The organism is Desulfoconvexum algidum, assembly GCF_055382125.1.
This window is the reverse complement of sequence record NZ_AP042394.1, coordinates 4552741-4610411: the sequence shown is the minus strand read 5'-3', so window position 1 is coordinate 4610411 and position 57671 is coordinate 4552741. Positions and strand designations below refer to the sequence as shown.

Sequence of the window (57671 nt, the reverse complement as noted above, 5' to 3'; positions counted from 1 at the left end):
TGAATATGCCAATGTTCAGCCCCACTCGGGGTCAGGGGCCAATATGGCGGTTTATTTTGCATTTTTAAACCCCGGAGACCGGGTTCTGGCAATGGATCTCGCCCATGGCGGTCACCTCACCCATGGGGCGCCTGTCAGTTTTTCCGGCAAATTATATGATTTTGTCCATTACGGGCTTTCCCCGGATACCCAGATGATTGATCTGAACCAGGTGGAGACCCTTGCCAAAAAAAACAAACCAAAGATGATAGTGGCCGGGGCCAGTGCCTATCCCCGGATCATCGATTTTAAAGGGTTTGCCCAGATTGCGGCATCTGTGGGTGCTGTTTTTATGGTGGACATGGCCCATATCGCAGGCCTTGTGGCAGCAGGGGTCCACCCTTCGCCTGTCGGGTTTGCCGATGTCATTACCTCAACCACCCACAAGACCCTGAGGGGTCCCCGGGGGGGATTGATCCTTTCCAGCGAACGCTATGGCAAACAGATCGGCAGTCAGATTTTTCCGGGTATCCAGGGCGGACCCCTGATGCATGTGATTGCCGCCAAGGCAGTGGCATTTAAAGAAGCCCTTGAGCCCTCCTTTGCAGACTATCAGCGGCAGGTGATTAAAAATGGATCCATACTGGCATCTGTGCTCATGGAGCGCGGATATAAACTTGTTTCCAATGGGACGGATAATCATATGGTGCTGGTGGATTTGGGCCAGCAAGATATCTCCGGTAAAGAAGCCGAAGAGAGACTGGGCCGGGCCAATATTACGGTGAATAAAAATACAGTCCCCAATGAAACGCGTTCTCCCTTTGTCACATCCGGTATCCGTATCGGTGTTCCCCTGGTGACCTCCCGGGGAATGAAGGAAGATGCCATCACAAAAATTGCCGGTTACATCTGTGATATCTTGGATGGTAAAAATGATGACGAGAATAATGTGGAAGCCGTGGCTGTCAAGGTAAAGGCGCTTTGTGGTCAATACCCCCTCTATGCAAAGAGTCCCCTATGAAAAAAGATTTAAAAAAAGAGCAGACCCAGGTTCCCGACAGGCCTTCCTGGCATGAATATTTCATGGGGATTACCAACCTTGTGGCCAGTCGTTCCACCTGTCTGCGGCGCAAGGTCGGGGCGGTTCTTGTCAAGGATAAGAGAATTTTATCTTCCGGGTATAACGGGGCCCCTGCAAATGTTCCCCATTGCCGGGAAACCGGTTGCCTCAGGGAACAGCTCAATGTCCCTTCGGGGGAAAAACATGAATTGTGCCGGGGGGTCCATGCAGAGCAAAATGCAATTATCCAGGCCGCTTACCATGGGGTATCTGTAAATGGTTCTGTATTATACTGTACCAATCAGCCCTGCTCCATTTGTGCCAAAATGATCATTAATGCCGGGATTAAAACCGTATATTTTCAGGAGGGGTATGATGATCCTTTGGCATTGGAAATGTTTGACCAGGCAAAGGTGGACCTTGTCCAACTTTAAATGCCAGTTATATATGCCAGTTATATATGCCAGTTTTAAATAGAAAAAGAAGAAGAAGAGGCGGCCATGAAGTGTCCCTATTGCAGTAATTTAAATACACGGGTAGTTGATTCCCGGCCGGGTAAAATTGAATATGAAGTCCGCCGCCGCAGGGAATGTCAAATCTGTTCCCGGCGGTTTACCACCTATGAACGGGTGGAGCAGGGCCCTGTTATAATTATCAAGAAGGACGGTCGCAGGGAAGAGTTTGACCGGGATAAAGTGCTCCGGGGAATTTCCAAGGCTTGCGAAAAAAGAGCCATTAGTATCAATCTCATTGAAGAGATGGTGGCCGTCATTGAACAGGAGTTGCGGGAAAACAATGAGCGGGAGATCCCTTCAAAGATGGTGGGTGAGAAAATTATTCAGGCCTTGAAAGGGGTGGATGATGTCGCCTATGTAAGGTTTGCCTCGGTATATCGGGAATTTAAAGATGTGGCAGATTTTATTCAGGAACTTAAAGGGCTTCTGCCCAAAGAGTGCCTTCCGGTTGAGTTTGACCAATTGGTGGAAAAAGTGACGGACAAGGCTGATGACCGATCATGACCATATGCGCCGGGCCCTGTCCCTTGCCCTAAAGGGAAAAGGATTTACCTCTCCCAACCCTTGTGTGGGGGCGGTGGTGGTGAAAGATGGTGTGGTGGTCGGCCAGGGCTGGCACAGGGCCGCCGGCATGCCACATGCCGAGGTGGAAGCCATTGAAGATGCCCAAAAAAATTTTCCGGCAAATACCCTGCCGATTACCCAGGGTGCCACCATTTATGTCACCCTTGAACCCTGCAATCATTTTGGGAAAACGCCTCCTTGTACCCATAAAATAATGGCTGCCGGTATTAGCCGGGTAGTCGTGGGCTGTAAAGATCCCAACCCCTATGTCGGCGGCGGCGGTATCCGATACTTGAGGGAAAATGGCATCCAGGTTGAATCAGGTGTGCTTGAGGCAGAGGCCCAAACCCTTATTGAAGCATTTATCTGGTATACCCAAAACAAGAAATCCCCTTTTGTTATTCTAAAATGTGCCAGTACCCTTGATGGGAGAATCGCTACTTCCACCGGCGATTCCAAATGGATTACCAATGAAAATTCTAGGCAGGAGGTCCACAGGCTTCGCCATGAAGTGGATGCCATTCTCATCGGGTCGGGCACCCTCCATGCAGACAATCCCTCTTTAACCGCCCGTATTGAAAATTTTGAGACCAAAGATCCCCTTCGAATTATTCTTGATTCACACTTAAGCATTGATGAAACTGCCCGGGTGATCACCCAGCAATCCACTGCCGATACGATTCTTGTGGTGGGGCCTAGCGCACCCTTTGAAAAAAGGCAGCGCCTGGAAAAAATGGGGGTGGGGGTATTGGAAGTACCCCTGAAAAATGGAAGGCTTGATTTGGGCCAACTCATGATTAAGTTAGGAAGCATGTCCATCCAAAGTCTTCTCATCGAAGGGGGGGGGACGGTGGCAGCTGCTGTATTAAAAGAGGAGATTGTCAACAAGGTGTTGTTTTTTCTGGCACCCAAGTTTTTAGGCGGCAGCGATGGGGTGCCCGTATTTAACGGGAAGGGCCCCCAAAAAATTTGTGATGCATTTAAACTCAAACACATGAAGATACAATTGTTTGATGATGATGTATTGATAACCGGATACCTTAAGGAACCACCTGGTTCGGAATAACCGGGCAAGACCTTTGGAGAAAAGTGCGTGTTTACAGGTATTATAGAAAGCTTTGGAACCATTAAGGCAATTGAATCCAATGGAGAGGGGAAGATCCTTCACATTGGGTGTGATCTGGATTTGACCGAAAGTAAAATCGGGGATTCCATTGCCGTAAACGGGGCCTGTTTGACGGCTGTAAGCTTAGGGAAATTTGATTTTAAGGTGGATATGGCACCGGAAACTGTTGCCAGGACAACCTTTAAACGGATGGGGCCGGGAACGAGGGTGAATATAGAAAGGGCATTGAGATTGTCCGACCGCATTGACGGTCACCTGGTCTCAGGGCATATTGACGGTACTGGAACAATTTCTTCTGTCACCCGGAACGCCAATGCGCTGATCATGTCCGTTGCAGTTGATGAGGGCCTGGCCGCGGATATGATTGAAAAAGGATCCGTGGCCATTGACGGGATCAGTCTGACCATCAACCAGTTTTCACAGGCGGGTTCAAAGGCTTGGTTCCAGGTCAGTGTTATTCCCCACACAGCAGATGTTACCACCATCGGGCTCAAAAAGGTGGGGGATAAGGTGAACATAGAAACAGACATGCTGGGCAAATATGTCAGAAAAATATTAACGGGCAGGGGGTTTAAGAATGATGCGGATAGCCAAAAAAAATCGGATATCAGCATGGCTCTTCTTGCCAAGAATGGATTTTTATAATTTTTATTATCATATTTTTATTATCATATTTTATAATTAAGGGACGTAACGAATGCCGCATTTAACGATTGTACAGGCAATTGAGGATATTAAAAACGGAAAAATGGTCATCCTTGTGGATGATGAAGACCGAGAAAATGAAGGGGATCTCACCATGGCTGCGGAAGCTGTCACCCCAGACGCCATAAATTTTATGGCCAAATACGGCAGGGGCTTGATTTGTTTGCCTCTGGATTCGAGTATTGCAGATCGCCTTGATCTGCCCATGATGGTGGACAAAAATACCTCCCAGTTTGAAACCGGGTTCACCGTGTCCATCGAAGCCAAGGTCGGGGTTACCACAGGAATTTCAGCTGCAGATCGGGCCACCACTATTTTAACGGCAGTCGCCGATGGTACTGGTCCTGCAGACATTGCCCGGCCCGGGCATATTTTTCCTCTGCGCGCCCGGGACGGCGGGGTCATGGTCCGCATCGGCCAGACAGAAGGCTCTGTTGATCTGGCAAGGTTGGCCGGGTTAAAGCCGGCAGCTGTGATCTGTGAGATCATGGATGAGGACGGCACCATGGCCAGAATGCCTGCCCTTGAAGTTTTTGCAAAGGAACACTCCATCGGGATCTGCACGGTGGCGGATCTTGTAAAATATCGCCTTAAGAATGAAAGTTTTGTTAAGCGGGCTGCCCAGACCGTTATTCCCACCAAAGCAGGGGAATTTAAAATTATTGCCTATGAGAATGACATGGACAATCTTACCCACATGGCCCTGGTCAAAGGAGATATTGACCCGGAACAAGCCATTCTGGTCCGGGTTCATTCCGAATGCATGACCGGTGATATTTTCGGTTCTTTAAGATGCGATTGCCAGGAGCAGCTCCACAAGGCCATGGACATGATGGAGGAAGAAGGCGCCGGCGTATTACTCTACCTTCGCCAGGAAGGCCGCGGAATCGGGCTTGTCAATAAACTAAAGGCCTATGAATACCAGCGCCAGGGACTGGATACTGTAGAGGCCAATGAAATACTGGGCTTTAAGGCCGACATGCGCGACTATGGGATTGGTGCCCAGATGTTGGTGGATCTTGGGGTGAAAAAAATGCGGTTGCTGACCAATAACCCTAAAAAGATGATCGGACTGGAAGGCTATGGTCTCAGTCTAGTGGAACAGGTGCCCATCGAAGTCGCGCCAAACTGTTATAACCAGGGATATCTGAAATGCAAGCAGGCCAAAATGGGCCATCTGCTTCATATGTAAATATATAGCTGTTAGGTGTTAGCTGTTAGGTGTTACTAACAGCTAATGGCTAACAGCTAATAGCCCGCGCGATAGCGCGTTAATTTAAGGATATAAATATGCCACAGATAATAGAAGCAGGCCTGACGGCCCGGGGAAAAAAATTTGGGATCATTGCTGCCAGGTTTAATGATTTTATCACCGCAAGGCTTGTGGATGGTGCCGTGGATGCCCTGGTACGAAGTGGAGCTGCAGACAAGGACATCACCCTTGTAAAAGTACCAGGGGCCTATGAAATTCCCCTGGTTGCCCAGAAGATGGCCCGTCAGAAAAAATATGATGCCATCATCTGCCTGGGGGCTGTTATAAGGGGTGCCACCAGCCATTACGATTATGTCTGCGCAGAGGTTTCCAAGGGCATCGCACTTGTGGGCCTGGAGGCGGATGTGCCGGTTATGTTTGGAATCTTGACCACTGAAACCATTGAGCAGGCCATTGAAAGAGCCGGCACCAAGGCTGGGAACAAGGGCTTTGACGTGGCCATGGCGGCCATTGAGATGGCAAACCTCTGCTGTGAGCTTACCCTAGAATCTGGAAAGGCGGAATAAGAGAATGGGAGATCGCAGGCTTTCAAGGGAACTGGCGCTGCAGGCATTGTTTTCCTTTGATGTCAACAAATTAGATCCTGCCGCAGGACTTATACAATTTTGTGCCCAGCGGGAAGATGAACTCACCGACATGGTAAAACCTTTTTTTCTGGGATTAGTTGAAGGGGTTGTTGCCGACATGGGTGAGATCGACGGTCTGCTCAACAAATATTCCAAAAACTGGAAGCTTTCCAGGATGCCTGTGGTGGACAGGAATATCATGCGTATTGCCACCTTTGAGCTGTTGAAACGCAAGGATATTCCTCCCAGCGTTACCATCAATGAGGCCGTTGAAATCGGTAAAAAATTCGGGACAAGGGATTCCGGTGCTTTTATAAACGGGGTGCTGGACAGGATTCGGTTGCAAGAAGGGTTTGAATAGATCCATTTATCAGGGAGGAAGGTTTTGATCATAGAAAAACTGGAAGTCGGGCCGATCATGGCCAATTGTTATATCCTAGGATGTGAAAATACAAAAGAATCGGTTGTGATTGATCCGGGAGATGACGGGGATCAAATTCTCATGGCCCTTGCCAAATTAGAACTTAAGGTAAAATATTTGATCAATACCCATGGCCATTTTGACCATGTTGGGGCCAATAAAAAATTGAAAGAAGTGACCCATGCCACCCTTGCCATCCATCCCGATGACGAGCCCATGCTCATGGAATTGTCCAAGTCTGCTTCCATGTTTGGTCTGTCTGTGGAAAATTCTCCTCCGGCCGATCTTTTACTCAACCATGGCGATAGGGTAAGTTTCGGGGATATTACCCTGGAGGTGATCCACACCCCGGGTCATTCTATGGGAGGAATCTGCCTGTATACCAAAGGGCATCTTTTTGCTGGAGACACCCTGTTTAGAAGTTCCATCGGCAGAACAGACCTGCCTGGTGGAGACTTTGATACCTTGATATCCAGTATTAAAACAAAACTTTTTAAATTACCCGATGATACCATTGTGTATACCGGCCATGGTCCTGAAACCACCATTGGCGATGAAAAGCGAATGAATCCATTCCTTAGATGAAATGGGGAATTGAACAACTGCCCCGGGTAACTTCTCTTTTCATGGAAGAGATCGATCTGGGGCTGCCCTTTGAGATGGCTGCTGCAAGATTTGTCGCAGATCCGGGAACCGTTCTCCTTTTGTCGGGTACAAGTCCGGAAGCGGGGTGTGCAAGATTCAATATTCTGGCGATTCAGCCCTGGCTTGAACTTAAAGGCCGGGGGGAAACCCTCGCCCTGAAGGTTGACAATGAATCCTTTGATCTTGACCGGGATCCTTTCACCTTCCTTGGGGAGTTGCTGGATTATTTGAAACTGGATCATTTGAAACTGGATGGGGCCAAAGAGGAACTGCCGGTTTGTGCCGGATTATTCGGCTATTTTTCCTATGATCTGAAGGACCGGATTGAAATCCTCCCTCGGACCTGTGTGGATATTCATCTGCCTGAGATCTGTCTCGTTGCGCCCTCCATTCTCCTGGTCCAGGATCGGATCTCCCAGAAAACTTTTTTGTCCATTCCCATATTGTCCAATTGTAAGGGCAACCCCAAGGACTATGTGTCGGACCGGAAACAAGCCTTTTTGAAACAATTGGGTCAGGCTTGGGAAAAACGTTTTTTTTCAAGTGATCCCAGGGGGTTTAAATCCAGCTTCACAAAGAAGGAATATATCCGGGCAGTTGAACGAATCACCCACTATCTTACGGCGGGAGATATATACCAGGCCAACCTTTCCCAGCGATTCGAGACAGGGTTTTCAGGCGATTCTTATTCATTGTTTCTGGAATTATTCAAGCGAAACCCGGCATCCTTTTTTAGTTATATCCATGCCGGGGATCATAAAATTGTTTCCACTTCGCCGGAACGCTTTATAAAACTGGCTGGCACCCGGGTGGAAACCCGGCCCATCAAAGGCACCATTGCCAGGGGAGACACACCGGCCCAGGACAGGGAGAATGGACAGCATCTTGCCCAAAGTATCAAGGATGATGCCGAACTGACCATGATCGTGGATCTGATGCGAAACGATCTGTCCCGGGTGACCCGACAGGGGTCAGTTGTTGTGTCCGAACATAAACGCCTGGAACCCTATGATAACGTTTTTCACCTGGTTTCCATTGTAGAGGGGGAACTTGAAACGGGCAAGACCGCTGTGGATCTGCTGCGGGCTACCTTTCCCGGGGGATCGATTACCGGCTGTCCCAAAATTCGGTCCATGGAGATTATTGATGAACTGGAACCGGTAAAACGCCATGTTTATACCGGTGCCATCGGATATGTCAGCTTTCATGATACCATGGATCTTTCCATTGCCATTCGCACAGCCACCATTGTGGACGAGACCCTTTTCTTTTCTGTGGGAGGGGGGATTGTCCATGATTCAGATCCTGAGCTGGAATTTCAGGAGACCCTTGATAAGGGAAAGACCCTCATGGAAACCCTGTCAGCGGTTTCAGCAGGAAATGACTTTCACCACCCCAAGGCCTGGGTGGATGGAAAAATGGTGGATCAGGACCGGGCAATGGTATCTGCCACGAGCCAGGGATTTCAATACGGGGCAGGGCTTTTTGAAACCATCCGGGTGGACAAGGGAAACCCTCTTCGCCTCGGTGCCCATTTGCAGCGGATGAATGGGGCCTGGACCTCTCTTTTCAAGGGCTTACCGCCGGATATCACCTGGGAGCATGTCATCGCTCTCTTGGTACAAGAAAACGGCTATAGGGACCAAATTTGTGCGGTAAAGCTAATGGTATCCCGGGATGAACAGGCAAACGGGAAGCAGGCCTTTGTGGCAGCCTTTGCAAGACCCTATGTCCACCGTCTGGTCTTGTCCGGGAAAACAGGCCTTGATTTGGTGACATTTCCTTTTCCCCGATCGACCCCCATGGCCGATCATAAAACCCAAAATTATCTCTATTACGAACGGGCAGGCGTTTATGCAAAAGATAATGGGGGGGATGAAGCCATGATTTTAAATCCAGATCTTACCATATCGGAAACCAATACCGGCAATATTTTTATGGTCATTGGTGAAGAACTGGTCGTTCCCGTGTCTGATCATGTATTGCCCGGGGTAACTCTCATGGCGGTTGTGAATGAATTTGCCCGGCAGGGGGGTGTTGTCATCCGAAAAAAGATATCCTCAAAAGAAATTATTTCCCATTCCAATATATTGGTGACAAATGCCTTGATGGGGGCGGTGAGGGTGGTTCACATTGACGGACAAAAAATTGCCCATGATGCGGGGGTGTGTGAGAGGATGAATCTTTTGCTGGCAGGATAAGACAGCAGGCTTGTATTTTTATTCAAGAAAATATAGAATTGAGATAAAAGTTTATCTAAAATTTAGGAAATTAAGGCAATAGGGTGTTATGAGAAAATTATTTATTATGTTGACGGTTTTTGTTGCGGTGGGCTTTTCTTTTCTGCCCGTTAATGCTGCTCCCCGAGCAGTTCTGGTTGATGCTGTTTTTGAGTTTTCCCCCCTGCCTGAAGGTGAGAAAATACACCATGAATTCATTGTCCGAAACACAGGGGACACGGTTTTAAATATCACCGGTGTCTTGACTCCCTGAGGGTGTGACAGTCGTTCCTACGACAAACAAATTCCTCCGGGAGGGGAAGGTAAAATTCAAATTGGTATTAAAACAAATGGATATGGGGGTAAAAGACTGAGCAAAAAAATTCTGGTCAAAACAGATGATCCGGCGAATAAAAAATTTCATCTGACGGTGACCGGGATGGTGGATGCTGTGGCGGAGATCACTCCCCGGACGGTCAGTTTGAGCGGGTCCCCGGGGGATGTGCTTGAGGCCATGGTCACCATCACCCCAATGGATAAATACAAGTTTTCCATTTTGGGGCTGGATCAAAAATATAACACCCAGATCAAGGCAACCCTGGTAAGGCCGGATATGGTAAATCAGGATATGGTAAATCAGGATATGGGGAAACCGGGTAAAAAAAAATCGGCCTGGCAGGTGAAAGTTACCAGCACTTCCCAGAAGGCAGATGATTTCTATGATATCATCACCCTTAAAACAGATTCTAAATATAAACCAAAGATTACAATAAGGGTGTACGCCATTTATTTTGCAGAAGAAAAACCCAAGTCATAATTTTTGTATAAATTAAAAAATGGTATAAACTATATGGATATTTCAAAAATAAAAGCAGTGGTCTTTGACTGCGACGGCGTGCTGTTTGATACGGCCCTTGCCAATAGAAAGTTTTATGATGAAGTTCTGGCAACTTTTGATAAGCCCCGGTTAACAGATGCCCAATTTGTAAATGTGCACATGATGACGGTTACGGTTGCCATCGAGTATCTGTTTCCAGAGATAGAAGAGACAAAGGAAGTCTTCGCCTGCCTCAAACAGATTGGTTATGCCAAGTTTATTCCCTATATGAAGATGGAAGAGGGGCTTGTCCGGCTTTTAAACATTTTAAAAGAAAAGGGGTTCATACGGGGGATTGCCACCAATAGAACCAACACAATGGAACAGGTTCTCAGGGATAATGACCTTGAATCCTATTTCGAGATGGTGGTCACTTCGTCTGATGTGGCAAATCCCAAACCCGATCCCGAGCAATTGCTTAAAATTATGGAGGCCTATCATCTATACCCTCAGGAAGTGATTTTTATCGGGGACTCGGAATATGACCAGCGAGCAGCCCGCAGTGCCGGGACCTGGTTTGTTGCGTTTAAGCAACCAAAACTTGAAGCGGATATCCATGTGGATGCCATGGCGGATATCCTTGGGATTTTACAGATAAATGAATAAAATTCTTGACAAATTCCTGAATCATCATTAAATCTTACTGGGTTTATTGTTAGAATTTTAGGCAGATGTTGGATAAACATTTGTCAGTTTATAGTAGGTTAATTTATAGAAGGTTAATTTAATAAAGGAGATTGATTGATATGTCTAAATTAGTTGCACCTCATGGTGGAAAAGGACTTGTAATTTGTAAGCTCGAAGGCGCAGAACTTGCAGCTGAACTCAAAAAAGCAGCTGGTCTGAAAAAAATTGAAATTTCTTCCCAGGTAAAAGGCGATCTGATCATGCTGGGAATCGGTGGATTTTCTCCCCTGAACGGTTTTATGACAAAAGCCGACTGGAAAGGCGTTTGTTCTGATTTTCTCCTGGCGGATGGTACCTTCTGGCCTGTACCTGTAATGCTGGATGCTGCCAAAGAAAATGTAGCTGAAGTTAAGGTTGGTGATGAGATTGCCCTCGAAAGAAATGGTGAAATTTATGCCACCATGAAAATCGAAGAAAAATTTGAAATGTCCGAAGACGATAAAAAATGGGAATGTGAAAAAGTATACAAGGGTCATGGCGAAGAATCTGCTGACGATGTATTCTGGAAAATTGCCATGGAAGATCATCCCGGTGTTCAGATGGTTATGGCCAGAAAAGAATTCTGCCTTGCAGGTCCTGTAAAAGTTCTTTCCGAAGGAGAATTCCCCGAAAAATTCAAAGGCGTATACCTGACACCCAAAGAAACCCGTGCCATTTTTGACGAAAGAGGCTGGGCAAATGTTGCGTCCATGCAACTGAGAAATCCCATGCACAGATCCCATGAATATCTTTGCAAGATTGCCCTTGAGGTATGTGACGGTGTTTTGATCCATTCGCTCATCGGTAACCTTAAACCCGGTGATATCCCTGCAGAGGTTCGTATCGAATGTATTGACACCCTGATCAAAGGCTACTTTGTTCCCGAGCATGTGGTGAACGGTGGATATCCCCTTGACATGAGATATGCCGGTCCCCGTGAAGGTCTGCTCCATGCAACCTTCCGCCAGAACTACGGCGTCAACAGAATGATCATCGGTCGTGACCATGCCGGCGTTGGTGATTTCTACACATTGTTCGAGGCACAGGAAATTTTTGACACAATTCCTACACCGGAAGCCCCAGGAAAAGCCCTTATTTGCGAACCTTTGAAAATTGACTGGACTTTCTACTGCAAGAAATGTGACGGCATGGCTTCCATGAGAACCTGCCCCCATGGAAAAGATGACCGGGTTATTCTTTCCGGAACAAAATTGCGGCATGCCCTTTCCAACAACGAGGAAGTGGTAGACCATTTTGGCCGTGAAGAAGTTCTGGTTATTTTGAGAAAATACTATGCATCTTTGACAGAGAAAGTTGAAGTGAAACTCCAGAGCCATGCAGAAGGAAGCAAAATGTAGTTTTGACCCTCATTCAATGAGATAAAAACAGCTTAAATAGTACTTAAAAAGGGCCTTTTCCAATATGGAAAAGGCCCTTTTTAGTTGAATTTCTTTGAAATCAGCAGGTGGTGTTGGGATTATCCAGACGAAAGGCTTCATTGAAAATTTCTAGCAGTTTTACATTCTGTTTGGCCATCATTACACAGTTTCCGCTGATGGCATAGAACAGGATACTTAGCCGGGTCTTGGAGGAGTCATCCCGGATTCGTTCGATCTGGTTTGCATTGAAGTCATCCACCAATTCTCTTAAATAGTGAAATTGTTCCCCAATGTCATGGCAATCGACAATTTCTTTTTTGCTTAATGCCGTTTCCACCCTCAGAAAAATATACAAGATTACTTTTTTAATTTCCTGGAGTTCTTGTATCTGGACATCCAAAAGTCCCTTGTGCCGGTTGGCCACATGCCTGGCGCAACGGATCACCGTGTCCCTGTGGCCGTCCGAGAGTTTTTGAAGTCGCCGGATAATCTGATAATAGTTATAGGAAACATGGTTCTCTTCTTTTTGCAGCAGCCGCAATACTTTGAAAATATTGGCGATGATAATATTGGTTCCGTTCTGAAAATGTTTGATCCGGGTTCTTTCCAGTCTCAGTTTGTCCAGGTTCTCTTCAAACAGGGAGTCAAAGGTGATATCAAAGGATTCCCTGATTCCCTTGAGAAGATAGGCCAGGTGGTCAAAGGTATCGGTGACCGATTCTGAAAAATCTTCGACTTTTTCCAGATGGAAGATCTTGATTTCCGCCTTGTCCTTTTCTTTGTTCTCATGTTTTTGTTTGTTTTTCCAGATCATGAATCCGGCAAAAAGAGCAAGACCGCCAATACCAAATGCGCCAAAATAATAGAGGATGTTGGCGAAAATAAAGGCAACCACAAAGGCAATAAGGGCGGTCATAAACCATCCGCCGATGACGGTGAGTACGCCTGTTACTCTGAAGACGGCACTTTCCCTACCCCAGGCCTGGTCGGAAAAAGAAGATCCCATGGCCACCATAAAGGTAACATAGGTGGTGGACAGGGGCAGTTTAAGGGAGGTGGCAAAGGAAACCACAGCACTTGCCACCATGAGATTGACCGAGGCGCGGATCAGGTCAAAGGAGGGTTTTTTCCCATGGGGCACATGGGTGGTTGAAGCGATCGGCGTTACCCGGGATGAAATGGATTCGCGCAGGGGTTTGGGGATTATGTTTTTGGCAGAAAGAAACAGGCTGTCAAACAGGTTGACAATTCTGCGGGAGAGCCAGACAGACTCAAATCGTTCCATGCCCTCATCTTGTTGACCCAGGCTGATTTCTGTTTCTGTGACGGTCTTGGCTTTTTTGGACAGCCACAGGGTGACGACCATGATGGTGCCTGCCGTAAGCATGATACCGGTCTGGGACTGGACTTTTTGTCCCAGAGCCCCCATGGTGATGTTCAAGGGGTCACTGGATGCCAGAGCATTTTGGAAGGCGGTGAGCCCTGCCAGGGGAACCCCGATGAAATTGACCAGGTCATTGGCGGCAAAGGCCATGGCCAGGGCAAAAGTTCCCACCAAAACAATGGGTTTGAGGATATTGACCCTAAAGATGGAAAGCAATATCTGAAAGACAACGGCGGAAATCATAAAGATGCCGGCCATCATAGATAGTGAATTGGCTTTAATCCATTCGACGGTCTGGGCATCCATGAAGGTGGCTCCCTTGGATCCTTTGACCAGGATAAAAAAGGTGATGGCCGTCATGGCAACCCCGCCCCAGGCAGCACCATATTTGTTGAGCCTGTTTTTATAATCAAAGGTAAATATCATTCGGGAGATAAACTGCATCAGGGCGCCTGCGAAAAAAGCCACCACAATGGACAGAAGAATGCCGCCGACAATGGCCAGGGCCTTTGCGGTATTGATATAGTCCCACAGGGCCAATCCAGAGCTTCCTGCGCCAAGGATTTTAATCAGGGAAAGAGCCACGGCAGCCCCCAATAGTTCAAATACAATGGAGACGGTGGTGGAGGTGGGCAGCCCATGGGTGTTGAACAGATCCAACAGCAGGATATCGGTAATCATAACCGCCAGAAAAATGGTTAACAATTCAGGCATGGTGAAAAGCTCTGGATGGAAAATCCCCTTTCTTGCCACCTCCATCATGCCGCCGGAAAAGGTCACCCCTGCCAGGATGCCCAGACTTGCTATGATCATAATGGTTAAAAAAGGGGCTGCTTTGGAGCCGATGGAAGAATTTAAAAAATTCACCGCATCATTTGTCACCCCCACAACCAGATCAAAGACCGCAAACAAGATCAGTATTCCAATAATAATATAGTAGAATTCAATGCTCATTATGTTCTCTCTTTTTTATGGTTAGATCCAAAAAAAAACCGTATCTCTCAAATGACCGGATATACGGTTGTAATATATCGTGCAATGATATGAAACGGTTCGGACGCCGCCTTTATTGCTAACAATATCTTAATAAATTTAGATAACTCTTAGAGCTTTTCCGGCGATTTATCAAGGGAACAGCCCGATTTTAACACAATCCTAACATTTGGGTAATCCAAGGTAATATATTGTGATAAAACCGTTAAGTGGCGCCAAAAAATGATGCCCTAGGAGGAAGAAGAATTTCGGAGCCTGAGAATGGTGTCATACACCTGTTTTTTGGGCAGATGACAGGTCGCTGCAATCTCCCGGGCCAGGTCGGCTGTCCCCTTGTTTTGGTTTTGTTTCGAAAGAATGAGTTCCTCAAGCAGTTCCGATGTCATCGGGGGAGGGGGGGAGGCCCCCTGGACGAAGAGGACACATTCTCCTTTTACCTGGGGACGCAGCTCAAGGGTACAAAGAATTTCACCAAGGGTCCCCCTCAGATATTCTTCATGCAGTTTGGTAATCTCTCGGGCGATACAAGCTTTCCTATCACCCAGGACGGGGATGGCCTGTTGGAGCAGTGCACAGATTCGTTTGGGGGATTCATAGAAGATAAGCGTGGCTCTTTCCTGTTTGAGCCCTTCCAGGGTAAGCGATCGTTTTTGTTGTTTTTTGGGTAAAAACCCGCAAAAAAGAAAAGAATCCGTGGGCAGTCCGGCCACGCTCAATCCTGCAATGGCGGCATTGCAGCCGGGGATGGGAATGATGGGGATGCAATGCTTAGCAGCCGCTTTTACAAGACTATAACCGGGATCAGAGATCAAAGGCGTGCCGGCATCTGAAATCAAGGCAATATTTTTACCCGCCTTTAAGGTTTCAATGAGCTGAACCGACTTTTTGGCCTCATTGTGCTCATGGCAGGAAATCATCCCTGTCTCTATGCCATAATGGTTGAGCAGACGTTTTGAATACCTTGTGTCTTCGGCAGCGATCAGATCCGCTTCCTTTAAGATTCGCACCGCCCTGAAGGTCATGTCTTCAAGATTGCCCAGAGGGGTTGCGACGATATAAAGCGTGCCGGGCGGGTTAATTGTCTCCATCTGTCACCTTCTCAAAGGGGTTATACCGTTCCAAAGGCGTTTCGGATCAGGGTTATTTCCGAAGTTTCACCGGTAAAAAGAATGTCGATCACATCGAATCGAACCTGCTGGTTAAAAATCTTTTTTTCTTTTAGATAAAAGGAAGCCCCGGATATGATTTTTTGCTGTTTGACATGGTGAACCGATTCCCTTGGCAGGCCTCGTTTGAGACTGGTCCTTGTTTTGACTTCCACAAAGCAGATACACTCCCCTTCCCGGGCAATAATATCAATTTCAGCAAAGGGCATTCTATAGTTTCGTTCAAGCAGGGTATAGCCGTTCTGGCTAAGAAATTGCGCAGCTGCCGTTTCACCGGTTTGTCCTATCTTCTGATTTCGGTTTGTCACTTGCAAATTACCCCGTTAAAGGTTGTCCTGTGAAAAGGGCAGGGCCCGTGTTCGATAATAGCCTGCTTGTGGGCTTTGGTGGGATATCCCTTGTGCTGGATAAAATTGTAAAGGGGGTAGGTCTGGTGGAGGTCGGCCATATAGCGGTCCCGGGTGACTTTGGCAATAATAGATGCCGCTGCAATGGAGATGCTCCGGGAATCTCCTTTGACAATTGCCTGTTGGGGCAGATCCATGTCAATGGTAAATTTTCCGTCAATAAGTAAGAAATCCGGGCCTAAAAAATCCGAGCGTAAAAAATCCGGACCAACGGTAAGGTTTTGAACCGCCCGTTTCATGGATAAAAGGGAGGCTGCAAGAATATTGATTTGATCAATTTCCTTGTGATCTGCCATGCCGATTCCAACGGCCAGGGCCTGGGCCATGATAAGAGGGAACAAGGTTTCCCTTCGTTTTTCAGATAGTTTTTTAGAGTCTGTGACCCCCTGGCAGGCAAACGCTGTGGGTAAAATAACGGCAGCAGAGACAACAGGACCGGCAAGGGGTCCCCTGCCGGCCTCGTCTATCCCTGCAATATACTGATACCCTTTGCGTTGTGTGTCGTGTTCAAATTTCCACATCGGGTAATCGGCTGTTCGTTTAGGCAAACCGTTTTTCTTTGATTCTGGCTGCTTTCCCGCGGAGGTCTCTGAGGTAATAAAGTTTGGACCTTCTGACCCGGCCCCGGGTCACAACTTCGATCTTACTAAGGCTGGGGGAATGCAGGGGAAAGATTCTTTCAACCCCAATACCACCGGAAATTTTCCTGACGGTAAAACGGGCACCGACAAATCCTTTGGTCTTTTTAATGACCACACCCTGGAACATCTGGATACGTTCTTTTTCACCTTCTTTAATTTTTACATGTACCTTTACGGTATCTCCCGAGGTAAAATCAGGGATATCAAGGCGAATCTGTTCTTTTTCTAATCTTTCAATTACGTTTGTCATTTCTTCCTCCTGGTTTTCGTACTATCGGCCTGTCTCAGCCATTTGTAATTCGATCTAAATATATGGACGCAGCTGACCGGACAGACAAATGATTATAATTTCCAGAACCCTTGATGGGCTCAAGTTTTAAATCACAGGTATCAATCAGTTCCTCAGCCATCCCCCAGGCCGTGCCAAAGACAAGGACATGGGGCGCATTGCTCGCTAACTTTTCTTTTAGTGTGGTAATGGGTATGGCACCCTCCAGATATTTGGCACTGGTTGCCACCGTTACCACGGTTTGCTTTTCTTTGTTTTGTATCCTTTGGACAGCCTCTTCAAATGTGGCGGTCACCCGGATCAGTTCAAGGGCTTCTTTTCTGGAGGGATTTAATTCACCACCCACCCCTTTTATCCAGTGATCAATGACTTGGTTTGCCAGGTCAGCCTGGTCCGCAAAGGGAGTTACCACATAAAATCCCTTGACGCCAAATGTCTTTGATGCCCTTGCAATATCATGCATGTCAATGGTGGTCAGGGCCGATCCAATGGGCATGCCTTTGCGGTTCATGACGGGAAAATGGATGAGTGCCATATACAAGTTATGGGTTGACAAGTGTTTCAAGCTCCCGGCACCATTGCCTTAAAATTTGTTTTTCTTCGAGTGTGGGGGCCTGTGTTTCAAACAGGTCCGGCCGTTTCATAAAGGTCCTCTGCAAAGAGGATGTTTTCCGCCATTGCCGGATTCGTTCATGGTTCCCGGACAACAGCACCCCGGGCACCCTTAGGTCGTTGTGGACTTCCGGTCGGGTATATTGGGCATACTCCAGTCGGTCATCAATAAAAGAATCCGAAAGTGAAGAGGCCTCAGATCCCAAAACCCCGGGGATCATGCGGGCGACAGAATCAATAATGGCCATTGCAGCCAATTCTCCTCCGGTCATGACATAATCTCCAATGGAGATCTCTTCATCCACAAGTTGGGTGTATACTCTTTCATCAATTCCTTCATACCGGCCGCAGACAAAAATAAGATCCTCTCGTCGGCTGGCAAGTTCACAGGCTTTTTTCTGGTTAAATCTTGTCCCCTGGGGGGTCATAAGGATGACCTTGGCCTCGGGTGACCTCTTCTTTACAAAAGAAATGGCCGCTTCCAGGGGCTCAGGCTTCATGACCATTCCGCTTCCGCCGCCATAGGGTCTGTCATCCACTGTCTTGTGCCTGTCACAGGAAAAATCTCTGATATTGACACAGGTTCCTGTAATCAGACGACTTTCAATGCCCCTGTGGATCATCCCATGGTCAAAAAAACTAGCCACAAGCTCTGGAAAGAGGCTTAACACCGTAAAGTCCATGACCTGTCCTATAGTGCCCATTTAGGATTAAGTGCCCATTTAGGATTAACTGCCCTAGGATGTGTATCCATCAGGAATTAGTCTCCATCAGGAGCAGTACCCGTCGGGCAGGGTAGTGGTTACAGTCCCTGCATCCAAATCCACGGATTCAATAAAGTGTTCATGCATGGGAATCAAAATTTCTGAATCCCCCTTTGTATTCTTATCTGGTACATCCTTATCAACGACAACCAGCATATCATTGGCATTGGTGGGGAAGATACGCTCAATGGTTCCCAGTTTTCCAAGGCTATTGTCAATGACCAGTAACCCATAAAGATCCTGCCAATACCAGGTATCCTCTTCAATTTCAGGCAATTGATCTTTACTGATCAGGATCTCACATCCGATCAATTGCTCTGCAAGTTCAACAGTGTTCACATGATTTAAGCTGATCAAAACCCCTTTCTTCCGGGCAGAGGCAGTGAGAATGGTATATTCCTTGCCCGTTTCTTCTTGTTCAGACTTAAACCAGATCTGCCGGCCTCGTCCAAAGGTATCAACCGATTCAGCAAAGGACCAGACCTTGAGATTTCCCTTAAGTCCGTGTACTCCGGTTACCTTGCCTATGGTCAGCCGTTCTTTTTCCATCCTTACTCAATGATCTCCAGAACAGTCCGTTTCTTAAGCTTGGTCGAGGATGCGCTTAGGAATAAAAATAAAATAAACTGACTATAATTACCCTTTTCCCGGTATCGCTCTATAATTCCACTGCCCCAGACAATCATCAAAAACTATTCTCATGGTTTCTTTAAAATTATCAGCATATTTTCTCCCAGTTTTATAGATTTTTTTTATAATGTGGGCTTTAACTTTTAAACCCGTTAGTGTAGTCGTATTTTCAATCAGTTCTTTTATATAATCATGACTTTTTAGGATGACACCCTTTAAAGATCTTGTAATATGGGGGAATAGCCGATGCTCTACAGGATTCCATTTTGATGTATAAGGAGGAAAATGTGCCATCCTTATTTCTATTCCGATTTCATCTACAAGCTTCTGCAAGTCTTCTTTGAAGATATAGTGGCGGCTTGAATTGCTACCACCACCATCTGCAAGTATGAGGATGGAAGTACAATTCGAATATTGAAGTTTGCCATAAACTTCCCACCAGATCCTTATCGAATCACAGGCAAACTCACTTGTATCTTTACTAACCCCAATGTTTACATGGGCTTTGTTAAATTTTAAATCATAAATGGCGTGCGGAATTACTATCCCATCAGCAAGATATGGAAAATCATGATCATAGACTTCAATTACACCCGTAGTATATACATGGCCATCCCTGTATAAATTACCTAAAAGCTCTTTTTTTTTGTGTCCATACTGACAACCGGATTGCCGTCTTTGAGATATTGCTCTTTTAACTGGTTAATTTTTACAAATTGCTCATTACGATTTTTAGAAGTCCCAATGGGCTTATTCTTAAAGGCTTTTCGTTTTGTGAACCCGTGTTTTTTTAACAGCTTTTTAACCACAGTTACGCTGATAATAATTTCCGCCTCTTTCATTTTTACTGCAATTTTTTTGTGGCTCAAATTGGTCCAACGAATTCTTTCATCCATAGGATCCCCAGCGATATGGTCGTCAATAACTTTGAGGAAGACTTCGTCTATATTTTCAATTATTTCTATAACTGGTTTTCGTCCAGCCCCCTTCTTTCGAGTTCTGTCTTTTACAACCATTTCCGGTTTTTTTATTTCAGAGATACCGCGAACTAAGGTATTTCTACTGCAACCAAAAAGTTCAACGATATACGCTTTTCCACCTCTCGGTAATTTTAACGCTTCTATTGCAGCATATGCTCGCCTGTCTTTTTCTGACAGCGTCAAATAAGTCTTTTTGATAAGTTTTTCAATTTCAGCAGGATAAGGTGACAATGGTTTTGGACCAGGTGTTCTTTTTTTTTTCATTCACGGTGCCTCTTAAATTTTTGATAAAGATTGCACCGTAACTATCTCATACTATAATGTAAAAGTCTAGATTTTTATAAGTACTTGATATTTCACGTTATTTTGATCAGGTAATTGAATTTTTATTCCTTAGGATGGTTCTCATTGCCCGGGCTGATCTGCCCTGCTTGCCAATTACTTTTCCAAGATCCTCCTTTGCCACCTTCAGCTCCAGCACAGAAGTCTGATCACCCACCACTTCAGATACTACAACCTCATCAGGATTGTCTACCAATGCTTTTGCAATATATTCTACCAGCTCTTTCATGAAAACATTTCCTTTAAATGAGAATCCTAAAAACTATCCGAGGCGGACAGGTTGAATCTTAAGCAGCAGCGCCTTTAAATCCCTGGTTTTTAAATAAACTTTGTACGGTGGTGGAGGGTTTGGCACCTTCACCCAGCCAATAGTTAATTCTTTCTTCGTTCAGGACGATGATGGCCGGTTCTGTCATGGGATTATAGGTCCCGAGTGCTTCCAAAAATTTGCCGTCCCGGGGCGCTTCAACATCGGCAGCTACTATTCTGTAAAATGGTTTTTTCTTTGTGCCTTTTCTGGTCAATCTGATTCTTACGGACATAAGTTTTTCCTTCTCCTTAAAACGGCAGCATGTTTTTTAATGAGCGCATGCCGCCTTTATTAAATTTCTTGATCATTTTCATTGACTGGGTATAGCTTTTCAGAAGCTTGTTGACATCCTGTACGCTTGTCCCGCTTCCATTGGCAATCCGCTTTTTTCTGGATCCTTTTATCATGGCATGATTTGACCTTTCTTTCGGGGTCATGGAATTGATGATGGCCTCTATTCTGCCAAATTCCTTGTCATCAATATTTAATCCTGCCAATTGTTTTTTGTTCACCCCCGGCAACATGCCGATCAGATCCTTTATGGATCCCATTTTCCTCACAGATTTCATCTGATTTCGAAAATCTTCAAGGGTAAAGGTATTTTTCTTAAGTTTTTGTTCAAGGGCCTTGGCCTCTTTTTGATCAACCGAATCTTGTGCCTTTTCAATAAAGGAAAGAGCATCTCCCATTCCCAGTATTCGGGATGCCATCCGGTCCGGATGGAAGGGCTCAAGGGCGGTTGATTTTTCGCCCACCCCAATAAATTTCAGGGGTTTACCTGTTACAGCTTTTATGGAAAGTGCGGCCCCACCCCGGGCATCTCCATCCATTTTTGTCAAAATAAAGCCATCCAGATCCAGTCGTTTGTCAAAGGATCCGGCAATATTAACTGCGTCCTGGCCTGTCATGGCATCGGCCACCAGAAGTATTTCCGATGGGTTCAGCCCTGTTTTAATATCTTCAAGTTCTTTCATTAACGCATCATCAAGATGCAGCCTGCCGGCCGTATCAAACAACAGGGTGTCGCACCCAAGCTCCCTTGCCGCCAATTGGGCATCCTGACAAATCTTTAACGGCTTCATATCCGTTGTGGATTGGAAAACAGGTATATCCAACTGGTTTCCAATTTTTTTTAGCTGATCAATGGCAGCCGGTCTGTAAACATCAACGGGTACGAGGAAGGGCTTTTTTCCCTTGCGGCGCAGGTAATAGGCCAATTTTCCTGCTGTGGTGGTTTTACCCGACCCCTGCAGCCCCACCAGCATAACAGACCCCAAGGCCTTCCCCTCAAGATTTAACTCCTGGTGGGTGGATCCCATCATTCTGGTAAATTCTTCGTTTACAATTTTAATGACCTGCTGGCCCGGGGTCAAACTTTGCATGACCTCCTGACCCAATGCCCTGGCCTTTATATCTGAAATGACATTTTTTGCAACCTTATAATTGACATCCGCTTCGAGAAGTGCCATCCTCACTTGCTTTAAGCCATCTTCGATGTTCTTCTCGTTCAGGGTGCCGTGACCCTTTAATTTCTTAAAGACGGATTCAAGTCTGTCACTCAAATTTTCAAACATAAAGGGCCCTGCCTCAAATATCAAATCAAATCATTGAATTTAGTGTAGATTCCGTGATATGTCAAGGAAATAATGAAATTAAACAGGTTGAAATATATGGAAAACATACAAAATTATACCCGGGAAGAACTGGCCAAATGGCTTGAAGATAAAGGGTCCAGATCTTTTCGGGCCGGTCAGATTTTCAAATGGATCTATCTAAAGCAGGCCCAAAACTTTGATGAAATGACCGACCTTGGCAAGGAGTTGCGTGGCCTGCTGACAAAAAATTTTTATTTGTCCGGGCTTGACCTTGAAGACAAACAGGTCTCAGCTGACACCACTGAAAAATATTTATTCCGTCTTGCGGACGGTCACCACATAGAGACTGTTTTGATACCGGAAAAGGATCATTTTACCCTTTGCGTTTCCACCCAGGTGGGATGTGCTATGAACTGTCAATTTTGTCTGACGGCCAAGGGCGGATTTAAGCGCAATCTCACCGTTGCGGAAATCATTTCCCAGGTGCGGGATGCCCGTTTCTTCCTGGTTCAAAAAAAAATAGATCCCCTTAAACTTTCCAATATTGTTTTCATGGGCATGGGGGAGCCCCTTGCCAACTACGACAATCTTATCAAGTCCCTTCAAATTATTCTGGACACGGATTACGGCATGAAATTTGCCGCAAGACGGGTGACCGTTTCTACCTCGGGCCTGATTCCTAAAATTGTACAATTGGGCCTGGACACCGATGTCAATCTGGCCGTCTCCCTCAATGCCGTCGATGACAAGACAAGATCCCAACTCATGCCCATCAATGATCGATACCCCATCGAGGATTTGCTTGCAGCATGTCAAAAATTTACCATGAAACCCAGAAACAAGATTACCTTTGAGTATATTCTTATAAAAGGGATCAATGATTCCAGGGAAGATGCCTTAAAGCTTGTGAAACTTTTGTCACCCATAAGGGCAAAGGTTAATCTGATTCCCTTTAATGAACATGAAGAATCCAATTTTAAACGGCCCGGATCCAAACAGATTTTGTCATTTCTCCAGATCCTGCTGGACAATGACATGACGGCCATGACAAGGAAGAGTAAGGGGGCTGATATTTCGGCGGCCTGTGGTCAGCTCAAAGCAAAATCCGAGGCTGTAAATCAAAGGGATTGAAACTATCTGGATAGGACTTATTTTAAATATTAAATAATTTTAAGCGACTAACTTTAAGCTATGGGGAAAAAATATGTCAAATAGCAATTTGAAAAACAAAAAAATATTGATTGTTGATGATGAACCAGACGTTCTGGATTCCCTGGAAGAACTGCTCGATATGTGTACCATCGTCAGGGCCCAAACCTATGAGGAGGCAAACCATCTTCTTGAAACCCAGGAGTTTGATATCGCAATTTTAGATATCATGGGGGTGGACGGGTATCAGCTGCTGGAAACCGCAAACAAAAAAAATGTGGTAACCGTTATGCTGACAGCCCATGCCCTGAGTCCCGAGAATATTAAACGTTCATATCTTGGGGGGGCCTCTTCCTATATTCCCAAGGAAGAGATGATCAATATCGAAACATTTCTCATGGATGTGCTGTCGGCTAAAAAAAAGGGCAAAAACCCTTGGACCAGCTGGTATTCACGTCTGTCTTTTTTCTGTGAAGAAAAATTTGGTCCGGACTGGGATAAGGATGAAAAAGAATTTTGGGATAAAATGATTTATTAATAATCCCGGGTATTTTTGCACCAATATTTTTGCACCAATATTTTGTGATGGATGAACCTGATTGCTTTAAGCAAAAGCCCCCTTGGATGAAAGCGGGGACTTTGTTCTTTTTAGATCATCAGATATTCAAAGACGCCGGGTTGAGGGGTTAAAACTTTGAGAAGGGTCTCTTTTCCCTTTTTAATCACTTTGATGACGGCTGTTTCACCGGGTTTCGATTTGGTATATGACGCAGTGATTTGGGCCGCAGTCTTGATGTGTGCATCAAAAAAATTGCCCAGGAGAATTACATCCGGCCCGGCCATCTCAGCATGGCGCAGTCGGATGTCTTGGGTTTTGTCATACCAGGCGAGGATCTGTTCATTGTCGTTTTTTGACCGCCCCACAATCAGCTTGCAGTCATTGTCCAGCCTGAAGTGACGTCCAAATTTCAAGAGATGGAGCAGTCGCGTTTCATCGGTTTTTTGTACATATAAAAGGTCCCGAAGCCGGTTGGAAAAAACTTTGTCCGTTAAAAGGCATCCCCCGGCAGGTGCTGGGTATTCTTTGATGCCAAACTCGCGGGCCATCTGTATCTGTACCTTTCTGGAACGACCGGTTATATCCATGAGCCTTTCCCGGTCCACCAACCCCTCTTGTTCCATGCGAGTTTCCGGCAGGCAGCGTGCACTTAGGGGGCGCAGAAGATCTCCATCAAATCCGCAGTTTTTTTCAACAGATCTCATGGCATTCTTGGTTTGTGACTTGGGTCTCTGGCCCAAAACTTCTCCGCTGAATAAAAAATCAAACCCTTCTTCTCGCATACGGGTGCCGGCTAGTGCAAACATCATGGTGTGGCAGTCCACGCAGGGATTCATGTTTTTCCCAAAGCCGCCCCTGGGGGCTTTCATCATCTCCATGTATTCCTTTGTAATATCCTGGATGATGAGGTTGATGCCGGTTTGGTCGGATGCTTTTTGGGCGGATTCCGATGAAAAAAATGGGGTTTCAAAGCTGATCCAGGTGACATCAATCCCCTGTTTTTTTAATACCAGGGCCGAGAGGATGCTGTCCAACCCCCCTGAACACAGCCCCAGGGCTTTAATCTGTCTTGTGGTTTTGTTTTGATTCATATATAAATGCTCTATGGTTTTAGATTCAATAAAAATTAATACACTGCTTAAAAGATTAAAGGAGCGGTATCCGGTTGTCAAGACCCAGCTGGATCATACAACGCCTTTTCAATTGCTCATTGCAACCATTATGTCGGCACAATGTACGGATAATCAGGTCAACAAGGTGACAAAAAAACTGTTTGCCATTTATCCGGATCCAGATGCCCTTGCCGCGGCACCCTTAAAAGATATTAAACGCATTATCTATTCAACCGGATTTTACAACAACAAGGCTAAAAACATCAAGGCCTGTGCCCAATCTATTTTGGAAAATTATAAAAATATTGTTCCGGAGAGTATTGAATCCTTGATCTGCCTACCCGGGGTGGGGCGTAAAACCGCCAATGTGGTAAGATCGGCTGCCTTTGGATATGATGCCATTGTGGTGGATACCCATGTTTTGAGGCTCTCCAACAGACTGGGTCTCACCGACAAGAAGGACCCGGTAAAAGTGGAGTTTGAACTCATGGAAATCATCCCAAAATCTTCCTGGAGCGATTTATCCCTCCAGTTTATCTATTTTGGCCGGGAGATCTGTGATGCCAAAAAGCCCTTGTGCAAAATTTGTCCCATGTTTGACATCTGTCCCACCCGGGGTAAGAAATAGGGTTTCAAACCATTTTTTGTAGTTTTATATTTCATTCGGTCATTAATTAACTTTACACCAGAGGGTAACTATTATACTAAGTGCAAATACATGCCGATTAAACTAAAAACATATGGGCAAACCCCCTGGATTTGGTGACCATACGCGTCTATGGTAAGGGGTGCCTCCCTGCGTAACAAAGGAAAGCTGGAATGAATATTTTACACATATCTGATTTGCATTTTGGACCGCGGCATTGGGAGGGCAATGATGACATATTGTTGGAGAAACTCAATACATATGATGCCGATATCGTAATCAATACGGGTGACAGCACCTCAGATGGGCTGGAAAGTGAATATCAGGAAGCAGGACAATTTTTAAAGGGGATTACCTGTGAAAATGTGATTTCTATTATCGGCAACCATGACAAACGAAATATGCGTTCACATGAATATTTTAAGGAATACATATACAAAAATGAGATTATTTCTCCGTTAAGGCCGGAGCTTACCACCAAGAAGAACCTTTTTTTAAAACGAGATATTACCAAAATAAAAGATAACTTTACGGATCTTAACTATATCAAGGTTTTTACCATCAATGGCGTGACTGTGCTGATTATTTGCATAGATTCAAATCAGCTTTCCAATGATGACGGGGTTGTTGAAGAGGAAGTTTTAAGGAAGATCTCAAAAAAAATCAGCCGGATGAAATATGATGTGTCCCTGATGCTGATTCACCACTCGCTTCTGGCCACAGATGAGGGACCGCTTCTAAATTCCTTGTCTTTAATTGATTTTGTCAGGGAACATAAAATAGGCCATGTCTTTTGCGGGCACACCCACCAGCTGGATTTAAGACAGACCACCGATCTTTATTTTAATCATACGTTTACCCAGTATATGGTGGGTTCGTTATCCTCTTGTAACCATGACAATGACGATAATATGTTTTTGTTTTATAAAAACTGGGGTACCACGAAAATGCAGATTTATGTGATAAGGATTTTTCTTGACGGGGATTCTTTGAGTTTTACCGAGGAATTAGTTTCGGGAAATGATATTCCCTAATAGCGACTGGCTTCACCCCCCCCCCCCCATCAAATTTTTCAGCCGGTGGCAGGTATTTGCTGTCACCTTCACCCTCCTTTAATTTCAATGGGTTTTTTAAAGCATCGATAGCGACACCTGATTTTTGTTTCCATGTTTTTTTTTAAAACGTTGCACTATGGAGCAGAACTAGGTAGTTTATGAGGTTATTACCATCGAAGGCTGTACAATTGATGATCTGGAAGATGAATATGTAAAGGCATTCGTTTCTTAAAGGCCTTTTCGTGTAAAATATTCTTTTGGGGCAAAATTTTATTGATTACCGGTGCAATGCCGGTAAGAAGCGACAATGCAATGACATGCCACGCCTTGTATTTGCTGTATATTGCCATTTTACTCACACTTAATGAAGGAGATGAAAATGGAAAAAAAAAGTCAAAAAGAAGAAGACACCCAAGCAATCACCAGACGATCTTTTATTAAAAAATCCACAACCTTAGGCCTTGGCGTTTATGCAACGGCCAGCATGGGACCCTGGTTTATTAAAGATGCCTTGTCATCTTCGGGTAAATTGAATCTTTATACCTGGCCGGATTACTCAAAAACCGAAGTCATCAAAGCCTTTGAAAAATCCACCGGCATCAAGGTCAAGGTAACCAACTACTCCTCCAATCAGGAGTGCATGAATAAATTGCGTGCTGCCCGTGCCAAGGGATTCGACATTGCTCAGCCCTCTATTACCGAAATCGCTTTGCACATGGAATTTGAATTGTACCAGGCCATTAACGAAAATAAAATTCCAAACATGAAAAACCTTGAACCCTCCTTCTATGAATCCTCCAAAAAACAAGGGGGGGTTATCGATAACAAACGCGTAGGGCTCCCCTATGACTGGGGCACAGAGGCGATCACCTTTAACACCGACAAACTCGATTATAAATATGGTGACCTCTCCTATGGCACCATGTGGGAAGATGAGTTTAATCAAAAAGTGACCTGCAGACCCCATTCGGTATTTATTGGTGCTGGATTATACCTGGATGCAACAGGCCAGGTCCCCTCCAACAGGATGTATGATACCTATGAGAGTGAAGCAAAAATGCGCAAGATATATGATGAAATTCTCAAATTCTTAATCTCCAAGAAAAAGAATATTAAAATGTTCTGGAATAACGCCCAGGATCACCAGCTGGCATTTTTGCAGAATGGCTGCCTTATCGGCCAGACCTGGGACGGTCCGATTATGACCATGAAAAAGGAAGGCAAGCCCGTTACTTACATGGCACCAAAGGAAGGGGCCATGACCTGGGTTGATTCCATGAGTATTGTCAAAAATGCCGAGAACCTGGAACAGGCCTATGCCTTTCTCAACTGGGCCTATACACCCGAAGCCGGCGCTATCATGGCAAAATCCACCGGTTACAACAGCCCTGTAATAGGGGTTGACAATCTGCTGGATGAAAAGACCAAACAGGGGTTCAAAGACGCCTATCCGGGCAATGCCCTTGAAAACCTATGGTGGTATCCCAACGAACAACCCTGGTTTGTTCCGGCGCGTACCGAATACAGGGACAAATTTCAGGCAGCTTAGCTGCAGGGAAAAGGCCCATGCCCTGTTCCTTAAGTTTTTCTTAAAACAGGGCCTGTGGCCTCGTTTTGACTCCAAAAAAACAGATGCCAAAAAACATAGGATAGCAAAGAAACGATTGTTTCAAAATTATATAGTAAGGGATTTATAGGATGGGCCAAGATGTTGAGATATCGGGCGTTAGCATGCGTTTCAACGAAGTTTACGCAGTTCGGGATATAAATGTACATATCCAGGCTGGAGAGTTTTTTAGTTTTTTAGGACCGTCTGGTTGCGGTAAAACCACATTGTTGCGCCTGGTTTCAGGCTTTATGGATCCCAGTGAAGGGCAAATAAAGATAGGCGGCAAAGACATGTGTAAGATTGGATCCAACAATCGTCCAACCGCCATGATATTCCAGAACCTTGCCCTTTTTCCCCTGATGACGGTGGGAGAAAATATCGGATTCGGCCTGGAGGTGCGTCATGTGGCAAAAGCAAAACGAGAAAAAAAGGTGGAAGAACTCATTGAGCTTGTGGATCTTTATGGAACATCAGACAGAATGGTCAGCGAGCTTTCCGGCGGACAAATGCAGCGGGTGGCAATAGCCCGTGCCCTGGCGGTGAACCCTGCCGTTTTACTGCTGGACGAACCCTTGTCTGCCCTGGATTTGAGGCTGAGAAACCATATGCGCGCTGAATTGCGCAATATTCAACGCCGTACCGATGTCACCTTTATTTATATCACCCATGACCAGACCGAAGCCTTGACCATGTCTGATCGGGTGGGGGTGATGTCCATTGGCAAGCTCGAACAGGTCGCAAAACCCGATATTATTTACAACACCCCGAAAACCGCTTTTGTGGCATCCTTTGTCGGCGAAAGCAACATCGTTGATGGCGATATCATCCGTATTGATGGGGATCATGCCCTCCTCAAAACAGCATGTGGGTCATTCTTTTGTAAAAATCCCCAACACATGGAAACAGGAGAAACAGCCACTATTTTTATCCGGCCGGAGACCGTATTCTTAGCAACAGACTCCCATGCAGAGAACCGATTGACCTGCCGGACCAAGACCATCAGTTTTGAGGGGGCCTATGCCGTGGTAACACTTGAGACCGAACAGGGGCAAATATTTACCATGCGACTCAATAACGATGGGTCAGTTCCAAGGATCGAGGAGGGTGAAAATATCAAGGTGAGGTTCAACAGGGAAAATGCGTTTTTATTAAAAGACGGAGGCACCTCCATTGCGTGATTTTTGGAATACAGCCCTAAAGGACCTGGGTAAAATAGGCGTCGCATATATTTTTATTACCGTGGGTGTCTGGGTGGTGTTCATGATTTTAATCCCCCAGCTGATCATGTTTGATTATTCCCTGAGACCCATGTTGCCACTGCGGGAGATAGGCGGCCCCAAAGACATCTGGACCTTGAAAAATTATATGGTGTTTTTTACCAATCGATTACACATGGCGATTTTTTTTAAAACCATATGGTCCAGTCTCATCGTCACCGTTACAGCCCTTACCATCTGCTACCCCATCGCTTTTTACCTTGCCAAGGTGGCCCGGGGTGCAAAGATCGGTTTGTTGATGCTGGGATTGATAATCCCCTATTGGATCAATGAATTGCTACGGTTGTTTGCCTGGCAAATCATTTTGGCAGATATGGGCATCTTGAATCAATTCCTCATATTCCTAGGGATTATTGCGGATCCCATTAATTTTCGTATGGGCAACGGGGCCGTTATTCTGGGGATGACCTATGCTTATATCCTTTTTATGGTGTTCCCCATATACAATGTCATGGAGAGTCTGGATAAAAATCAGCTGGATGCTGCCCGGGATCTTGGAGCATCCTGGCTGCGCATTCACTATAAAATTGTCATGCCCCATGCCAAACCCGGCATCGCCGTGGGCTGCACCATGACATTTATGCTGGCAGCCGGAACCGTTGCCGCTCCACAGTTGTTGGGCAGCCCCAGCAGTTTCTGGTTCACCCAGGTCATCAACACCAATTTTGAGTGTGCCAACTGGAATCTGGGAGCGGCCTACGCAACCGTCTTGATGCTGCTTTGTGTCGTTTTTATGTTTATGATGCTTAAATTATTTAAAGTTGGTTTGAAAGAGCTTACCCAATGAAATCATCCAAATCTATTTTCAGAATTATAATAGGCCTTTATCTGACCTTGTTTTTTGCCTATATGTTTTTGCCCCTTATTTTTATGACAATTATTGCCTTTAATGCCAATGATATTCCCCAAATCACGCCCTGGAAAGGATTTACACTGATGTGGTTTGGAGAGCTGGCCAAGGATGAGCAGATGTGGAGTGCCCTTTGGAACAGCTTTCTGGTTGCATTTTCAGTGGTTGCTATCTCTGTCCCCATTGGACTTGGCGGGGCCTTGCTGCTGACCCGGCTACAGTTTAAGGCCCGCAATTTTGTATACGGCGTCCTGGTGTCCCCCATCTTGACCCCGGGTATTATCCTGGGGATCTCAACCTTTTTGTTCTGGGACAGCTATATGGATATCCCCGGCGGTTTATGGACCGCTATTCTCGGCCAATCGACCTTTATTTCCTCCTATTGCATGCTTTTGATCATGTCCCGGGCCCAGCGCTTTGACCTGACCCAGGAAGAGGCGGCCTTTGACCTGGGCGCCACCCATGGTCAGGTATTCTGGAAAATAACCCTGCCTTTTTTGAAACCCGCCCTGATCTCGTCCATGGCTCTGGCCTTTATGCAGTCCTTTGACAACTACAACACCACCCTTTTTGCCATTGGTGTTGAGCAAACATTACCCATTTATATCGGCACCAAATTGCGCAGTTTTATCAGCCCGGCCATGAACGCCCTGGCCGTGGTTTTTATCCTTCTGACGGTTCTGGGTGCTATTGTCTATGAGTACCGCCGTCGACGCGAAATGATCAAAGCCGCATAAACCAAAAACAGAGATCTTCAGACACCCTGGCTGTTGAAGTGGGAAATAAACTGGAACATCCGACGATCTCTCTTCGGAAGGCGGTTTCTCGATCGTCCTGGGTTTAATTTTGTTGCTTGTCAGTTCCCAAATGCTGGTGACAGGATCAATTGAGATTGCAAAATTTTTTGGGATCAGCGATCTTCTGATCGGCTTGACCATTGTAGCGGTTGGAACTCGCCTTCCGGAACTTGTCGCCAGTATATCTTTTCGGGTCCACTGCCCAAAAAATGTTTCGCCGGTGTTCCATTCCCTTGTTGAACATTCATATGAAGACCGATGATTGATGAGAAAACAGGATAAAAAGAATTGACAAATTGTCAGAACCGCTGGATGATTCGGGGATCAACGAGAGATCATTGTCTGATAAAGATAAAAGGAGTAAACCATGGTTAGGAAATACTTGTGCCGGATATGGATCTTATTGGGTATCCTCACTTTTTTAACGGGTTGCGAGGACAAAATAGAACCTGGCACCACATTGTCCGGTCCTTCGTCCTCCATCAAGGCCGATGTGGCGGTGGCGGCCGTTAGTAACCAGCCTTTTGTTTACGAAGCCCTCGGCACCATCGCAGCCCAGACTGCCAGCACCCTGTCCGGTAAAATCATGGGAACGGTCAAGGCGGTCAATGTCAGGGAGGGAGATTCGGTCCGGCAGGGAGATGTCCTGGTCGTCCTGGACAAGCGCCAGGTGGATGCGGGCCTGCGTCAAAGCGAGGCTTCCCTGTCAGGCGCCAGGAAATCGGCATCAGCCGCCATTGCGGCCAGAAATGCGGCCCAGGCAGGCGCGGACCTGGCAGCGGCCACCTATAAACGGTATCAAAAGCTGTACCAGGAGGAATCCGCCACCCGCCAGGAGTTTGAAGAAGTTGAAGCCCGCCATCGCCAGGCCCAGGCAGCCTTGTCCCAGTCAGACGCCATGGTGGCGGCTTCCCAGTCACGGATTGCCCAGGCAAGGGCTGCTGTTTTTGGGGCCGACATTTCCCAGAAGGATGCCACTATCCTGGCCCCCTATGACGGGATAGTGACCGCAAAAATGATCACTGTCGGGGATCTGGCATCCCCCGGAACCCCCTTGCTCACCCTGGAGGGAACAGGCGGATTCCAGGCCGAATTGGTGCTGCCGGAGCATTATATCCAGATGGTGCAAATCGGACAGTCCCTGGAAGTCGGTATACCGGCCCAGCCGGATTCTGGGTTGATCTCGGGTACCATAAAAACGATTTTTCCCATGGCAGACCGGACCAGCCGCTCGTTTACGGTCAAGGTCATCCTTCCGGAAAATTTGTTGCTGCGGTCGGGCATGTTTGCCAGGGTCAGTATCCCCGTGGGGGAAGGCGGCATGCTGTTGATCCCTGAGTCCGCCCAGGTGGTGCAGGGGCAGCTTACCGGATACTTTTTGGTGGATGGGGGGGGGATCGCAAGATTTCGCCTCATGAGAACGGGGAGGCATTTCAAGGATAAAATTGAAATTATTTCAGGGATGAAACCGGGAACCCGCTTTCTTGTGTCTCCTCCTGCAGGCGTTAAGGACGGCATGACCATTGAGGGGGCATCGTGACCATAAAATTAGGCCCGGCTGGGAAAATTGCCTCATTTTTCATTGATTCCAAGCTGACCCCTTTGATTATCATTGCTTCGATTCTTTTGGGGATTGCAGCGGTTATGGCCCTGCCCAGGGAGGAAGAGCCCCAGATCATCGTTCCCATGATCGATGTGTTTGTAAAAATGCCCGGGGCGTCTGCCAAAGAGGTGGAACAGCGGGTCACCAAACCCATGGAAAAATTGCTATGGGAAATCCCGGGTGTGGAATACATTTATTCTACTTCCATGCCGGGCATGTCCATGGTTGTGGTCCGTTTTCTGGTGGGACAGGACCAGGAGGGGGCCATTGTCCGGCTTCAAGCCAAGCTGACGGCCAATTATGACAGGATCCCTTCCGGTGTAAGCCCGCCGCTGATCCGGCCCCGATATATTGATGATGTTCCCATCCTGGCCCTGACGTTTTGGAGCGAAGAAGTGGATCATTACCAGCTCAGACGACTGGCAGCAGAGATAGAGGACCGGGTCAAGCAGGAACCCAATGTATCCATTACCACCATTATCGGCGGGGAGGCGCGACAGGTGAATGTTCGTCTCGACCCCGTGCGGCTTTCTGCCTATGGCCTGGACATGGAACAGGTTGCAGGCATTGTGTCCGCGGCCAACCAGGCATCGGATTCAGGCAGTTTCCCCTCCCGCCAGGGCCAGGTGGTGGTCCACACAGGCGGTTTTCTCAAGGATGCCCAAGATGTGGGCCGGGTGGTGATCAATGTTTACAAGGGCCGGCCGGTGTATCTGCGGGATGTAGCTGTCATTGAAGACGGACCAGGGGATCCGTCCCAATATGTTTTTTTCGGTACCGGCCCTGCCGTTGCTGAAAAACAGATTCAGACCAAGGCTGCTGCCAGTGGGGTCTGGCCTGCCGTTACCCTGACCGTGGCCAAGCGCAAGGGCACCAACGCCATCAGTGTGGCAGAAAAAGTGTTGAAACGGGTTGAGGGAGCAAGAGGACGGATTATCCCGGACAATGTTCATATGACCATCACCCGCCATTATGGTGAGACGGCCAAGGAAAAGTCCAACGAACTGCTGTTTCACATGCTCATTGCCGTGGTATCGGTGACCATCCTCATCTGGTTTACCCTGGGGCATCGGGAATCCTATGTGGTGGCCTTTGCCATTCCCGTTACCCTCGCCCTGACCCTGACGACCTTTTACCTGTACGGCTACACCCTGAACCGCATCACCCTGTTTGCCCTGATTTTTTCCATCGGAATCCTGGTGGATGATGCCATTGTGGTGGTGGAAAACGTGGTGCGCCATTATCGGCTGGAAGAAAACCATGGCCGTTCCCATTTCACGGTGGCCATAGAAGCGGTGGATGAAGTGGGCAATCCCACGATCCTGGCCACCCTGGCCGTCATTGCCGCTATCTTGCCCATGGCCTTTGTCGGCGGTCTCATGGGCCCCTATATGCGGCCCATTCCCATGGGGGCTTCGGCCGCCATGTTTTTTTCTCTTTTGGTGGCCTTTATCGTCACCCCCTGGGCATCGGTGCGGATGATACGGCCGGACAGGCACAGGGGGGATGGAGACCCGCACAAGGAAGACTGGTCCATACGGCTTTATCGGAAGGTCATGGATCCACTGCTTCACAAGCCTTTGGTGCGTTGGGCTTTTCTCGGGGGGGTGGCAGGATTGCTTCTCCTGGCCTGTGCCCTGGTGGCCGCAGGCCTGGTCCGGGTCAAGATGCTGCCCTTTGATAACAAGAGTGAATTCCAGGTGATTCTGGACATGCCCGAGACAGCTACCCTTGAGGAGACCACCTCGGCTGCCATGGAAATGGGGGAGTATCTTAAAACCGTCAACGAGGTGGTGGATTTCCAGATCCATTCGGGAACAGCCGGGCCCTATAATTTCAACGGCCTGGTTCGTCATTATGACCTGAGATCGGGGCCTTCCATGGCAGATATCCAGGTCAACCTGGCCGAAAAAGGCAGGCGCAAACAGCAGAGCCATGAAATTGCCAAACGGGTCAGACCCCCCTTAAAAATGATTGCTGACCGTTACGGAGCAAGGGTCAAAATAGCGGAAGTCCCCCCGGGACCTCCGGTGTTGTCAACGCTTGTGGCAGAGATATACGGCCCGGATTATGATCGTCAGAAAGAACTGGCCCTCAAGGTGCGCAATATTTTTGAAACCACGGATGGCGTGGTGGATGTGGACTGGTACATGGAAGAGGATCAGGCAAGATTCCAGCTGGATATTGACCAGGAAAAGGCGGCCCTTCATGGTATCAGTGTCGGCAGGATCGCCCGGACACTGAAGCTGGTTCTGGAGGGACAAAAAGCCGGCCTGCTCCACAAGTCCCTGGAAAAAGAAGATGTCCCCATTGTGCTCCAGCCGTCGCTTGCCACCCGGGCAGGTGTGGACCGGCTCGGGGCTGTCAAGGTGCCGGCTGCCGACGGCAGTCTGGTGGACCTTTCCTCCCTGCTGCGGGTGCGGCAGACCCAATTGGACAGGAGCATCTATCATAAAAATCTCATGCCGGTCATCCATGTGACAGCCGATGTGGCCGGCGCCAAGGAAAGCCCGGTCTATGCCATCCTGGAAATGTGGGAAAAAATAGATGCCATCACAACACCCGAAGGGTACGGCATTGTCCAGCACACGGCAGCCCTGCCGGAAACAGACCGGCATCTTTCCATGAAATGGGACGGGGAATGGCATATCACCTACGAGGTATTCAGGGATCTTGGCATCGCCTTTGCCGTGGTCCTGGTCCTGATTTTTGTTCTGGTGGTGGGCTGGTTCCAGTCGTTTTCAACGCCCTTTGTGATCATGGTGGCCATCCCCTTTTCCCTGATCGGGATTCTTCCGGCCCACTGGGCCATGGGGGCATTTTTTACGGCCACCTCCATGATCGGTTTCATCGCAGGTGCCGGAATTGTGGTGCGAAATTCCATCATCCTGGTGGATTTTATTGAGCTGAGGATCGCCCAGGGCATGCCCCTGGACCAGGCGGTCATTGATGCCGGCGCTGTCCGGTTCCGTCCCATGATGCTGACGGCCGCCGCCGTGGTTGTGGGGGCTTCGGTCATTCTCTTTGATCCTATTTTTCAGGGACTTGCCATATCCCTCATGGCCGGAGAGGTGGCATCCCTGCTGTTTTCACGGATGACGGTACCGATTTTGTATTTCATGGATAAACGCTGGGAAGCGGTCCACCTTTCCGTAAAAGAGGCAGAATCCGAATAACCGGCATGGCCGGAGTATGGTATTGGATCCTGGCCATACCGAAAAATGAAACGCTTATAATTACAATATCTTGGCCGGAATTTCATATAAATGATGACTGCTCAAACAATTAAGGAAGAACCAATGACATTACAATTGAACAACGGTTTTTTACGCCTCGGATGTAGACGGTTTATGGCCGGTTGGTTTATGGCCGGTTGGCTCCTGTTCTCCCCGGTTCAGAGCCTGGCATCTGACCTGATATCGAACCCGGTGTCGGACCCGATGTTGGCGTTGACACTTTCCCGGGCAGTTGAAACGGCACTGGCCCGCAACCCGAGCCTCCAGGCCGCAGGCTTTGGGGTCCTTTCCGCCCAGGAAAAGGTTATCCAGGCCCGTTCAGGCGCCATGCCCCAGGTTCATCTTTCAGGACAGTCCAGCCGCACCACCAATCCCATGTGGGCCTTTGGGACAAAATTGAACCAGGAATCAATCACTTTCCAGGATGTTGATCCGGACCGGCTCAATAACCCTGACGGTATCACAAATTATGCATCGAACCTTTCTGTTTCCTGGCCTGTGTATGACAGCGGACAGACCTGGTATGGCCTTCAGCAGGCCCATTTGAACCAGGAGGCAGCAGCGCTTTTTAACGAACACACCCGGCAGCAGGTGATTGCCAACACCATCACCGCCTATATCGGCGCCTTGTTTGCCCGGGAAAACAAAATCGTTATCCGGCAGATTTCAGATACTGCCCGTTCCCACCTGAAAATGGTACAATCCCGTTATGACGGGGGCTTTGTGGCGAAAAGTGATCTGCTGCGCGCCCAGGTCCAGATTGCCGACCTGGAACAACAGCTGGCCGAGGCCAAAAGTCAGGCCGATATTGCCAAATGCCGGCTGAATGTTGCCATGGGGGTTGCAGGAGATGTGAATTATACCCTGTCAACTCCCCTCAAGGCCGGTGATCCCATCGTCGGCAGCCTGGATACCTGGATTAGCAATGCCCTGTCCAATCGGTCGGATCTCAAGCATCTGGCTTTTCAGCGACAGATTGCCCAAAAAGAGATAGACAAATCCAGGGCCTCCCGGAATCCGTCGGTGAGTCTGGCGGGAAATTATGAGATCAATTCCGAGGATTTTGATGGTTCGGCAACCAACTATACCATTGCTGCCATCGTCTCCATGCCCTTGTTCACCGGAGGCCGTATCTCGGCAAAGGTGCGGGAGGCACAAATGAACCTCAATCAGACCAAAACCCGCCTGCGTGGCATGGAACAGCAGATCTGCGGGGAAATCCGCCAGGCATTTTTTAATGCCCAGAGCGCCTGGGAGCGCATTCAAGTGAACCAGGCCGCCGTAGGCCAGTCACGAGAGTCTTTGCGCATCGTGAAAAACCGGTACAACAGCGGACTGTTTACCATTACCGATCTTCTAGATGCCCAAGTCATGGTACAGCAGAGTCTGACCCATGAAATCAAGGCTGTCCATGATTACAAGTTGGCCGCAACCCGCCTTGCCCTGGCAGCTGGAAAGATTGACCCGCCATAAACGCCTATGACTATGGATAGATTCCAACAGGCAGATTCCATGCATTAATAGACTTCCAATGAAAGGAAAACCCGAAACCGTTAAAAGCAAAACAAAATAAGGAGAGGGTAATCATCCCAATCAATATTTTGGTGAGGTCTGCTCAAAAACCTAAGGCATCGACATCTCTTTTTTTTGTGTGTACAGCTGGGATATCAGCATGCCTGTGAGCATTAACACACAGCCTATGATACCCCGGCCGGAAAGAATTTCATTTAATATGATCCAGCCACCGATGGCGGCAACCACGGATTCAAAACTTAAAATGATGGCAGCGTGAGTGGCTGGCGCGCTTTTCTGGCCATAGATCTGAAGAGAGTAAGCCACACCAACTGAGAGAATGCCACCATATAGCAATGGTATGGCAACCGTCATTATATCTGCCAGTACAAAGGTTTCAAAAACAACTGCAACCGTAAGGCTTAACAGGGCACACACCATACATTGAACCAATGATAATAAAGCCGTGTTGAAACGATTGGACAGTCTTCCGATAATGAGTAGGTGAAACGCAAAGCAGATGGCACTGAAAAAGACGAGGATATCGCCAAAGTTTATCGAAAGGTCACGGCTTACACTCAACAAATACATGCCAATACATGCTAAAATAGCACCGACCCATGTGCTTGCTGCCGTTTTCCCTTGTTTAAAAATTAAATTGATCACAGGAACTATAACCACATAGAGTCCGGTTATGAAACCGGCCTTGCCGGCGGTGGTATATACCAGGCCTACCTGTTGAAAAGAAATCCCTAAAAACAGAAATATTCCAGAGATGCAACCGGCTTTGAGCAATCCTTGTTTGGGGCTTTGCATCGTTTTCTTGCGTGTGAGAAGGAGGATCGGTAAAAGAGACAGACATCCGAGTACAAATCGAATTGCGTTAAAAGTAAAAGGCCCAATATGATCCATTCCGATTCGCTGGGCGACAAATGCAAGGCCCCAGATGGTGGCAACCAATATCAGGATAAAATCTGATTTCAAAGTGTTTAATTTCATGGTATTCCAGTGTCATGCTGAATTATTTGGCAGTAATTAAGTCAAAAGGTGTCCTTCTAATATTAAACAAGGGGGTGCGTCAAGCAATTATTATGGGCAATGATGTGTTCCCAGAAGAACACAAGGGTGGGCACCGCTTGTACGATTTTTCTCGTAAACGTCTGCCGGGATCGGATTTGTCCCAGGGGCCTGGCAAAATTGAAAGACGGGTTCTCCAAAAAAGAGGGGCCTTAAAAATAATTATTGTTTATATTGGTAAATAATAGTAAATAAAAGCGTTTGTTAATATATTATTTTGTATAAAATACAAAAAGCGGCAAATAATAACAATAAATTTTTCAAGCAGTTTTTTACTGCTTGATCTCCTGCTGTGCGGTTTTTTATCTGGCAGTAGGTAGGTGTGGAAATTTCCCATCAATTGGATCTGGAACCTTAAGCAGTGAGGATAAAAATGAACACCGCTAAAATCGTCCCCCTGGAAAATGAGAACAGAGCATTGGAAACCTTCAAGAGGCAAAAAGAGGCCTGTCTTAAGCACCCCTATCTTTCCCATGGGGAGCGGATGGATGTTTTAAGAAAAATTGAGCAGATTATACAAGAGAATGATCAGGCAATTTGTGAGGCAATCTGTGCCGATTTTGGAAACCGTTCCCACCATGAAACAAAAATCCTGGAAATATCCAGCAGCATAATGGGGTTGAGATATACCCGGAAACGGTTAAAAAAATGGATGAAAACTCAAAAACGCCATACCTCCCTGGTATTTTTTGGCGGAAGCAATAAGGTTATCCCCCAGGCAAAAGGCGTGGTGGGGATTGTGGCCCCCTGGAATTATCCCCTGTTCCTGGTGCTGGGTCCTTTAACCTGCGCCATTTCGGCAGGCAATCGGGTAATGGTTAAACAGGCAGCCAATTCCCAGAGACTTTGCACTTTATTGCAAAAAAAATTTTCTGCAATAATTTCTGAAGAATTGATCGCATTCCTACCGGGAACCCCCTCAAAAGATTTTTCTTCCCTGCCCTTTGATCACCTTGTTTTTACAGGTTCCCCAACGGTGGGGAAAACGATTATGGCCACGGCTGCAAAAAACCTGACACCCGTGACATTGGAATTGGGGGGCAAGTCGCCCACTATTTTAGCAGAAGATTTTGACTTAAAAACAGCGGTTGAACGGATATTGTATGCCAAATTCATGAATTCAGGGCAGACCTGTGTGGCCCCGGACTATCTCTTTGTGCCGGAAGGCAAGCAAGATGCGGTTGTCCAAATGGCAAAAACAATTGTTTCCCGTCGATATCCAAGATTGGAAACCCGGGACTATACCAGCATTATCGACCAGAAAGCCTATTTGCGACTCTTGAAGACCCTTGAAGATGCCAGGGATAAAAATGCAGATATCATTAATTTAATACCAGGCCCCCAGGCAAATGATGAATTGCAAAAAATCTCTCCTTGCATTGTGACCTCTGTCAATGAAGAGATGATCCTTATGCAAGATGAGATATTTGGCCCCTTGCTGCCGATAATGACCTATGAATCGCTGGACGAGGTCATTGCCTATATTAATAGCCATGAGCGCCCCCTGGCTCTGTATGCCTTTTCCAATGATCAGGCGTTTTTGGACAAACTGATTTTAAACACCCGATCAGGCGGTGTCACCATAAATGATTGTGCCATGCATGTGGCCCAGCATGATCTACCCTTCGGGGGAATCGGGAACTCCGGGATGGGCCAATATCATGGATACGAGGGCTTTGTTGAATTCTCAAAACTCAGACCTGTTTTTAAACAGGCAAAAAAAGCCCTGGCCGTCGCCCCTCCCTACGGAGCAACCTTTGACAGACTTTACAAATTAATAAAAAAAATAAAATGGATTTCCTGAAACATCTGCAAATCCTTTATTTCCATCTGGCGTCTTTGTTTGTTGTGATGGCCTTACAGACCTACCTGTGCTGTGTAAACAGCACCATCGGAGGAACCGCCGGTTATGGGATTATCAAACACGATGGTGTGGGACTTAGCCGTTGCAAACACCTTGCAAAGATGACGGGTAAAGGATGGGTCCGGCGGTCCATCGGCCCAAAGGGCAAAAACGCCGCCGGGCTTTAAATGCTGGGCCAGTTCCCCCAGCCCTTCTCGCGTATAAAAACGGGTGTTTGTCTGGTGTAATACCCGGGTTGGTGTGTGATCTATATCCAGAAGGATGGCATCATGCTTTTTTTGGGGATGGTTCGGATCAAAGCTTTTTGACAGGTCAGAAGACAGTGCAAAAAAGTCGGCGTTGAGAAATTGGCAACGCGAATCCTTTGTCAGGATTTTGCCCAGGGGGACAAGTCCTTTTTGGTGCCACTCGATGACCCCTTCTAAATACTCTACAATTACAAGGGATTTTACACGCTCATCTTCCAAGGCAGAAACAGCGGTGTACCCAAGCCCGAGGCCCCCGATCACAACGTCTAAATTTTCTTTTTTTAATAGATTGAGTCCCAGTTTGGCCAATTGAGATTCTGCCTCATGGAACAAGCTTGACATCAAAAAATCCTCGCCAAGTTTTACCTCATATATCTCAAGACCCCCGAGCTGTAGCAACCTACGGCGCCGTAATATCAGGTCCCCGATAGGCGTTGATCGAAAATCTATTTCTTCAAAGTTTAAACTCATTTCATTCCTTCGGGTCTTCGGGGCTGTGCAGCACCACCAGTGCAGCCTGATCACGGCTGGCGATTTGATGGGCCGCCTTGGCAGGTACAATCTGGAAATGGTCATCAAGGCGAACAATGGCCAATTGCCCAAGACTTAGTCGCCTGGCGATCTCTTCATTTACATACAGTTTTTTGATTTTTTTCCCCAGAACAAAGTGGTAGGGCTCATCATAATAATCTTCTAAATTCAAACGGTTTGTTTCAATGAGTTGCCGGACCTGGGCCAGACGTTCACGTTTCTTTTTTTCTTTATTGAGTTCTTGGTTGAGTTCCCGGTTACGTTTTTCTTTGGCCAATTTTTCTTCAAGCGCTTTATTTATTTCAGGAGAGGCGTTTTTCCCTTGATTTTTTTTGCGATTGGCACGTTTTTCATGCGAGATTTTTTTGACCTGTTTTTTACTAACAAGTCCTGATTTAAGGAGCTGGTCTTGAAACGATGTTCCCATTATGGTGCAAATCCTTTAATAAACGTCACTATATTTTGGCATTCTTTTTCAAGGGTTGAAAATTTTTCAGTCAGGTTATCCAGGTCATGATTACGTACGGCTGATTCGATAACCAGACTGCCCTTGTTTGAATCAGGCATGATGTGTTTCTCCCTTTTGGGGTAAGGAATTCTCACCGTTGTTAGGAATCCTTTTTTTGTTCCCAGAAGTCACGGCTTTCTTTGAGAATACCATTGATATCATCGTCAAGTATTTCTTCTTGAAGCACAGCTTCATCCGCAAGATCCTTTTCTTCCAGGCTCTCATCTTCCAGGCTCTCATTTTCCAGGTTTTGGGTGTCAACCTCGTTTGATTCTGCCATGCTTTCGAAATCTTGTGTTTCCACTGATTCATCGGACAGAAGATCCCCTGTTTCAAGGTCCAGGGAGGATATGTCTGTCTCCTCTTGATCGGTCAGGTTTGTTTCGTCTTCTGGTTCATCCTCAAGACCATATTCAGGAAGACCAATGGAGATGTTATCTTCCAGATCTTGTTCGGATAGATCTGGTTCTGATAGATCTGGTTCTGATAGATCTGGTTCAGCGGTATTGATCTCGTCGGGATCGGTTTCGTCGAGTCCTGTTTCAACCAAGGGGATTCCATCATATGGGGGATCATCTATTCCTTTATCGGGGAGTGTATCCTCGAAATCAAATTCTTCCAAGGCCATTTCCGGGTCCGTGGCAGGTTCAAGGAGGTCCGCCTCCCCGGTATCAATATAATTGCCCTCCCTGTCAAAGAGCAGGCTGCCGCTTAACTTGATATCAAAGTCCAGCCTGAAAGCGACTTTATTGTTGTGAACCACAATCTGCCCCCCCTTTGAAGACAGGGTGGAAGCCCCCATGCGATCCTTGAGAATCTGTTTGACTGCATCCAGATCCAGATCTTCTTGTACGGCATTAATCAGGTCTTTTTCTCCATCTTCAATGACTTGTGGGTCTGTAATTTTCATGGAAACACCTCGTCTATATATTGTATGTCTGATTGGCAAAGCGGTTTTCAATGAATTTTTCAAGATCAATGATTTTACCAATTTCCATGACATCATGCATGTATCGTTGAATTTTCTCCAGATCCTGGGCCTCCGGGTAGAGGCCGTCCCAACGGATGGCCTGGGGTTGGGAAAAAACATTTGTTAATACGGTTGGATTAAGCCCCATTTTGCCTTGGGGGTCAAGGAAGCTGACAGCGATTTGGGCCGCCCGGGCTTTGTCGTTTTCAATGTATTCTCCGGTTTCAACCATCAGGGAGACAAATTCCTGGGCAGCTTCGGGATGTTTCTGGATAAAGTCTTCCTGCATGGCTACGACACAGCAGGGGTGATTGTCCCAACGGCTGGCTGAATAAAATTCCAGATTTCCAATGTCATTGACAATGGCTTTGGTGGCCACGGGTTCCGCCACCATAAAGCCGGCAACATCTTCGTTTTCTCGCATGATTTCCGGCATTTTAATGGGGGGCACCACCTCAAATCGTACATTTATGGCTTTTTTGCCCGGGACACCCGGTTTTAATCCGAGTTCCTTTAAAAATTTATGGGCCAGCATGTGGTGGACAGACATTTTATGGGGAATGTCCACCACCTTGTATTTGTAGAAACTTTGGAGAGAATCAAACCTGGGGTCATAGTGTTTGGATCTGACAAAGGTGGATCCGTTTTTATGGGCAAAAAGTACCAGACGTATGGGAGAATCATAGGCAAACAAATCCATGGCAATGGGAGCCAGGACCAATGCGCAGTCAATTTCTCCGCTTTCAAGACCTTCCTGGATGGGGTTCCATCCTCCCTTAAGGGTTGTGGTCAGGTCAAAATGCTGGGGTTCTACATCCCCGGTTTCAATCCTGTGTTTAAGGGCACCCAGGGCAAGGTGGTCTGTGATCTGAATATGGGCCACGTTCAGTTCTACCCTGCCGCCGATGGTGCTTCGTTTTTTTTCTGCGCGCTCGGTCTGTTCCATGCCGCCGGCAAAGGCTTGTTCAATGGCCTTTCCTATTTGGTCGGCATCAAAGGGCTTTGGAACATGGCCGTTTCCCCCTGCTTCCTTGATGCTCAATTGCTGACCCTTGTCAGACTGGGCCGTGGCCATGATAAAGGGAAGATCTTTAAATTCGTCGGTGGCCCGGAGTGCTTGTAAAAATTCTATGCCATCCATTGTGGGCATATTCCAGTCACTGACCACAAGATCCGGACGTTCAGTTTTTACTTTTTCCATTCCGTCTGCACCGTTAACCGCCATGACAAGGTTTGTGTATCCGGCTTTGGCAAGAATCTGTTTAAACATCATGCGCATGGTGCCCGAGTCATCTGCCACCACAATTTTTATATTTGGGTCTACCGCCATAAAAAACTCCTTTAGTAATTATTTGATAGTTTTATGCTAAATTTATACCAATTTTATTAAAAGGTATCTATTCATTTCAGGACCAGTTCACCTTATGCTGGAGTTTCTGGAAAAAACGGTCCAGAATAAACCCTAAAATTCCAATGGCAATGATCATCGCCATGAGCTTATCGTACTCCATGGTATCCCTTGCGTCATTGATGAGATAGCCCAGTCCGCTGGAAACACCCAAAAACTCTGCCGGAACCAGAACAATCCATGCCACCCCCAGCGCCAGTCTCAGGCTGGTCAGCATATGGGGCAGGGAGGAGGGGATTATAATGGTCCGTATCAGTTGGGTGTCGCTGGCTCCCTGGTTCAATGCCATTCGTATCCATTGGGGATTAATATTTAAAACGCCAATGGTCGTATTTAATATTATAGGACAAATGGTGGCCATTACAATCAAAAAATAGATTGCCGACTCAAAGCTTGTAAATAAAAGCAGGGCAATGGGCATCCAGGACAGGGGGCTGATCATTCGGATAAACTGGAGGGGAGAGTAAGATAGTCCCCGAAGCGTTGGATAAAAGCCGATGATAATGCCTGTGGGAAATCCAATCACAGAGGCAATAAAGATTCCCACAAGAATCCGTCGAAGACTTGCAAAGGCCGAGAGCCAGAAACCACTGTTTTGGAATGCATCCACCAGGGCATTGAAGGTGGGGCCTGGTAGAAATCCCTTAAACTGAGAAAATTGGGGCCGGGTAAAAATAAAAAAAGAAATCAGTCCCCAGAGAACTGCAAATAGCACAAGTCCGATGATTTCATATTTCCAGCCAAACTCCATGCGGCCGAAAACCGCATTCAATCCAACCTGCCTGGAGCTTCGATATACAAACCGATTAATTGATTTCAACAATTTCTTCCCTTGAAAATGGTGTTTCTATGCTGCAATCGCAAAATTTAGAAATTCCGCCCATCTCAGCGATGGCTTTTCTGACAAAGGTATCATCCACAAGCTCCCTTGTTGCCATGCCTGCATCCAGGGATGCAAGAAAATCGGTATTCCCTTCAACCCGGGTCTGTTTCATCTGTTCCATAATAAATCGGGTGGCAGACGGAAAGGGAAAGGGTTGGAAACCAATGCGTGTCACATCCCATTGGGGGTGAACCAGTTCTGTTCGTGGAAGGGGGGCAAAAACCCTCGCCAGAACCGTCTCTGGAACCGGAAGGTACCCTTCTCCGTCACGGCTGAGCAGGTGGGCCGTCTCTCGTGGGTTTTTTTGACACCAGGCCTGGGCCCGGACAATGGCATTCATCGCTTTTTGCATCATAGCCTGGTTCTGGCGGATAACATTTTCGTTGGCAACAATGACACAGCAGGGATGGTTTTTCCAAATATCTCCGGAAAATCTCATGATCCGGGCATTAAATTTTACCTGGGCCAGGGCATTAAAGGGTTCTGCCACAATAAAGGCATCGATTCTTTTACCTAAGAGAGCTGTGGGCATGTCCGGCGGCGATAGAATAAAGAGATTGACTTCGTGGGGTGCCAATTTTTCGGACTGGGGTTTGATCACCGGTGTAAGTCCCTGGGTTTGAAGACCCAATTGCAAGATGAGATTGTGCATGGAGTACCAGGAAGGCACGGCCACCTGTTTTCCGCCAAGATCGGAAAACTTAAAAATTTCGGAATCTCCCCTTACGGTGATGGCACTGCCATTGGTATGGTCCCAGGCAAGAACCTTGACAGGCATTTTTTGTTTGAATCGCATCCATACCGGTATGGGAAAAAGCATATGGGTCAGATTGAATTTTCCGGCCAAAAAGGATTCAATCAAGATTTTCCAGGATCGGACCATGACAGGTCTTTCGACCTGAAGTCCTTCCTGGGAAAAATAGCCAAGGCCGTGGGCAACCAGAAGCGGTGTTGCATCTGTTATGGGTAAGTACCCAAGTTTCAAGGGTGTCTGGCGGGCAAATGAGGGAAGGGCGCAGGGAAGGATAAGGCCGGAACAGCTAGCTGCGGCTGTCTTTAAAAATTTTCGTCGTGACCAAGTGTTCATTGTTTTCCCTTTTATCCCCAGGCTATAACATGCTTCGTTTGGCCATGTATGCGTTTTTGAATCGTTCCAGGATTTTTACCCGTATTTCCTTGAACCTTATATGGCTGCGTTCCCTTGGATAGTCCTCATCTATTTCAAAAATATCGGTTATATTGGCAGGTTCCCCTGCCAAAAGAATGATTTTGGTTCCCAGCCGTATGGCCTCATCAATGTCATGGGTGACAAAGACAGCGGTAAATTTTTCCGACAGCCACAAGTTGACCAGTTCTTCCTGGATATGGGCCTGGGTAAAGGTATCAAGAGAGGCAAAGGGTTCATCTAAAAGAAGGGCGCTGGGGTGCCCCACCAGAGCCCGTGCCAGACAGACCCGTTGGGCCATACCAAGGGAAAGCTGGCCTGGCTTTGAGTCGGAAAATCCGGCCAGCCCCATGATTTCAAGAAACTGGTTTGTCCGGTAATCAAGGTCTTTTATATCCCCCCTTATCTTACAGCCATAGGCCACATTTTCTCGTACATTGAGCCAGGGGATCAGGGCGGGTTGCTGGAAGAGCATGGACCGGGAAGGGTGGATTCCCTTGAGTTCCTGGCCATCCACATGGATAGCACCCGAAGATGGCTGTTCAAGTCCTGCCAGAAGGTTTAAAAGAGTGCTCTTCCCACACCCGGATTCTCCCAGGATGATAACAAAATCACCCGCTTTAATGGAAAAGGAAATGTCTTTGAGCACAACATGATCTGGCTTTTTATGGCGTTTATAAACTTTTGTTATTCGTTCAAGATCAATTTTCACAAGTTTATTTCCGATAGCGCCTGGTTTGCAAGGGCAGGATTAACAAAGGCATCCAGATCAATGGTCTGGGACATCACGCCCATGGTATCTGTCATATAGGTTTGAATTATATCCAGTTTTTCCAGGTCTGGTAACAGCTTTTGCGGGGAATAGCTTATCTTGCTGTTTAAAAGGGCCTGCCGGACAATATCCTTTTCCTGACCCAGAAAATTTTGAGCAAAATCAAGTATTTTTTCTTCAAAGGGGGTGGGCTGGGTAGCCAGTATGTGGGCAGACTGAAAAAAATGGCCGACCAGTTCTTCCAGGGCTTTGCCATGGGAGGTTTCAAGGTCCTTTTGAATCACAAATCCGCAACAGGGATGATCCTTCCACAGACTGTCCGAGGTACACAGCTTGTCGGCAAAACCTTGGGTAATGGCCTGGCTGCCATAGGGCTCCGGCACTATACAGGCGCCGATATCAAGGTCTTCGTCATTTTCAAGTATTTGGGGCATGAGAAAAGGACTGGTGGATTCCACAAGGATTTTTTTTGGGTCAGTTACAAAGGAATCCTGGGGGCCCAGGTTTAAACCGGCGGCAGTCAGAAGTTTATGGAGCAGCAGATGTTGAACAGACAAGTTGTGGGGGATCAAAATACTTTTTCCCCTAAGATTTTCAAGGCTTTTTATCCTATTTTTCCTGCTTTTCACCATCAAGCTGCCGGACCTGTGGACAAACATCAAAAAAGAGATATCAAGGCCGGCGGCAAACAGATCCATTGCCAGGGGAACCGTAATAAAGGCGCCCTGAAGATCTCTTTGTCTTAATCCATCACAAATTTGTTCCCATGAATTCATGGGTACGTTTTCAAGGGTTGAGTGGTGTAATCGCTCACCCGTGGATTGAAGCCGGAAAACAGAGTGCCCCAGAATGAGGTGATCAATAATTTTTAAATGTCCAATGCGAATATTCAGATTTTTCTCCATTAATACCTCTTTTTAGTCCCCTTGGTATTAACCCTTTCCCATAAAAATAAGCAGATATAACGATGATATCCTTATCACAGGCACTATTCCCTTGGCAAGGGTATTACGGTTCGGCCTTGATAATGTTAAGGCCGCCGAAAGATTTTAAACCAAAAGCAAATAAAGAGTATTGGCGGTTAGGATAAGGGAAAAAAGATTTCTGCTGGAGGAGAGAACCTGGCCCAACGGGCCAGGTTCTTCCAGAGCGATCAGAATTTAAAGGCGATTGGTTAGATGTTGAGCATACGCCTAGGGTTATGCTTGGTTTTTGTCATTGAGATGCTCAGTCAATTGGTCAATTCGCTGATTCAATAGTTTAATGTCTGAGCGTGTCGGTAAATCCAACTTCTTCAATATCTTTTCAATGGCGGTTTCTATTTTTTTATCAAACCCTTGCTTGGCATCCTCATATTTTTGCTGGCACTCATTGAGAAATTGTTTTGCTTCGGTCTGGTCCATCTTGGATTGTTTGGCAAATTCCTTTGCCAGTTCCTCAATTTCATCCTTGGATCTTAGGGCCAGGCCCACACCGGTTAACAAACTTTTTTTAATGGTTTCAAGCATTTGACCTCCTGATTTTTTTATTTTTATTTTGAACCAAAGGAGACATCTAGGATATCCTCTACACAGGTATCCCCCTCCAGGATAGCATCCATCTTACCATAGGCCTGGGGAAGAAGGGTAGAAATAAAAAATTTGGCCGTTGCCATTTGCCCTGCATAAAAGGCCACATCCTTGTTTTTAAGTGCTTTTTGTGCAACAGCGGCCTTGTCCAGGCTGCCCACTCGTTTGGCAAGTTTCGGGGCGGCAATGCTGGCCCGCCACAGATGCATCCAGGCAAAGGTGACATCTCCTGTTACCTCCAGAAAGGGATGGGCAAAGGCATAGGCATTTAATGCCTGGTCTGATCTGGATCGATCCTTGATGACCGTTGCCACTTCCTCAAGCCGGGATACTGCATGGGCCACTTTTGCAGTTATCTCTTCAACTCCTTCGATTTCCTTAGCATCCTGAATGGTTTTTTTGATCTGGGCGATAAAATAGGCAAAGGAACCTCCCTGGTTCATGGACAGTTTCCGGCCCAGAAGATCCATGGCCTGGATGCCGTTGGTGCCTTCATAGATCATGAAGATCCGGGTATCCCTCATGAGCTGCTCCACGGGGAACTCCTGGACATACCCATAACCACCGTAGACCTGAACTCCGTGGGAGCAGACCTCAAGGGATTTGTCCGTGATATAGCCCTTGACGATGGGGGTTAAGACCTCAATTAAAGCGGCAGTTTCTTTTTTCAGGGTTTCATCCTCGGTGGTATGGACGATGTCGGAACATTTTGCGTAATAATAGATCAGAGACCGCATGCCCTCGGTATAGGCTTTCATATTGAGCAGCTGGCGTTTGACATCCGGGTGCTGGATAATGGCGACATCTTTGGCCAAAGGATCCTTGCTGGCCATAAGGTGCCTTCCCTGGATTCTTGTCCTGGCATATTCCAGGGCATACATATAGGAGGCAGAAGCCACAGCAAACCCCTGCATGCCTACAAAGGCCCGGGCCTCATTCATCATTTTGAACATTTCGGGCATGCCCTTGTTCTCTTCTCCGAGCAGGGTACCAATGGACTCTGCCTTTTCCCCCAGGGAAAGGGAGGCCGTTGCATTGCCGTGGATGCCCATTTTTTCTTCAAGTCCTGTACAGACAACGTTGTTGAACTCCCCCAGGCTGCCGTCGGCATTCACCAAAAATTTGGGGACCAGGAATAAAGAAATTCCCTTTGTTCCGGCAGGTGCCCCTTCAATCCTGGCAAGCACCGGGTGGATAATATTGTCACACAGATCATGCTCACCGGCAGAAATAAAAATTTTGGCTCCCTGGATGGCATAGGTGCCGTCCTCTCGTTTTACGGCGGTGGTGGTCAGCGCCCCCACGTCCGATCCTGCCTCGGATTCAGTGAGCAGCATGGTGCCGCCCCATTGTCCTGCAAACATTTTTTTCATATAAAGGTTTTTTTGCTCTTCGTCCCCAAAGGCTTCCACCAGTTTGGCTGCCCCATGGGTCATGCCGTAGTAGAGCATGAAAGCAGAATTGGCGCCTACCATGTATTCAAGGGCAGCGCAACCTATGGTCTTTGGCATGCCCTGACCCCCTACAATAGGGTCGTCACACATGGCCAGCCATTCTCCTTCACAATAAAGTTTCCAGGCCCGTTTAAAAGAGTCGGGTAGGGTGACCTTGCCGTTTTCAAGCTTACATCCGATTTCATCCCCATCTTTGAAGGTGGGTAAAATTTCTTTGATGGCCAGATTTCTGGCTTCGGATACAATCAGATCAGCTGTTTTTTTATTAAACTCTTCAAATAGTTCATGGTCGACCATTCCAATTTGTTCATGTAATACAAAATCCACATCTCTTCTGTCTGCGATTAGCTGTGCCATATATAAGATCCCCTCGTTAAATATAAGATTTATTGTATAGTACGATTTATATTCTTGGTTTTCCTAAGCAAAATAACTGCAGTTGTCAATATGTTAACCACAAAAAAGTTTGGTGATTTTAAACTATTTTTAAAATGAGCAACAAAAAGAAAATTAAGGGCAATTAATGAAGTGTGTTTATATCTTATGGAGAAATTGTCCTGCGCCCATATTGATAATTTGGTGGTAATCAAAAAAGATATTGATTTCTGTGTCGATTCATAAGATTGTAGGGAGTTAAGTTTGTGTATGGATTCTAATCTTTGGGGTTGATACAGGAGAATCATGTTTATTAAATGTTGGGGATCCAGGGGATCAATATCTGTATCAGGACAGCAATATGTACGTTATGGCGGGGATACCACCTGTATCGAAATTCAGGCGAAAACAGGGGAAACCGTTATTATCGACGCCGGCACAGGGATCCGTCGGCTTGGCAATTCCCTTTTGAGGCGCAATATTTCTGACTACACCTTGCTGCTCACCCATACTCACTGGGATCATATTCTGGGGATTGCATTTTTCAAACCCTTACTTTATCGTAAAACCCGGATTATTTTTCAGGACCGGAAATTTGGGAGTTTTGATACACGAGGGGTATTAAATGAAGTCCTGAAGCCTCCTTTTTTCCCTGTTCAGCTAAAGGATCTGAATGCCGATATCCAGTTTGATACCTCCTTGACCGGAAGCTTTAATATTGGTTCTTTGGCCATAGATTCGATTCCCACAAGCCATTCAGAAGGAAGCCTGGGATACAAATTTACAGAAGACGGGAAAAGTTTTGTTTTTTTAACAGATAATGAACTTGGGTTTTCCCATCCCCAGAGCCAAAAGGTTGAGGACTATATCAAATTTGCAGGAAATGCCGATCTTTTATTGCATGATGCTGAGTACACAAAAAGTGAATATGTCCGGAAAACCGGGTGGGGTCATTCCTGTATCCCCGATGTCATGGACCTGGCTGCAAAGGCCGGGGTTAAACGACTGGGTTTGATTCATTTGAACCAGGACAGGACCGACGATGATATGGATGCCATCGTACAAGACTGCACCAATGTGTTTAAAACCAATGCACAGGCGAATAATACCCAGGTAATTGATTGCTTTGCCGTTCCCTATAATTATGAAATTACCCTCTGATATGTTAACCAGGTCTTTAATTTGATAGGTTAATCTGCTATTTTAATTTGATACCTTAATCCCCATAGTTTTCTTCTCCTCATAAAAAAATGGAAAAATACAAATGATGCGCAATTGGCAAGAATCGATGCAGTCCTTTTTTCACCCACGGGTTGTCACCATGGTTTTTTTCGGATTTTCTGCGGGCCTGCCCATATTATTGATTTTTTCATCCCTCTCTTTGTGGCTCCGGGAAGCCGGGGTCGAAAGATCGGCTGTTACTTTTTTCAGCTGGGCAGCATTGGGGTATTCATTCAAATTTGTCTGGGCGCCTTTGGTGGACCGGCTGCCCATCCCTTTTTTCACAAGGGTGTTAGGGCGCAGGAGAAGCTGGATAATAGCGGCCCAGATAGGTGTTATAGCAGCCATCTTGTGGATGGGGTTCACAGACCCTGCATCGGGCCAATATCCATTGACGATCATGGCAATGGCAGCGGTCATGCTTGGTTTTTCTTCGGCAACCCAGGATATTGTCATTGATGCTTATAGAATAGAATCGGCTGACATTGATCTCCAGGCCCTGATGGCTTCGGCATATATTGGTGGTTATCGGATCGGCATGCTGGTTGCCGGTGCCGGTGCCCTGTTCCTGGCACAGTTATTTGGATCCACAAAGGGACATTATCTATATCAAGCATGGCAGACCACCTATTGCATCATGGCAGCTTTCATGCTGGTGGGAATTATTACGGCATTGCTTGTGTCCGAACCCGGGGCTGAAGAAATTGAAGGAAAAACTTATACACCCAAGGATTATCTGGGATCTTTATTTTTGTTTGCCCTGGCAGTAGGCGGGTTTATCCTGACCTTCCATTTTACTGCGGACATGGCCCTTGGGATGAAAAAAAGTGTTGGGCTTTTTTTGAATAATAAGCCCCTTGCAGGACTTTTGGTTGAAGTTGTCCGGCTAGGTTCTGGCATCAGTGTGGCCGCTGTCATTGGAAAAATTGCCATGGCAACGGGTGGGGTGAATAAATCAATGGTGATAGACAGCTATCTTGCGCCTGTTTCTGATTTTTTTAACCGGTATGGGGTTTTTCTTGCCTGGCTGATACTGGCTTTAATTGGCCTCTACCGAATCTCGGATATTGTATTGGGGGTTATTTCCAATGTTTTTTACCAGGATCTTGGCTTTACAAAGATAGAGATTGCAAGTGTGGTAAAAACTTTCGGTCTTTTTATGACCATTGCAGGTGGGTTTTTGGGAGGGTTTTTGTCCATCCGATACGGGGTGCTCAAAATTTTATTCATGGGGGCTTTGCTCTCTTCTTTGACCAATTTGTTGTTCATGGCCCTGGCCGGTATGGGGCATAATCTACCCATGCTATATCTTGTCATCTCCGCCGACAATTTGGCAGGAGGGCTTGCAAGTGCGGCCTTTGTGGCCTTTTTGTCAAGCCTCACCAATATTAGATTCACGGCCATCCAATATGCAATTTTCACCTCATTAATGACCTTGGTCCCCAAGGTTTTCGGTGGTTATTCCGGCACCATCGTTGATACCCTGGGGTATTCTACTTTTTTTCTCATTACCGCACTGATTGGTGTCCCTGTGTTGATTCTTGTCTGGCTGAGCGGGAAATATCTGGGCATGAAAGAAGACGCCACTTCATTGTAAATTTTATTTTTCTGGAATAAAATTCTTGCCAGAACCTTCTTTAGCAGCAGGGGAAAAGGTAGTATCCCTATAAAATAAATAATTCTTGACAAAGAAATACCATTTTTTTAATTAGAGATGGGGGATAATAAAGATTCTATCTTTATTTCAGGAGGCAGTTTGTTTTACCAGACCACTTTTTAATCTTAAGAAGAGGTGACCAATAGATTCTTATCATATTGTGCACAAGGGATGCACCTATATAATAAAAATGATCGGCAGGATATGCCGGTCCAGCAAAGTGTATACAAAAAAATCGGCTTTGGACTCGGGAATTGTTTTCCCGGGTGCAGGATAGCCGATTTTTTTTGTTCGGCTGCTAATTACGGGTCACTTTTTTTTCCTCTCCTTTTCTTATTCTGGTGAATTCTTATCTTGAGCCCGGTCGCTGGACTCTTTCTCATATACCGGACTTTTATTTCAGCCCTCTGCCCCGAAGCAAGTGTTGCTTGCACAGAAGCAAGTGTTCCAGGCCATAGTTTAAACTTTAATGCGGCTATACTAAACGGTTAGGAGGTTTGAGAATGACGCAAAAGGTGACATCCAACAAAGATCTTGCAGGTGCGGTCATGGTGCTCGGCGGCGGTATCGCAGGAATGCAGTCGGCCATTGATTTGGCAAATTCAGGGTATTATGTTTATCTGGTCGAAAAATCATACGCCATCGGCGGCATGATGGCCCGGTTGGACAAGACATTTCCAACCAATGACTGTACCATGTGAGTTATCTCACCCAAACTGGTCGAGGTCGGCCGGCATCTGAACATTGAGTTGTTAACAAATACGGAACTTTTGGAATTGGATGGTGAACAGGGGAATTTCACGGCCAAGATCAAAGAAAGTCCACGATTTGTTGATATCTCAAAATGTACCTCCTGCGGGGAATGTACCAAAGTATGTCCCGTTGATACGCGAAGCGAACACAACGAGGGGCTTGCGCCTCGAAAAGCCATCTTCAAACAATATGAACAGGCCATACCCGGTGCCTACGGCATTTCCAAACGCTCCATTGCACCCTGTAAGGCAACCTGTCCGGCACACGTGTCCATTCAGGGGTTTATCGCCCTCATGGGCCAGGGAAAATACCATGAAGCCTTAAAGCTGTTTAAACAAGAACACCCCTTTCCCGGGGCCTGCGGAAGGGTATGCCATCATCCCTGTGAAGCGATCTGTACCAGGGGAGATGCTGATCAACCCCTGGCCATCCAATATCTGCATCGGTATCTGGCAGAGTTGGATCTGGAAGGCGATGACCCTTGGCTTCCGGAGATTGCAGATAAACGAGAGGAAAAAATAGCCATTGTGGGGTCAGGCCCGGCAGGGCTCACGGCTGCCTATTATTTGGCTCAAAAAGGGTATGGGGTAACCATATTTGAAAAATTGCCGGTGCGGGGGGGAATGATGGCCGTGGGGATTCCCGAATACCGGCTGCCCAAAGCAGAGTTGGAACGAGAGATCGATGTGATTGAACGATTGGGGGTTGTGATTAAAACCGCTGTTGAATTTGGAAAGGATATTACCCTGGAAAGCCTTAAACGAGAGGGCTATGCCTCTGTGTTCATGGCAACCGGTCTCCACGGTTCCAGGGCGCTTGGGGTCAAGGGTGAAGACCTTGAGGGGGTTCTTAAGGGAACAAACTTCCTGAGGGATGCCGCCATGGGCAAGGGCAAGAAACTTTCCGGCAGGGTGGTGGTCATCGGCGGCGGTAATGTGGCCGTTGACGTGGCCCTGACGGCAAGACGTCTGGGGTCCGAGGATGTCACCATGGTCTGTCTGGAAAAACGAGACGAAATGCCGGCCTGGGATTATGAGATTGAAGAAGCCATAGAAGAACGGGTGAAAATTGTCAACAGCCAGGGCCCCATCGGTTTTTACGGAACCAACGGAAAGGTGGAAGAGGTTTCTTTCCAGGAATGTACGGCTGTCTTTGATGAAAACGGAAGGTTTAACCCTCAGTTTGATGATTGCAAGCTGAATTCCCACGAGGCCGACACCGTGATTGTTGCCATCGGCCAGGCAGGGGAATTGGGATTTGCTGAACAGGAAGGAATTTCTCTGACCCCGCCCGGCGGGTATGCAGCAGATCCTGTTACCCTGCAGACCCCCATTGAATGGGTCTTTGCCGGTGGAGACGCTTTTTACGGACCCAAGTCCGTTGTGGATGCCGTCGCTTCAGGCAAAACAGCCGCCGAAAGCATGCACCGGTTTATAAATGGCCTGGACCTCACCGAGGGTCGGGAAAAAAGCTATGAGTTCGAAAAACCCGAAATCATCGATGTGCCCCGGCTGCCCCGGGAAACCCCGGAAAAGATTTCGGTGAAAGATCGGGAAGGCAATTTTGCGGAAGTTACCTTGGGGCTTGCAAAAGATGCCATTGACAGGGAAGCTGCCCGCTGTCTGTCCTGCGGTATCTGCTCGGAATGTTACCAATGTGTGGAGGTCTGCCTGGCAGGAGCGGTGGATCATGACCAACAGCCAAAAATAAGGGATGTCTCAGTGGGGTCTGTGATCATGACCACCGGGGCCACCACCTTTGACCCGTCGGACATGGATGATACCTATATGTACAAGCGGTCCAAGAATGTTCTGACCTCCATTGAGTTTGAGCGGATCCTGTCCGCCGGCGGGCCGACCATGGGACATCTGGTCAGGCCCTCGGACGAAAAAGAACCGGAAAAGATTGCCTGGCTCCAGTGCATCGGTTCCAGGGATACCAATCGGTGCGGAAACGGGTATTGTTCTTCTGTTTGTTGCATGTATGCCATCAAGGATGCCATGATTGCCAAGGAGCATTCGGAAAAGGAATTGGATGCGGCCATCTTTAATATGGATATGCGGACATTTGGCAAGGATTATGAGAAATATTATAATCGGGCCGCTGACCAGGAAGGGGTGAGGTTTGTTAAGTCCAGGATACACTCTGTTGTGGAAGAGCCGGGGTCGGACAATTTGATTTTAGAATATGCCGACGAAGAAGGGGTGATGCACAAGGAAATTTTTGACATGGTCATCCTGTCCGTGGGGCTGACCATTCCCAAGGCCAGTGTTGACCTTGCCAATCGCATCGGGGTGGACCTGGATCGCTATAATTTTGTCAAGACCGATACCTTTACACCCTTGGCAACCTCCAGACCCGGAGTCTTTGTGTCCGGAACCTTCCAGGGACCCAAGGATATTCCCTCTTCCATCACCGAAGCATCCGGCGCCGCCGGTGCCGCCGGGATCCATCTGGCAGCAGCCCGCCATACCCTGACAAAGACGGTTTCCATGCCCGAAGAAAGGGATGTGCTGGGAGAAGAACCCAGGATTGGGGTCTTTGTCTGTAAATGCGGGATTAACATCGCCGGGATCATTGATGTGGACGAGTTGGAACGCTATAGTAAAAATCTTCCCAATGTGGTCTATACCGGTGAAAATTTGTTCACCTGTTCCCAGGATACCCAGGTTTCCATAAAAGAACTCATTGACGAACATCAGCTCAACCGGGTGGTGGTAGCTTCTTGTACCCCCAAAACCCATGAAGGGATTTTCATGGATACCCTGGAGGAAGCAGGTCTGAATAAATATTTGTTTGAAATGGCCAATATCCGTAACCAGGACGCCTGGATGCATTTCCATGAACCAGAACAGGCCACGGCCAAGGCCAAGGATCTGATCCGAATGGCGGTTGCACGGGTTGCAACTCTTGGGCCTCTCCACGACAAGCGGATCACCATTATTGACAAGGCCCTGGTGGTGGGCGGCGGTATCGCGGGGATGACGGCTGCCAAGGGCCTTGCCGACCAGGGATTTCATGTGACCCTGGTTGAAAAACAAGATGTTTTGGGTGGTCTTGGCAGACATCTCCATCACACCATTGAGGGGGATGATATCAGGGCCTATGTAGAGGAGCTTGTACGGGGAGTCGAAGACCATGACAACATTGATGTGCTCAAACAGGCATTGATTGTCGACTTTGGCGGGTATAAAGGTAATTTTAATACTGAAGTGCTGGTGGGCTCTTCCATGGCGCAACAAAAAATTGACCATGGGGTGATGATTGTTGCCACCGGCGCCACTGAATACAAACCAACCGAATTTTTATACAATGAAAGCGATTGTGTTGTCACCCAGCTGGAACTTGCTGACATGATTGAGGCAGATTCTTTTGGAGAGGGCGAGCCCAAGGTTTTGGAGCGGGTGATCATGATCCAGTGCGTGGGATCCAGAAATGAGGAAAATCCCAATTGTTCGAGGATCTGCTGCCAGAGTGCCGTGAAAAATGCCATTGCCATCAAGGAGAAAACGCCGGAGACGGACGTGTTTATCCTTTATCGCGACATGAGAATGTACAGCATGATGGAAGAATTCTACACAAAGGCCAGGAACCTGGGGGTCATCTTTTCCCGGTTTGACAGGGAGCATCCGCCGGTTGTGGAACAAGGAGATGACGGCAATATGAGCGTCACCTTCAGGGACCATGTACTGGGGCAAAAACTT

54 protein-coding genes and 1 pseudogene (2 of these 55 only partly in view) are annotated in these 57671 nt (G+C 47.0%); 29 read left to right on the top strand and 26 right to left on the bottom strand.

From position 1 onward, the window contains the following. The 13 genes from ACZ45G_RS20940 to sat all read left to right on the top strand — a co-directional run. On the top strand, window positions 1-1000 hold the 3' portion of the coding sequence (locus ACZ45G_RS20940) for a serine hydroxymethyltransferase (protein WP_464172447.1). It extends 251 nt beyond the left edge of the window; only the last 1000 of its 1251 coding nucleotides appear in the window; the start codon falls outside the window, past its left edge; it ends in the stop codon at window positions 998-1000. Further along, complete coding sequence (locus ACZ45G_RS20935) at window positions 997-1473, top strand: deoxycytidylate deaminase (RefSeq protein WP_464172446.1); 477 nt, start codon at window positions 997-999, stop codon at window positions 1471-1473. The genes ACZ45G_RS20940 and ACZ45G_RS20935 overlap by 4 nt, the downstream gene beginning before the upstream one ends. A gap of 66 nt (window positions 1474-1539) precedes the next feature. After that, complete coding sequence (gene nrdR / locus ACZ45G_RS20930; RefSeq protein ID WP_464172445.1) at window positions 1540-2058, top strand: transcriptional regulator NrdR; 519 nt, start codon at window positions 1540-1542, stop codon at window positions 2056-2058. Further along, entirely contained in the window at window positions 2045-3184 is a 1140-nt protein-coding gene (gene ribD, locus ACZ45G_RS20925) for a bifunctional diaminohydroxyphosphoribosylaminopyrimidine deaminase/5-amino-6-(5-phosphoribosylamino)uracil reductase RibD (protein WP_464172444.1), read from the top strand. Before nrdR ends, ribD begins: the two co-directional genes overlap by 14 nt. A 27-nt stretch (window positions 3185-3211) precedes the next feature. Further along, the gene (locus tag ACZ45G_RS20920) at window positions 3212-3889 is read left to right on the top strand and encodes a riboflavin synthase (RefSeq protein WP_464172443.1); all 678 of its coding nucleotides are present in this window, start codon (window positions 3212-3214) and stop codon (window positions 3887-3889) included. Window positions 3890-3941: 52 nt separating this feature from the next. Further along, entirely contained in the window at window positions 3942-5141 is a 1200-nt protein-coding gene (locus ACZ45G_RS20915; protein WP_464172442.1) for a bifunctional 3,4-dihydroxy-2-butanone-4-phosphate synthase/GTP cyclohydrolase II, read from the top strand. 98 nt (window positions 5142-5239) lie between these two features. Then, window positions 5240-5728 carry a 6,7-dimethyl-8-ribityllumazine synthase gene (ribH, locus tag ACZ45G_RS20910; RefSeq protein ID WP_464172441.1) on the top strand — a complete coding sequence of 163 codons (489 nt, stop codon included), beginning with the start codon at window positions 5240-5242 and terminating at the stop codon, window positions 5726-5728. 4 nt (window positions 5729-5732) lie between these two features. Continuing rightward, window positions 5733-6149: a transcription antitermination factor NusB gene (gene nusB / locus ACZ45G_RS20905; protein ID WP_464172440.1), complete on the top strand. Its 417-nt coding sequence runs from the start codon at window positions 5733-5735 to the stop codon at window positions 6147-6149. A 24-nt stretch (window positions 6150-6173) separates the two neighbouring features. Then, complete coding sequence (locus ACZ45G_RS20900) at window positions 6174-6794, top strand: MBL fold metallo-hydrolase (protein ID WP_464172439.1); 621 nt, start codon at window positions 6174-6176, stop codon at window positions 6792-6794. After that, window positions 6791-9055: an aminodeoxychorismate synthase component I gene (pabB, locus tag ACZ45G_RS20895; RefSeq protein WP_464172438.1), complete on the top strand. Its 2265-nt coding sequence runs from the start codon at window positions 6791-6793 to the stop codon at window positions 9053-9055. Before ACZ45G_RS20900 ends, pabB begins: the two co-directional genes overlap by 4 nt. Before the next feature lie 88 nt (window positions 9056-9143). After that, a complete protein-coding gene (locus tag ACZ45G_RS20890; RefSeq protein WP_464172437.1) occupies window positions 9144-9890 on the top strand; it encodes an OS_HP2 family (seleno)protein in 747 nt (248 codons plus the stop codon). Window positions 9891-9923: 33 nt separating this feature from the next. Beyond that, window positions 9924-10556, top strand: a complete 633-nt coding sequence (locus ACZ45G_RS20885; RefSeq protein WP_464172436.1) for an HAD family hydrolase — start codon at window positions 9924-9926, stop codon at window positions 10554-10556. Window positions 10557-10696: 140 nt separating this feature from the next. Then, window positions 10697-11974, top strand: coding sequence for a sulfate adenylyltransferase (gene sat, locus ACZ45G_RS20880; RefSeq protein ID WP_464172435.1), 1278 nt, complete (start codon window positions 10697-10699; stop codon window positions 11972-11974). 100 nt (window positions 11975-12074) lie between these two features. Here the strand turns inward: sat and ACZ45G_RS20875 are convergent, their stop codons facing one another. The 12 genes and pseudogenes from ACZ45G_RS20875 to ffh form a co-directional block, all read right to left on the bottom strand. Beyond that, a complete protein-coding gene (locus ACZ45G_RS20875) occupies window positions 12075-14333 on the bottom strand; it encodes an anion permease (protein WP_464172434.1) in 2259 nt (752 codons plus the stop codon). 269 nt (window positions 14334-14602) lie between these two features. Then, entirely contained in the window at window positions 14603-15460 is an 858-nt protein-coding gene (gene rsmI, locus ACZ45G_RS20870) for a 16S rRNA (cytidine(1402)-2'-O)-methyltransferase (protein ID WP_464172433.1), read from the bottom strand. Between the two features lie 20 nt (window positions 15461-15480). Continuing rightward, window positions 15481-15846: a YraN family protein gene (locus ACZ45G_RS20865; RefSeq protein ID WP_464172432.1), complete on the bottom strand. Its 366-nt coding sequence runs from the start codon at window positions 15844-15846 to the stop codon at window positions 15481-15483. Continuing rightward, window positions 15843-16466: a ribonuclease HII gene (locus ACZ45G_RS20860; RefSeq protein WP_464179985.1), complete on the bottom strand. Its 624-nt coding sequence runs from the start codon at window positions 16464-16466 to the stop codon at window positions 15843-15845. Before ACZ45G_RS20860 ends, ACZ45G_RS20865 begins: the two co-directional genes overlap by 4 nt. A 19-nt stretch (window positions 16467-16485) precedes the next feature. After that, complete coding sequence (gene rplS, locus ACZ45G_RS20855; protein ID WP_464172431.1) at window positions 16486-16836, bottom strand: 50S ribosomal protein L19; 351 nt, start codon at window positions 16834-16836, stop codon at window positions 16486-16488. 34 nt (window positions 16837-16870) lie between these two features. Then, window positions 16871-17431, bottom strand: a complete 561-nt coding sequence (locus ACZ45G_RS20850; RefSeq protein ID WP_464172430.1) for an RNA methyltransferase — start codon at window positions 17429-17431, stop codon at window positions 16871-16873. Further along, window positions 17418-18170 carry a tRNA (guanosine(37)-N1)-methyltransferase TrmD gene (gene trmD, locus ACZ45G_RS20845; protein ID WP_464172429.1) on the bottom strand — a complete coding sequence of 251 codons (753 nt, stop codon included), beginning with the start codon at window positions 18168-18170 and terminating at the stop codon, window positions 17418-17420. Before trmD ends, ACZ45G_RS20850 begins: the two co-directional genes overlap by 14 nt. Window positions 18171-18257: 87 nt before the next feature. Further along, on the bottom strand, window positions 18258-18800 hold the full coding sequence (gene rimM / locus ACZ45G_RS20840) for a ribosome maturation factor RimM (RefSeq protein WP_464172428.1): 543 nt from the start codon (window positions 18798-18800) through the stop codon (window positions 18258-18260). 87 nt (window positions 18801-18887) lie between these two features. Then, window positions 18888-19777 (bottom strand): annotated as a pseudogene (locus ACZ45G_RS20835) (ISAzo13 family transposase). 454 nt (window positions 19778-20231) lie between these two features. Then, window positions 20232-20432, bottom strand: a complete 201-nt coding sequence (locus ACZ45G_RS20830) for a KH domain-containing protein (RefSeq protein ID WP_464172427.1) — start codon at window positions 20430-20432, stop codon at window positions 20232-20234. A gap of 58 nt (window positions 20433-20490) precedes the next feature. Next, a complete protein-coding gene (rpsP, locus tag ACZ45G_RS20825; protein ID WP_464172426.1) occupies window positions 20491-20745 on the bottom strand; it encodes a 30S ribosomal protein S16 in 255 nt (84 codons plus the stop codon). 16 nt (window positions 20746-20761) lie between these two features. Further along, window positions 20762-22087: a signal recognition particle protein gene (gene ffh, locus ACZ45G_RS20820; RefSeq protein ID WP_464172425.1), complete on the bottom strand. Its 1326-nt coding sequence runs from the start codon at window positions 22085-22087 to the stop codon at window positions 20762-20764. A gap of 96 nt (window positions 22088-22183) precedes the next feature. Here ffh and rlmN point away from each other — a divergent pair, with 96 nt between their 5' ends. Then, window positions 22184-23239: a dual-specificity RNA methyltransferase RlmN gene (rlmN, locus tag ACZ45G_RS20815; protein ID WP_464172424.1), complete on the top strand. Its 1056-nt coding sequence runs from the start codon at window positions 22184-22186 to the stop codon at window positions 23237-23239. A gap of 73 nt (window positions 23240-23312) precedes the next feature. After that, entirely contained in the window at window positions 23313-23795 is a 483-nt protein-coding gene (locus ACZ45G_RS20810; RefSeq protein ID WP_464172423.1) for a response regulator, read from the top strand. A 110-nt stretch (window positions 23796-23905) separates the two neighbouring features. On the opposite strand, the gene ACZ45G_RS20805 is transcribed toward ACZ45G_RS20810, so the two are convergent. Next, window positions 23906-24907: a tRNA 4-thiouridine(8) synthase ThiI gene (locus ACZ45G_RS20805; protein ID WP_464172422.1), complete on the bottom strand. Its 1002-nt coding sequence runs from the start codon at window positions 24905-24907 to the stop codon at window positions 23906-23908. Window positions 24908-24920: 13 nt separating this feature from the next. On the opposite strand from ACZ45G_RS20805, the gene nth reads away from it, so the two are divergent. Both nth and ACZ45G_RS20795 read left to right on the top strand, forming a co-directional pair. Then, the gene (gene nth / locus ACZ45G_RS20800; protein WP_464172421.1) at window positions 24921-25556 is read left to right on the top strand and encodes an endonuclease III; all 636 of its coding nucleotides are present in this window, start codon (window positions 24921-24923) and stop codon (window positions 25554-25556) included. A gap of 191 nt (window positions 25557-25747) precedes the next feature. Further along, window positions 25748-26608 carry a metallophosphoesterase family protein gene (locus tag ACZ45G_RS20795; RefSeq protein ID WP_464172420.1) on the top strand — a complete coding sequence of 287 codons (861 nt, stop codon included), beginning with the start codon at window positions 25748-25750 and terminating at the stop codon, window positions 26606-26608. Between the two features lie 188 nt (window positions 26609-26796). Here the strand turns inward: ACZ45G_RS20795 and ACZ45G_RS20790 are convergent, their stop codons facing one another. Further along, window positions 26797-26979, bottom strand: a complete 183-nt coding sequence (locus ACZ45G_RS20790) for a hypothetical protein (protein ID WP_464172419.1) — start codon at window positions 26977-26979, stop codon at window positions 26797-26799. A 29-nt stretch (window positions 26980-27008) separates the two neighbouring features. Here ACZ45G_RS20790 and ACZ45G_RS20785 point away from each other — a divergent pair, with 29 nt between their 5' ends. The 8 genes from ACZ45G_RS20785 to ACZ45G_RS20750 all read left to right on the top strand — a co-directional run bounded on the left by ACZ45G_RS20785 (window position 27009) and on the right by ACZ45G_RS20750 (window position 37474). Then, window positions 27009-28178: an extracellular solute-binding protein gene (locus ACZ45G_RS20785; protein ID WP_464172418.1), complete on the top strand. Its 1170-nt coding sequence runs from the start codon at window positions 27009-27011 to the stop codon at window positions 28176-28178. Between the two features lie 149 nt (window positions 28179-28327). After that, entirely contained in the window at window positions 28328-29416 is a 1089-nt protein-coding gene (locus ACZ45G_RS20780) for an ABC transporter ATP-binding protein (protein WP_464172417.1), read from the top strand. After that, window positions 29409-30302, top strand: coding sequence for an ABC transporter permease (locus ACZ45G_RS20775; protein WP_464172416.1), 894 nt, complete (start codon window positions 29409-29411; stop codon window positions 30300-30302). The genes ACZ45G_RS20780 and ACZ45G_RS20775 overlap by 8 nt, the downstream gene beginning before the upstream one ends. Next, on the top strand, window positions 30299-31102 hold the full coding sequence (locus tag ACZ45G_RS20770; RefSeq protein ID WP_464172415.1) for an ABC transporter permease: 804 nt from the start codon (window positions 30299-30301) through the stop codon (window positions 31100-31102). The genes ACZ45G_RS20775 and ACZ45G_RS20770 overlap by 4 nt, the downstream gene beginning before the upstream one ends. Before the next feature lie 91 nt (window positions 31103-31193). Next, the gene (locus ACZ45G_RS20765; RefSeq protein WP_464179983.1) at window positions 31194-31424 is read left to right on the top strand and encodes a hypothetical protein; all 231 of its coding nucleotides are present in this window, start codon (window positions 31194-31196) and stop codon (window positions 31422-31424) included. 105 nt (window positions 31425-31529) lie between these two features. After that, complete coding sequence (locus tag ACZ45G_RS20760; RefSeq protein WP_464172414.1) at window positions 31530-32702, top strand: efflux RND transporter periplasmic adaptor subunit; 1173 nt, start codon at window positions 31530-31532, stop codon at window positions 32700-32702. After that, window positions 32699-35941 carry an efflux RND transporter permease subunit gene (locus tag ACZ45G_RS20755; RefSeq protein WP_464172413.1) on the top strand — a complete coding sequence of 1081 codons (3243 nt, stop codon included), beginning with the start codon at window positions 32699-32701 and terminating at the stop codon, window positions 35939-35941. Before ACZ45G_RS20760 ends, ACZ45G_RS20755 begins: the two co-directional genes overlap by 4 nt. 123 nt (window positions 35942-36064) lie before the next feature. After that, a complete protein-coding gene (locus ACZ45G_RS20750; RefSeq protein WP_464172412.1) occupies window positions 36065-37474 on the top strand; it encodes a TolC family protein in 1410 nt (469 codons plus the stop codon). Between the two features lie 150 nt (window positions 37475-37624). Here ACZ45G_RS20750 and ACZ45G_RS20745 read toward each other — a convergent pair whose 3' ends face one another. Then, the gene (locus ACZ45G_RS20745) at window positions 37625-38512 is read right to left on the bottom strand and encodes a DMT family transporter (RefSeq protein ID WP_464172411.1); all 888 of its coding nucleotides are present in this window, start codon (window positions 38510-38512) and stop codon (window positions 37625-37627) included. A 451-nt stretch (window positions 38513-38963) separates the two neighbouring features. Here ACZ45G_RS20745 and ACZ45G_RS20740 point away from each other — a divergent pair, with 451 nt between their 5' ends. Continuing rightward, the gene (locus ACZ45G_RS20740) at window positions 38964-40394 is read left to right on the top strand and encodes a coniferyl aldehyde dehydrogenase (RefSeq protein ID WP_464172410.1); all 1431 of its coding nucleotides are present in this window, start codon (window positions 38964-38966) and stop codon (window positions 40392-40394) included. A 53-nt stretch (window positions 40395-40447) separates the two neighbouring features. Here the strand turns inward: ACZ45G_RS20740 and ACZ45G_RS20735 are convergent, their stop codons facing one another. From ACZ45G_RS20735 to ACZ45G_RS20685, 11 genes are all read right to left on the bottom strand, one after another. Next, a complete protein-coding gene (locus tag ACZ45G_RS20735) occupies window positions 40448-41173 on the bottom strand; it encodes a spermidine synthase (RefSeq protein WP_464172409.1) in 726 nt (241 codons plus the stop codon). 1 nt (window position 41174) lies between these two features. Next, on the bottom strand, window positions 41175-41660 hold the full coding sequence (locus ACZ45G_RS20730; RefSeq protein ID WP_464172408.1) for a DUF2058 domain-containing protein: 486 nt from the start codon (window positions 41658-41660) through the stop codon (window positions 41175-41177). Further along, a complete protein-coding gene (locus tag ACZ45G_RS20725; protein WP_464172407.1) occupies window positions 41660-41800 on the bottom strand; it encodes a hypothetical protein in 141 nt (46 codons plus the stop codon). Before ACZ45G_RS20725 ends, ACZ45G_RS20730 begins: the two co-directional genes overlap by 1 nt. Before the next feature lie 41 nt (window positions 41801-41841). Further along, the gene (locus tag ACZ45G_RS20720; RefSeq protein WP_464172406.1) at window positions 41842-42651 is read right to left on the bottom strand and encodes a hypothetical protein; all 810 of its coding nucleotides are present in this window, start codon (window positions 42649-42651) and stop codon (window positions 41842-41844) included. Window positions 42652-42664: 13 nt separating this feature from the next. After that, window positions 42665-44041, bottom strand: coding sequence for an ABC transporter substrate-binding protein (locus tag ACZ45G_RS20715; RefSeq protein WP_464172405.1), 1377 nt, complete (start codon window positions 44039-44041; stop codon window positions 42665-42667). Between the two features lie 76 nt (window positions 44042-44117). Beyond that, on the bottom strand, window positions 44118-44939 hold the full coding sequence (locus ACZ45G_RS20710) for an ABC transporter permease (protein ID WP_464172404.1): 822 nt from the start codon (window positions 44937-44939) through the stop codon (window positions 44118-44120). Then, the gene (locus ACZ45G_RS20705; RefSeq protein WP_464172403.1) at window positions 44926-46089 is read right to left on the bottom strand and encodes an ABC transporter substrate-binding protein; all 1164 of its coding nucleotides are present in this window, start codon (window positions 46087-46089) and stop codon (window positions 44926-44928) included. Before ACZ45G_RS20705 ends, ACZ45G_RS20710 begins: the two co-directional genes overlap by 14 nt. A gap of 22 nt (window positions 46090-46111) precedes the next feature. Continuing rightward, a complete protein-coding gene (locus ACZ45G_RS20700) occupies window positions 46112-46879 on the bottom strand; it encodes an ABC transporter ATP-binding protein (protein WP_464172402.1) in 768 nt (255 codons plus the stop codon). Beyond that, the gene (locus ACZ45G_RS20695) at window positions 46876-47844 is read right to left on the bottom strand and encodes an ABC transporter substrate-binding protein (RefSeq protein WP_464172401.1); all 969 of its coding nucleotides are present in this window, start codon (window positions 47842-47844) and stop codon (window positions 46876-46878) included. The genes ACZ45G_RS20700 and ACZ45G_RS20695 overlap by 4 nt, the downstream gene beginning before the upstream one ends. A gap of 294 nt (window positions 47845-48138) precedes the next feature. Beyond that, the gene (locus ACZ45G_RS20690; protein ID WP_464172400.1) at window positions 48139-48447 is read right to left on the bottom strand and encodes a phasin family protein; all 309 of its coding nucleotides are present in this window, start codon (window positions 48445-48447) and stop codon (window positions 48139-48141) included. 23 nt (window positions 48448-48470) lie between these two features. Beyond that, window positions 48471-50318: an acyl-CoA dehydrogenase gene (locus ACZ45G_RS20685; protein WP_464172399.1), complete on the bottom strand. Its 1848-nt coding sequence runs from the start codon at window positions 50316-50318 to the stop codon at window positions 48471-48473. 324 nt (window positions 50319-50642) lie between these two features. Between ACZ45G_RS20685 and ACZ45G_RS20680 the strand changes: the two genes are divergently transcribed. The 3 genes from ACZ45G_RS20680 to ACZ45G_RS20670 all read left to right on the top strand — a co-directional run. Continuing rightward, window positions 50643-51497 carry an MBL fold metallo-hydrolase gene (locus ACZ45G_RS20680; protein WP_464172398.1) on the top strand — a complete coding sequence of 285 codons (855 nt, stop codon included), beginning with the start codon at window positions 50643-50645 and terminating at the stop codon, window positions 51495-51497. Window positions 51498-51600: 103 nt separating this feature from the next. Further along, window positions 51601-53154: an AmpG family muropeptide MFS transporter gene (locus tag ACZ45G_RS20675; protein ID WP_464172397.1), complete on the top strand. Its 1554-nt coding sequence runs from the start codon at window positions 51601-51603 to the stop codon at window positions 53152-53154. A 563-nt stretch (window positions 53155-53717) separates the two neighbouring features. After that, a protein-coding gene (locus ACZ45G_RS20670; protein ID WP_464172396.1) for an FAD-dependent oxidoreductase crosses the window boundary here: on the top strand, window positions 53718-57671 show its 5' portion. 507 nt of this gene lie beyond the right edge of the window; only the first 3954 of its 4461 coding nucleotides appear in the window; it begins with the start codon at window positions 53718-53720; its stop codon lies beyond the right edge, outside the window.

Bases quoted from the DNA above. Each gene is read 5' to 3' on its own strand.
- ACZ45G_RS20915 (WP_464172442.1), top strand. From the start codon at position 3,942: ATGCCGCATTTAACGATTGTACAGGCAATTGAGGATATTAAAAACGGA.
- ACZ45G_RS20685 (WP_464172399.1), bottom strand. From the start codon at position 50,318: ATGGCACAGCTAATCGCAGACAGAAGAGATGTGGATTTTGTATTACAT.
- ACZ45G_RS20805 (WP_464172422.1), bottom strand. From the start codon at position 24,907: ATGAATCAAAACAAAACCACAAGACAGATTAAAGCCCTGGGGCTGTGT.
- ACZ45G_RS20760 (WP_464172414.1), top strand. From the start codon at position 31,530: ATGGTTAGGAAATACTTGTGCCGGATATGGATCTTATTGGGTATCCTC.
- ACZ45G_RS20860 (WP_464179985.1), bottom strand. From the start codon at position 16,466: ATGTGGAAATTTGAACACGACACACAACGCAAAGGGTATCAGTATATT.
- ACZ45G_RS20790 (WP_464172419.1), bottom strand. From the start codon at position 26,979: ATGGCAATATACAGCAAATACAAGGCGTGGCATGTCATTGCATTGTCG.
- ACZ45G_RS20780 (WP_464172417.1), top strand. From the start codon at position 28,328: ATGGGCCAAGATGTTGAGATATCGGGCGTTAGCATGCGTTTCAACGAA.
- rlmN (WP_464172424.1), top strand. From the start codon at position 22,184: ATGGAAAACATACAAAATTATACCCGGGAAGAACTGGCCAAATGGCTT.
- ribD (WP_464172444.1), top strand. From the start codon at position 2,045: ATGACCGATCATGACCATATGCGCCGGGCCCTGTCCCTTGCCCTAAAG.
- ACZ45G_RS20740 (WP_464172410.1), top strand. From the start codon at position 38,964: ATGAACACCGCTAAAATCGTCCCCCTGGAAAATGAGAACAGAGCATTG.
- ACZ45G_RS20785 (WP_464172418.1), top strand. From the start codon at position 27,009: ATGGAAAAAAAAAGTCAAAAAGAAGAAGACACCCAAGCAATCACCAGA.
- nth (WP_464172421.1), top strand. From the start codon at position 24,921: ATGGTTTTAGATTCAATAAAAATTAATACACTGCTTAAAAGATTAAAG.
- ACZ45G_RS20735 (WP_464172409.1), bottom strand. From the start codon at position 41,173: ATGAGTTTAAACTTTGAAGAAATAGATTTTCGATCAACGCCTATCGGG.
- nusB (WP_464172440.1), top strand. From the start codon at position 5,733: ATGGGAGATCGCAGGCTTTCAAGGGAACTGGCGCTGCAGGCATTGTTT.
- ACZ45G_RS20675 (WP_464172397.1), top strand. From the start codon at position 51,601: ATGATGCGCAATTGGCAAGAATCGATGCAGTCCTTTTTTCACCCACGG.
- sat (WP_464172435.1), top strand. From the start codon at position 10,697: ATGTCTAAATTAGTTGCACCTCATGGTGGAAAAGGACTTGTAATTTGT.
- rpsP (WP_464172426.1), bottom strand. From the start codon at position 20,745: ATGTCCGTAAGAATCAGATTGACCAGAAAAGGCACAAAGAAAAAACCA.
- pabB (WP_464172438.1), top strand. From the start codon at position 6,791: ATGAAATGGGGAATTGAACAACTGCCCCGGGTAACTTCTCTTTTCATG.
- rimM (WP_464172428.1), bottom strand. From the start codon at position 18,800: ATGGAAAAAGAACGGCTGACCATAGGCAAGGTAACCGGAGTACACGGA.
- ACZ45G_RS20750 (WP_464172412.1), top strand. From the start codon at position 36,065: ATGACATTACAATTGAACAACGGTTTTTTACGCCTCGGATGTAGACGG.
- ACZ45G_RS20875 (WP_464172434.1), bottom strand. From the start codon at position 14,333: ATGAGCATTGAATTCTACTATATTATTATTGGAATACTGATCTTGTTT.
- ACZ45G_RS20795 (WP_464172420.1), top strand. From the start codon at position 25,748: ATGAATATTTTACACATATCTGATTTGCATTTTGGACCGCGGCATTGG.
- ACZ45G_RS20730 (WP_464172408.1), bottom strand. From the start codon at position 41,660: ATGGGAACATCGTTTCAAGACCAGCTCCTTAAATCAGGACTTGTTAGT.
- trmD (WP_464172429.1), bottom strand. From the start codon at position 18,170: ATGGACTTTACGGTGTTAAGCCTCTTTCCAGAGCTTGTGGCTAGTTTT.
- ACZ45G_RS20885 (WP_464172436.1), top strand. From the start codon at position 9,924: ATGGATATTTCAAAAATAAAAGCAGTGGTCTTTGACTGCGACGGCGTG.
- ACZ45G_RS20695 (WP_464172401.1), bottom strand. From the start codon at position 47,844: ATGGAGAAAAATCTGAATATTCGCATTGGACATTTAAAAATTATTGAT.
- rplS (WP_464172431.1), bottom strand. From the start codon at position 16,836: ATGACAAACGTAATTGAAAGATTAGAAAAAGAACAGATTCGCCTTGAT.
- ACZ45G_RS20705 (WP_464172403.1), bottom strand. From the start codon at position 46,089: ATGAACACTTGGTCACGACGAAAATTTTTAAAGACAGCCGCAGCTAGC.
- ACZ45G_RS20720 (WP_464172406.1), bottom strand. From the start codon at position 42,651: ATGAAAATTACAGACCCACAAGTCATTGAAGATGGAGAAAAAGACCTG.
- ACZ45G_RS20680 (WP_464172398.1), top strand. From the start codon at position 50,643: ATGTTTATTAAATGTTGGGGATCCAGGGGATCAATATCTGTATCAGGA.
- ACZ45G_RS20830 (WP_464172427.1), bottom strand. From the start codon at position 20,432: ATGAAAGAGCTGGTAGAATATATTGCAAAAGCATTGGTAGACAATCCT.
- ribH (WP_464172441.1), top strand. From the start codon at position 5,240: ATGCCACAGATAATAGAAGCAGGCCTGACGGCCCGGGGAAAAAAATTT.
- ffh (WP_464172425.1), bottom strand. From the start codon at position 22,087: ATGTTTGAAAATTTGAGTGACAGACTTGAATCCGTCTTTAAGAAATTA.
- ACZ45G_RS20715 (WP_464172405.1), bottom strand. From the start codon at position 44,041: ATGGCGGTAGACCCAAATATAAAAATTGTGGTGGCAGATGACTCGGGC.
- ACZ45G_RS20725 (WP_464172407.1), bottom strand. From the start codon at position 41,800: ATGCCTGATTCAAACAAGGGCAGTCTGGTTATCGAATCAGCCGTACGT.
- ACZ45G_RS20690 (WP_464172400.1), bottom strand. From the start codon at position 48,447: ATGCTTGAAACCATTAAAAAAAGTTTGTTAACCGGTGTGGGCCTGGCC.
- ACZ45G_RS20745 (WP_464172411.1), bottom strand. From the start codon at position 38,512: ATGAAATTAAACACTTTGAAATCAGATTTTATCCTGATATTGGTTGCC.
- ACZ45G_RS20810 (WP_464172423.1), top strand. From the start codon at position 23,313: ATGTCAAATAGCAATTTGAAAAACAAAAAAATATTGATTGTTGATGAT.
- rsmI (WP_464172433.1), bottom strand. From the start codon at position 15,460: ATGGAGACAATTAACCCGCCCGGCACGCTTTATATCGTCGCAACCCCT.
- ACZ45G_RS20935 (WP_464172446.1), top strand. From the start codon at position 997: ATGAAAAAAGATTTAAAAAAAGAGCAGACCCAGGTTCCCGACAGGCCT.
- nrdR (WP_464172445.1), top strand. From the start codon at position 1,540: ATGAAGTGTCCCTATTGCAGTAATTTAAATACACGGGTAGTTGATTCC.
- ACZ45G_RS20770 (WP_464172415.1), top strand. From the start codon at position 30,299: ATGAAATCATCCAAATCTATTTTCAGAATTATAATAGGCCTTTATCTG.